At 70.4% G+C, this 50,935-nt stretch carries 52 protein-coding genes, 1 tRNA gene and 2 pseudogenes; 18 read left to right on the top strand and 37 right to left on the bottom strand.

Annotation, left to right across the window (positions count from 1 at the left end; translation table 11 throughout):
- The 21 genes from ACSBPG_RS29415 to ACSBPG_RS29315 all read right to left on the bottom strand — a co-directional run.
- Window positions 1-191 (bottom strand): hypothetical protein (locus tag ACSBPG_RS29415; RefSeq protein ID WP_435540812.1); only part of this gene is annotated, 191 nt, incomplete at its 3' end.
- On the bottom strand, window positions 191-523 hold the full coding sequence (locus ACSBPG_RS29410; protein ID WP_435540811.1) for a hypothetical protein: 333 nt from the start codon (window positions 521-523) through the stop codon (window positions 191-193). The genes ACSBPG_RS29410 and ACSBPG_RS29415, both read right to left, overlap by 1 nt.
- A gap of 4 nt (window positions 524-527) precedes the next feature.
- Window positions 528-980: a hypothetical protein gene (locus ACSBPG_RS29405; protein ID WP_435540810.1), complete on the bottom strand. Its 453-nt coding sequence runs from the start codon at window positions 978-980 to the stop codon at window positions 528-530.
- Between the two features lie 49 nt (window positions 981-1,029).
- On the bottom strand, window positions 1,030-2,778 hold the full coding sequence (locus tag ACSBPG_RS29400) for a glycosyl hydrolase family 28-related protein (RefSeq protein ID WP_435540809.1): 1,749 nt from the start codon (window positions 2,776-2,778) through the stop codon (window positions 1,030-1,032).
- A 1-nt stretch (window position 2,779) separates the two neighbouring features.
- Window positions 2,780-3,400: a phage adaptor protein gene (locus tag ACSBPG_RS29395; protein ID WP_435540808.1), complete on the bottom strand. Its 621-nt coding sequence runs from the start codon at window positions 3,398-3,400 to the stop codon at window positions 2,780-2,782.
- A gap of 1 nt (window position 3,401) precedes the next feature.
- On the bottom strand, window positions 3,402-3,914 hold the full coding sequence (locus ACSBPG_RS29390; RefSeq protein ID WP_435540807.1) for a hypothetical protein: 513 nt from the start codon (window positions 3,912-3,914) through the stop codon (window positions 3,402-3,404).
- Window positions 3,904-4,599, bottom strand: coding sequence for a hypothetical protein (locus tag ACSBPG_RS29385; protein ID WP_435540806.1), 696 nt, complete (start codon window positions 4,597-4,599; stop codon window positions 3,904-3,906). Before ACSBPG_RS29385 ends, ACSBPG_RS29390 begins: the two co-directional genes overlap by 11 nt.
- Window positions 4,600-4,601: 2 nt before the next feature.
- On the bottom strand, window positions 4,602-4,937 hold the full coding sequence (locus ACSBPG_RS29380; protein WP_435540805.1) for a hypothetical protein: 336 nt from the start codon (window positions 4,935-4,937) through the stop codon (window positions 4,602-4,604).
- Between the two features lie 15 nt (window positions 4,938-4,952).
- Entirely contained in the window at window positions 4,953-5,894 is a 942-nt protein-coding gene (locus tag ACSBPG_RS29375; protein ID WP_435540804.1) for a DUF5309 domain-containing protein, read from the bottom strand.
- Window positions 5,895-5,907: 13 nt separating this feature from the next.
- The gene (locus tag ACSBPG_RS29370) at window positions 5,908-6,885 is read right to left on the bottom strand and encodes a hypothetical protein (protein WP_435540803.1); all 978 of its coding nucleotides are present in this window, start codon (window positions 6,883-6,885) and stop codon (window positions 5,908-5,910) included.
- Between the two features lie 73 nt (window positions 6,886-6,958).
- Window positions 6,959-7,210 (bottom strand): hypothetical protein, encoded by a 252-nt coding sequence (locus ACSBPG_RS29365; RefSeq protein ID WP_435540802.1) that lies wholly within the window; start codon window positions 7,208-7,210, stop codon window positions 6,959-6,961.
- Window positions 7,207-8,343 carry a hypothetical protein gene (locus ACSBPG_RS29360; RefSeq protein ID WP_435540801.1) on the bottom strand — a complete coding sequence of 379 codons (1,137 nt, stop codon included), beginning with the start codon at window positions 8,341-8,343 and terminating at the stop codon, window positions 7,207-7,209. Before ACSBPG_RS29360 ends, ACSBPG_RS29365 begins: the two co-directional genes overlap by 4 nt.
- Complete coding sequence (locus ACSBPG_RS29355) at window positions 8,340-10,358, bottom strand: portal protein (protein ID WP_435540800.1); 2,019 nt, start codon at window positions 10,356-10,358, stop codon at window positions 8,340-8,342. Before ACSBPG_RS29355 ends, ACSBPG_RS29360 begins: the two co-directional genes overlap by 4 nt.
- A gap of 50 nt (window positions 10,359-10,408) precedes the next feature.
- Window positions 10,409-11,884: a terminase large subunit domain-containing protein gene (locus ACSBPG_RS29350; RefSeq protein ID WP_435540799.1), complete on the bottom strand. Its 1,476-nt coding sequence runs from the start codon at window positions 11,882-11,884 to the stop codon at window positions 10,409-10,411.
- A 2-nt stretch (window positions 11,885-11,886) separates the two neighbouring features.
- Window positions 11,887-12,156 carry a hypothetical protein gene (locus tag ACSBPG_RS29345; RefSeq protein WP_435540798.1) on the bottom strand — a complete coding sequence of 90 codons (270 nt, stop codon included), beginning with the start codon at window positions 12,154-12,156 and terminating at the stop codon, window positions 11,887-11,889.
- Between the two features lie 2 nt (window positions 12,157-12,158).
- Entirely contained in the window at window positions 12,159-12,365 is a 207-nt protein-coding gene (locus ACSBPG_RS29340; protein WP_435540797.1) for a hypothetical protein, read from the bottom strand.
- Between the two features lie 54 nt (window positions 12,366-12,419).
- Window positions 12,420-12,569, bottom strand: coding sequence for a hypothetical protein (locus tag ACSBPG_RS29335; protein WP_435540796.1), 150 nt, complete (start codon window positions 12,567-12,569; stop codon window positions 12,420-12,422).
- The gene (locus ACSBPG_RS29330) at window positions 12,566-12,751 is read right to left on the bottom strand and encodes a hypothetical protein (RefSeq protein ID WP_435540795.1); all 186 of its coding nucleotides are present in this window, start codon (window positions 12,749-12,751) and stop codon (window positions 12,566-12,568) included. Before ACSBPG_RS29330 ends, ACSBPG_RS29335 begins: the two co-directional genes overlap by 4 nt.
- Before the next feature lie 13 nt (window positions 12,752-12,764).
- Window positions 12,765-13,028 (bottom strand): hypothetical protein, encoded by a 264-nt coding sequence (locus ACSBPG_RS29325; protein ID WP_435540794.1) that lies wholly within the window; start codon window positions 13,026-13,028, stop codon window positions 12,765-12,767.
- 307 nt (window positions 13,029-13,335) lie between these two features.
- Entirely contained in the window at window positions 13,336-13,587 is a 252-nt protein-coding gene (locus ACSBPG_RS29320) for a hypothetical protein (RefSeq protein WP_435540793.1), read from the bottom strand.
- Between the two features lie 329 nt (window positions 13,588-13,916).
- Window positions 13,917-14,426, bottom strand: coding sequence for a terminase small subunit (locus tag ACSBPG_RS29315; protein WP_435540792.1), 510 nt, complete (start codon window positions 14,424-14,426; stop codon window positions 13,917-13,919).
- Between the two features lie 289 nt (window positions 14,427-14,715).
- On the opposite strand from ACSBPG_RS29315, the gene ACSBPG_RS29310 reads away from it, so the two are divergent.
- On the top strand, window positions 14,716-14,934 hold the full coding sequence (locus tag ACSBPG_RS29310) for a helix-turn-helix domain-containing protein (protein ID WP_435540791.1): 219 nt from the start codon (window positions 14,716-14,718) through the stop codon (window positions 14,932-14,934).
- Between the two features lie 30 nt (window positions 14,935-14,964).
- Here the strand turns inward: ACSBPG_RS29310 and ACSBPG_RS29305 are convergent, their stop codons facing one another.
- The 3 genes from ACSBPG_RS29305 to ACSBPG_RS29295 form a co-directional block, all read right to left on the bottom strand.
- Window positions 14,965-15,192 (bottom strand): hypothetical protein, encoded by a 228-nt coding sequence (locus ACSBPG_RS29305; RefSeq protein WP_435540790.1) that lies wholly within the window; start codon window positions 15,190-15,192, stop codon window positions 14,965-14,967.
- Window positions 15,193-15,288: 96 nt separating this feature from the next.
- Window positions 15,289-17,106: a toprim domain-containing protein gene (locus ACSBPG_RS29300; protein ID WP_435540789.1), complete on the bottom strand. Its 1,818-nt coding sequence runs from the start codon at window positions 17,104-17,106 to the stop codon at window positions 15,289-15,291.
- A 2-nt stretch (window positions 17,107-17,108) separates the two neighbouring features.
- Window positions 17,109-17,981 carry a hypothetical protein gene (locus ACSBPG_RS29295; RefSeq protein ID WP_435540788.1) on the bottom strand — a complete coding sequence of 291 codons (873 nt, stop codon included), beginning with the start codon at window positions 17,979-17,981 and terminating at the stop codon, window positions 17,109-17,111.
- A gap of 168 nt (window positions 17,982-18,149) precedes the next feature.
- Here ACSBPG_RS29295 and ACSBPG_RS29290 point away from each other — a divergent pair.
- A pseudogene (locus ACSBPG_RS29290) lies at window positions 18,150-18,328 on the top strand (IS5/IS1182 family transposase); the annotation flags it as partial.
- Between the two features lie 16 nt (window positions 18,329-18,344).
- Here the strand turns inward: ACSBPG_RS29290 and ACSBPG_RS29285 are convergent.
- The 6 genes from ACSBPG_RS29285 to ACSBPG_RS29260 form a co-directional block, all read right to left on the bottom strand.
- A complete protein-coding gene (locus ACSBPG_RS29285; RefSeq protein ID WP_435540787.1) occupies window positions 18,345-18,704 on the bottom strand; it encodes a hypothetical protein in 360 nt (119 codons plus the stop codon).
- A complete protein-coding gene (locus ACSBPG_RS29280; RefSeq protein WP_435540786.1) occupies window positions 18,701-18,898 on the bottom strand; it encodes a helix-turn-helix transcriptional regulator in 198 nt (65 codons plus the stop codon). Before ACSBPG_RS29280 ends, ACSBPG_RS29285 begins: the two co-directional genes overlap by 4 nt.
- Before the next feature lie 373 nt (window positions 18,899-19,271).
- A tRNA-Lys gene (locus ACSBPG_RS29275) sits at window positions 19,272-19,347 on the bottom strand.
- 86 nt (window positions 19,348-19,433) lie between these two features.
- A complete protein-coding gene (gene coaD, locus ACSBPG_RS29270) occupies window positions 19,434-19,979 on the bottom strand; it encodes a pantetheine-phosphate adenylyltransferase (protein WP_435540785.1) in 546 nt (181 codons plus the stop codon).
- Between the two features lie 22 nt (window positions 19,980-20,001).
- The gene (gene gyrA / locus ACSBPG_RS29265) at window positions 20,002-22,791 is read right to left on the bottom strand and encodes a DNA gyrase subunit A (RefSeq protein ID WP_435540784.1); all 2,790 of its coding nucleotides are present in this window, start codon (window positions 22,789-22,791) and stop codon (window positions 20,002-20,004) included.
- A gap of 136 nt (window positions 22,792-22,927) precedes the next feature.
- Window positions 22,928-24,295 (bottom strand): MATE family efflux transporter, encoded by a 1,368-nt coding sequence (locus ACSBPG_RS29260; RefSeq protein WP_435540783.1) that lies wholly within the window; start codon window positions 24,293-24,295, stop codon window positions 22,928-22,930.
- A 218-nt stretch (window positions 24,296-24,513) separates the two neighbouring features.
- Here ACSBPG_RS29260 and ACSBPG_RS29255 point away from each other — a divergent pair, with 218 nt between their 5' ends.
- The 3 genes from ACSBPG_RS29255 to ACSBPG_RS29245 all read left to right on the top strand — a co-directional run bounded on the left by ACSBPG_RS29255 (window position 24,514) and on the right by ACSBPG_RS29245 (window position 27,691).
- Window positions 24,514-24,666 (top strand): entericidin A/B family lipoprotein, encoded by a 153-nt coding sequence (locus ACSBPG_RS29255; protein WP_435540782.1) that lies wholly within the window; start codon window positions 24,514-24,516, stop codon window positions 24,664-24,666.
- Window positions 24,667-25,037: 371 nt separating this feature from the next.
- Window positions 25,038-27,116: a tetratricopeptide repeat protein gene (locus tag ACSBPG_RS29250; RefSeq protein WP_435540781.1), complete on the top strand. Its 2,079-nt coding sequence runs from the start codon at window positions 25,038-25,040 to the stop codon at window positions 27,114-27,116.
- Window positions 27,117-27,436: 320 nt separating this feature from the next.
- Window positions 27,437-27,691, top strand: a complete 255-nt coding sequence (locus ACSBPG_RS29245) for a Nif11 family protein (protein ID WP_435540780.1) — start codon at window positions 27,437-27,439, stop codon at window positions 27,689-27,691.
- 292 nt (window positions 27,692-27,983) lie between these two features.
- Here ACSBPG_RS29245 and ACSBPG_RS29240 read toward each other — a convergent pair whose 3' ends face one another.
- Window positions 27,984-28,460 (bottom strand): single-stranded DNA-binding protein, encoded by a 477-nt coding sequence (locus ACSBPG_RS29240; RefSeq protein ID WP_435540779.1) that lies wholly within the window; start codon window positions 28,458-28,460, stop codon window positions 27,984-27,986.
- Window positions 28,461-28,878: 418 nt separating this feature from the next.
- On the opposite strand from ACSBPG_RS29240, the gene uvrA reads away from it, so the two are divergent.
- Window positions 28,879-31,731: an excinuclease ABC subunit UvrA gene (gene uvrA / locus ACSBPG_RS29235; protein WP_435540778.1), complete on the top strand. Its 2,853-nt coding sequence runs from the start codon at window positions 28,879-28,881 to the stop codon at window positions 31,729-31,731.
- Between the two features lie 44 nt (window positions 31,732-31,775).
- On the opposite strand, the gene ACSBPG_RS29230 is transcribed toward uvrA, so the two are convergent.
- Window positions 31,776-32,708 carry a diacylglycerol/lipid kinase family protein gene (locus tag ACSBPG_RS29230; RefSeq protein ID WP_435540777.1) on the bottom strand — a complete coding sequence of 311 codons (933 nt, stop codon included), beginning with the start codon at window positions 32,706-32,708 and terminating at the stop codon, window positions 31,776-31,778.
- A gap of 203 nt (window positions 32,709-32,911) precedes the next feature.
- Here ACSBPG_RS29230 and ACSBPG_RS29225 point away from each other — a divergent pair, with 203 nt between their 5' ends.
- Together ACSBPG_RS29225 and ACSBPG_RS29220 are read left to right on the top strand one after the other, a co-directional pair.
- The gene (locus tag ACSBPG_RS29225) at window positions 32,912-33,697 is read left to right on the top strand and encodes a UDP-2,3-diacylglucosamine diphosphatase (protein WP_435540776.1); all 786 of its coding nucleotides are present in this window, start codon (window positions 32,912-32,914) and stop codon (window positions 33,695-33,697) included.
- Entirely contained in the window at window positions 33,694-34,707 is a 1,014-nt protein-coding gene (locus ACSBPG_RS29220; protein ID WP_435540775.1) for a glycosyltransferase family 4 protein, read from the top strand. The genes ACSBPG_RS29225 and ACSBPG_RS29220 overlap by 4 nt, the downstream gene beginning before the upstream one ends.
- A gap of 32 nt (window positions 34,708-34,739) precedes the next feature.
- On the opposite strand, the gene ACSBPG_RS29215 is transcribed toward ACSBPG_RS29220, so the two are convergent.
- The gene (locus ACSBPG_RS29215) at window positions 34,740-35,138 is read right to left on the bottom strand and encodes a GxxExxY protein (RefSeq protein ID WP_435540774.1); all 399 of its coding nucleotides are present in this window, start codon (window positions 35,136-35,138) and stop codon (window positions 34,740-34,742) included.
- A 182-nt stretch (window positions 35,139-35,320) separates the two neighbouring features.
- On the opposite strand from ACSBPG_RS29215, the gene ACSBPG_RS29210 reads away from it, so the two are divergent.
- The 6 genes from ACSBPG_RS29210 (at window position 35,321) to mlaD (ending at window position 40,299) form a co-directional block, all read left to right on the top strand.
- Entirely contained in the window at window positions 35,321-36,607 is a 1,287-nt protein-coding gene (locus tag ACSBPG_RS29210; RefSeq protein WP_435540773.1) for a 3-deoxy-D-manno-octulosonic acid transferase, read from the top strand.
- A complete protein-coding gene (gene lpxK / locus ACSBPG_RS29205) occupies window positions 36,604-37,584 on the top strand; it encodes a tetraacyldisaccharide 4'-kinase (RefSeq protein WP_435540772.1) in 981 nt (326 codons plus the stop codon). Before ACSBPG_RS29210 ends, lpxK begins: the two co-directional genes overlap by 4 nt.
- Window positions 37,584-38,492: a lipid A biosynthesis lauroyl acyltransferase gene (locus tag ACSBPG_RS29200; RefSeq protein WP_435540771.1), complete on the top strand. Its 909-nt coding sequence runs from the start codon at window positions 37,584-37,586 to the stop codon at window positions 38,490-38,492. Before lpxK ends, ACSBPG_RS29200 begins: the two co-directional genes overlap by 1 nt.
- A 94-nt stretch (window positions 38,493-38,586) precedes the next feature.
- Window positions 38,587-39,240, top strand: a complete 654-nt coding sequence (locus ACSBPG_RS29195; protein ID WP_435540770.1) for a LysE family transporter — start codon at window positions 38,587-38,589, stop codon at window positions 39,238-39,240.
- Window positions 39,241-39,358: 118 nt separating this feature from the next.
- Entirely contained in the window at window positions 39,359-39,751 is a 393-nt protein-coding gene (locus ACSBPG_RS29190) for an NADH:ubiquinone oxidoreductase subunit NDUFA12 (RefSeq protein WP_435540769.1), read from the top strand.
- A 62-nt stretch (window positions 39,752-39,813) separates the two neighbouring features.
- Window positions 39,814-40,299 carry an outer membrane lipid asymmetry maintenance protein MlaD gene (mlaD, locus tag ACSBPG_RS29185; protein ID WP_435540768.1) on the top strand — a complete coding sequence of 162 codons (486 nt, stop codon included), beginning with the start codon at window positions 39,814-39,816 and terminating at the stop codon, window positions 40,297-40,299.
- Between the two features lie 16 nt (window positions 40,300-40,315).
- On the opposite strand, the gene ACSBPG_RS29180 is transcribed toward mlaD, so the two are convergent.
- The gene (locus ACSBPG_RS29180; RefSeq protein ID WP_435540767.1) at window positions 40,316-40,492 is read right to left on the bottom strand and encodes a hypothetical protein; all 177 of its coding nucleotides are present in this window, start codon (window positions 40,490-40,492) and stop codon (window positions 40,316-40,318) included.
- Window positions 40,493-40,613: 121 nt separating this feature from the next.
- Entirely contained in the window at window positions 40,614-44,003 is a 3,390-nt protein-coding gene (locus ACSBPG_RS29175) for an SNF2-related protein (protein ID WP_435540766.1), read from the bottom strand.
- Window positions 44,004-44,154: 151 nt separating this feature from the next.
- Between ACSBPG_RS29175 and ACSBPG_RS29170 the strand changes: the two genes are divergently transcribed.
- Window positions 44,155-46,386, top strand: a complete 2,232-nt coding sequence (locus tag ACSBPG_RS29170; RefSeq protein WP_435540765.1) for a DNA topoisomerase — start codon at window positions 44,155-44,157, stop codon at window positions 46,384-46,386.
- On the opposite strand, the gene ACSBPG_RS29165 is transcribed toward ACSBPG_RS29170, so the two are convergent.
- Window positions 46,383-47,294, bottom strand: coding sequence for a sugar kinase (locus ACSBPG_RS29165; RefSeq protein ID WP_435540764.1), 912 nt, complete (start codon window positions 47,292-47,294; stop codon window positions 46,383-46,385). The genes ACSBPG_RS29170 and ACSBPG_RS29165 overlap by 4 nt on opposite strands.
- Before the next feature lie 11 nt (window positions 47,295-47,305).
- Complete coding sequence (locus ACSBPG_RS29160) at window positions 47,306-49,108, bottom strand: IlvD/Edd family dehydratase (protein WP_435540763.1); 1,803 nt, start codon at window positions 49,106-49,108, stop codon at window positions 47,306-47,308.
- 95 nt (window positions 49,109-49,203) lie between these two features.
- Between ACSBPG_RS29160 and ACSBPG_RS29155 the strand changes: the two genes are divergently transcribed.
- From ACSBPG_RS29155 to ACSBPG_RS29145, 3 genes and pseudogenes are all read left to right on the top strand, one after another.
- Entirely contained in the window at window positions 49,204-49,494 is a 291-nt protein-coding gene (locus tag ACSBPG_RS29155; protein ID WP_435540762.1) for a hypothetical protein, read from the top strand.
- 181 nt (window positions 49,495-49,675) lie between these two features.
- Window positions 49,676-50,329 carry a hypothetical protein gene (locus tag ACSBPG_RS29150; protein WP_435540761.1) on the top strand — a complete coding sequence of 218 codons (654 nt, stop codon included), beginning with the start codon at window positions 49,676-49,678 and terminating at the stop codon, window positions 50,327-50,329.
- Window positions 50,330-50,827: 498 nt separating this feature from the next.
- A pseudogene (locus tag ACSBPG_RS29145) lies at window positions 50,828-50,935 on the top strand (flagellar motor switch protein FliG); the annotation flags it as partial.

Genomic DNA, 50,935 nt, shown 5'->3' with positions numbered 1-50,935 from the left:
GCCGCCGCCGTCGCGTCCGCGGCGTAGTAGAACCAGACCTTCGGCCACTTCACGGCCATGAACGTGCCGGCGCCGGACCCGCTGACCGCCTGCGGAAGCACCACGCGTCCGGAGCGGGCCCGCACCTCCAAGCTGCGCAGGTTCCACGGCACATAGGGCAGTTGGCCGACATCGATCAGGGCATCCGGCATCACGTCTGCTCCAGGATGGACAGCGACACCTCCATGGTGCCGGTGGAGCCCCGCTTGAACTGGAGCGCATCGCCCGCCGCGAGCGTCTGAGGCGCGAAGATCTGCGCCGACTTCCCGGGCGGGATCGCCTCGCCCCCGTTGGTCAGGGGCCGGGCGGTGTTGCTGTCCGAGGCGTCCAGCCAGCGCGCGTAGGGTTCCAGGTCCTCCGACGCGTGGGTGTTCGTGATCGTGTGCGCGAAGCACAGGCCGATCGTCGCCGTCGGCACCACGTAGGCGGAGACGAACGACGTCGAGATGGCGACGCGGGGCGGGGAGACGAAGGTTTCGGGCATGGGGTCACCTGCTCATGGTCAGGGCGAGGACGAGGCCGATGGTGGCGCCGCTGGCGCCGTCGTCGACCAGCCGCACGTTCGTCCCGTCGCACCAGACGTCGCGCGCCTGGCCGTTGGGCACCGACGCGGCCAGGCCCGATCCGGTGGTGAGGATCAGCGCAAAGCCGCCGGTCGTGTCGTTGGAAACCAGGTACCGCTTGGTGCGGGCCGGGATGGTGACGATGCGCGCGGTCGGCGTCATCCCGGTGCACTTCAGGATCGCTTGCCGCGCCTCGTTCTGGATGAACTCGTCGTCGGACAGCGTGACGTCATCGGCCGAGACGTCGACGGTCGCCATGCCGGCGATCATCTCTTCGTGCCGGTCGAACACGGCGTTGGCCTTCTCGCCCCAGGCGTCGTCATTCTCGCCTGCCGCCATCCGCTCCGTTTTCGCCAGCGTGCTGGGGGTACTGGTCATGACGCGAAGATCCTCGCTCTATCGAATGTGCGGCCTGCTGCCGGGCCGCCTAGATCGTCTCGAAACGTGCACCGTCGAACGTGACCATCCCTGTGGCAGGGAACGCCGCGAGGATATGCAGCGTCCCGCTATCGTTCGTGAGGAAGCATGCCGCAGGCTCCCACGTGGGCGTGTAGCAATGGGCAGTAACGTAAACCACCTTCTCCACCGGTCGCGCGCCGACAGGGAATGTGGTGATCAGCGTTCCGGCCGTGTTCGTCCCACCCTGGATTGCTCCTTTCAAAGACACAGACCTGTCGGCATTTAGCCGATAGTACAGGCCTTGTGCGAAGTTGACGTCATTGTCGGCTGCCCAACTGTTTTGAAGCGTCAATTGCTTCCACAGCCCAATCTGAGGCCCGGCCGAGCTGTCACTGATGCGCGGGAACGACGTGAGCGCGCCATCCGTGTAAAGGAGATTGCGCGGACCGAAGCTATGGAAGTTGCCGGCGTCGGACTCAATGACGAGATGGTATTTCCCGTCCGCCTCCGAGACGTACATCGCATTGCGGTCAACGGCGTTGTTCGTCCCGCCACCACGGATGACCACGCACGACACCCTGTCATGCGTGTTCATGTTGTTGCCGATCACCTCGCATGCTGTGCACGCATCGAGGACCACCATGGCATCGTCGGAGCCGGTATAATCCTGGTTCTGCTCCGTCTGGTTCTCCGTCACCTTGACCTGGAAGCCGCTTTCGACCACCACCGCACCACCAGAAGTGGTGATGTTGTTGTGTTCGATGATCTGAGTGGCGGCGCCGGCGATTGGCCGCGTATAGACGCCGACGCCGGCCCCGGTAATGGTGTTGCGCAGGATCTTCAGGCTATCCCCGGACTGGTAGAGACGCACCCCGCCGCCCTGCGACAGGAGCACGTTGTCCGCGATCACCGACGTGAAAAATCCATCGGCGTCCCCGCTCTTGGTCTGGTGGACGCAGAACCCGCCGAACGGCCCGATCCAGTTCCGCTCGATGGCGGACTTTGCCAGAAACTGGCCAGCCCCCAGATCAATGTTGATGCCGTGGCGCGCAGGCGCGCCGGACTGCGGCATGATGCGGACGCCGTGGACGCTCCAGCCGTAGAAGGTGTTCACGTCGTCACCGACGTTGGGGCTCAGGCGGAAGACGTCGATCGTGTCCGGCGTGTCGGACTTGACGACGATTTCCGATTGCCCAAGGGAACACCCGTCCCCGACAATGTTGACCAGGTGTTCCAGAAGAAAGATTTCGGTTCCAGTGGTCGCCCCGACGAGGTACCGCCCCGCCGGAAAGTAGACGTGCCCGCCCACAGCGATGGCGGCGCGAATGGCCGCCGTGTCGTCCGTCGTCCCGTCGCCAGTCGCGCCGAAGTCCTTCACGTTGACACGTTCGGCGAACCGATCGGCGAGTGAACGCGCGGCCGCCGATCCCGTCGCCGTGACCGACGTTGCCGACGCATCGCCGTCCGTGGCAAGCGCCCCAAGCGTGCTTCGACCCGCCGCGGCGTCGGCGTCGTCAAGCAGAGACCGCCCGAAAGCTGTCAGGTCGGTGACGGCGGCAGCGTCGGCAGCCGTGAAGTATGGCAGCTTGTTGGCCGCAGGGGTCACGACGGACAGCGCGGTCAACACTTCGTTGCCCGGTTGCTTGCCGTCCTGAAGGTCGCCGATCAGGTCGGCCAGCGTGCCCACCGTCCCGCCCGTCGGCGTGACGCGGTAGCTGCTCAGGTCCTGGGTGACCGTCTGCGAGACCCCGTCGGGGATGCTCTCCCACGTCGTCATGTCACCACCTCACCCGGGATCGCATCCGCATCGTGCCGCCGCCCCGCTTCGCCCGGTTGTCGGCATCGATCAGGGCTTGCAGGGCCCGCACCTTGAGTGCTCCCCAGGTCGGCACCCGTTCGTCCTCATCCAGCAGCGGCGCCGCCGCTTCCAGCGAGCCGAACAGGTAGGCGTTCGGAGCGGCCGCCAGCAGCCAGTTCGTGGTGACGCTGTCCGACAGGGCCGGGATGGCGCTGTAGTAGGCCAGTTCGCCCGTGTACGAGGCGCCGCCGGGGGCCGGGTAGAAGGCGAGCTGCTGGCCGATCACGGCGAACGCCCGCGGCCTCCCCGTCGCCCAGGTCGCGCGCAGCTGGTCGAACTGCACCTCTCCCAGCAGCTCCAGCGAGCCGCCGCCGTCGCCATTGATCCTGAACGACACCGCCTCGAGGAAGTCATCAGGCGGAAGCTCGTATTCATTGCTGATCGAGGCCGTCGCCCGCTTCACCATCTCCCGCAGCCGAAGCACCTTCCCGGCCTCCACCTCGAACAGGCGGATGAAGTCGGGGATCTGCGTCGTCAGGTCGGACCGATTCAGCCAGTCGGCGACCGACGCCTTGAGCTCCCCATAGGTGCCGAGTGCCATCTCATGGGCCCTCCCACTCCGGCGCCCCGTACTGCCGGCCATCCGGCGCCAGGGCGCACCCGTCCGGGAACCGCAGCGATACGCCGCGCCCCTTGGCGATGCCGAGCAGCCATCGGAGGTTGGCGTGCTGGTAGGCGTAGCCGTCGACCGCGTCGACGCCCCACAGGCCCAGCACGTCCACCCCCTCGGCGACGGCGAGGCCGACCATGTAGGCGATGCTCGAATGGAACTCCCGGCCGCACACCCCGATCACGTCCAGCAGGGGATAGGCGACGCTGCAGGGGATCGCCGGGTGCGCCGCGCGCATGTAGACCGGGCAAGGCGATGCCGCCAGGAACGCCACCGGATCGGACCCATAGCCTTCCGCCGACGGCGTGGCGTGCATCTCGAAATACCGATCGGCGCGCGGCGGAACGTCCCAGGCGAGCGCCCACACCTCCCACGCCGGATCATGCCAGGGGGCGAGGCCGCGGGTGGCCGCCGACCGGCCGATGATGGCGACCTTACGCGGCATCGCTCCGTTCCCGCAGAACGGGCGGCGCGGTCTTCGCCGCGTCGCGCGAGGCGTTCGCCATCGTGTGCGTGTAGTGGATCTCCCCGACGTGCTCGATCCCGCGCGAAAGCACCTGATCGACCATGACGGGGATGCCGGCCTCGCGCAGCTTGCGGCAGAAGTAGACGTCCTCGCCGATGACGCGCGGCGTGCCGGGCGTGTGCTGGAAGCAGAAGAACGGCATGTCGACCGCGTCGTACACCCGCATGTCGGTCAGCATCAGCCCCATGCCGGCGTGGGACACCTCCACCAGCCCGTCGGCGTCGTCGGGCGTGTAGAGGGGGCCCGTGTAGTCCTCGCCGTCGACATAGGCCGTGGGGATCGTCGGCAGGCCGGCCCGCCGCGGGTAGTTGCAGGCGACCACGGGCAGGTTGTGGCGCAGCAGGCGTTGAATGCAGTCGAAGGGCGCCACGATGTCCGAGTCCCACCAGAGCAGGTGCGTCGCCTCCCGGTGCATGGCTTCCGCGACCAGCCGGTGCCGCACGTCGGGCAGGATGGAGCCGGACACCTCCACCACCTCGACGTCCTTCCGGCCGCCCTCGTAGGTGGCCTGGCAGAAGCACGCGACCGTGTTCGCCACGCTCCACAGCGTGCCGGCCGTGACGTTGCCGCCGGTGGGGATGGCGATGACGACGTTCAGGTCCATGGTCACAGCCTCTTGATCCGACCGTGGTACGAGACGCGGAAATCCCGGTTCGCCGGGTCGTTCGCCCACCGTTTCCACGCCGCGTTGTCGTGGAACCAGCCTTCCATGAAGGCCCGGTTCAGGACGTCGAGCGGCACCACCGCCTCGAGCCGCAGCCCGTCCGCCCGCAAGCCGCCTTCGTTGTCGGCCGCGTCCTTCGCGGCTTCCACCAGGCCGGCGCAGTCCTCCCGGGTCTCGACGGTGAAGCCGTCCGGGTGGTCCGGGTCATAGTGGAAAACCTCGGCGACACGGTGGACGCCGAGGTCGTAGTGATCCAGCAGGGCCGTGCGGTTGCTCATGGGCCCCCCGGCCGATCAGGAGGTGGTGAGGTCGGCGGCGACGCCGTGCGCGGCCTCGTTCGACATCTCCAGGCACCATTCGACGTTGAGCATGGCGCGCTCGGCGTCGCCGGTCTTCGCCAGCGGCGTGCGCTTGAACGGGCGCAGGTAGGAGATCTTCGCGTACTCCGGATCGAGCACGAACGCCGACCGCTCCCGCTGGAACCGGTTCGGCACCACGCGCAGGTCCCCGAAGTCGGAGGCGTAGAGGCTGGCGGCCGCCATGATCGTCTTGGCGCTGACGTTCTGGCGGGCGCTCGCGCGGCCGGTGAAGTCGCTCACCTTCTGCTTGTTCACCGGGCCGACCATGATCAGGCTCGGGTTGCCGCCGGAGGCGTAGCACTTCTGAATGACGTCCTTCAGGATCGTCTCGGTGAAGGCGCGCTGCGTGCCGTCGGTGGGCGCGGCGGTCGCGGCGGTGGCCTGCGCGCCGTTGGTGGCCCGGTTGTCGTTGGTCTGCAGCCAGGACTCCAGCGCGCGCGTCTTGCGCGGCGTGGACTGGTCGCCGGCGACCTGCCCCTGGGGCCCGGTCACGATGGCTTCCATGTCGCGCTTCAGCTCCTTGGAGCGCTTCGCCATCTGATAGGCCATCTCGTCCTTGCGGCCGGCCTTGTCGACGGCCTCCTGGGTGCCGCTGACCACGACGTCCTTCTCGGAGATCTGGCAGTAGTTCTGCGCCCGGGTCGTCGGGGCCGAGGTGGAGCCGGTGACCGTGTTCGCCTCGACGACGGCGTTGCCGGTGTTCACCGCGGCCAGGCTGTCCGTCTGCCACTCGTGCAGCACCGCCTTGGCCTTGCCCTTGCCCACCGCCGACATGAACGGCGTGTCGGCCGGGCTGATGTTGTAGATGACGTCCGTCAGGTCCTCGCGGTTGCCCACCGCGTCATAGGTCTTGAACGAGCCGGTGACAGCGGCCATGGATGTGCCCTCCTCAGATCATGCGGCGAAACACCGCGGCGGCGTCTTCCACCCGCCCGGTTCGTGCGAGACGCTCCTTGGCCTTGGTGATCGCGCCGCCGTTGCCGGCCCCCGCCTTGGAGGCGCCCGGCTTCAGCGGCACCGGCCCCGTGTCGGTCCGGTTGCGCCGCAGGTCGCTGCGCTTGCCCACCATCTCGTCGTAGAGCATCGCCTTGCGCAGGACGACCAGGGCCCGGTGATCGGCGACGCCCTCGAGCTCGCGTTCGGTGAAGCCGCTCTTGCGGCCATAGGCGCGGATCTTGGCGACGTCGGCCGTGCGCGTGGCGTCGTCCTTCCACTCCGGAAGCGCCTGGAGCAGCGCCCCGAGCTCGCGCTCACGCATGGCGTCCAGCGCCTTGCCCGCCTCGGCCCGCTGCGCCTCCGTCAGGCGCGTCTGTTCGGCCTCGACGGCGCGCAGTTGCTCCTGCCGCATCTGGTGTTCGGCCCAGGCCGCGGCGAAGCCCTGCGGGTTCTCGGCCCTCAGCCGGTCCCAATCGGGTTCCTGCACGGTGAGCGCCTGCTTGAGCTGGGGGAGCAGTTGCGCATACAGCGCGCGCTCTTCCCGCACCGCGCGGAACTCCGCCTCGACCGCCGGAAGCTGCTGCTGGAACTGGCGCGCGGCGACGTAGCCGCGCACCGCCTCGTCGTGGCTGATCTCGGAGCCGTCGGGCAGCTTCAGCTTGATCGCCGCGGCCGGGGCCGGCGGCTCGCCGCCCTCCCCGCCTTCGTCACCTTCGCCCTCGTCACGGCCCTCGGCGCCTTCGTCGCCCAGGTCCCCGCCCTCGTCGTCGCCGTCGTCCAGGCCGTCCGCGTCGTCGCGGCCGTCACCAGAGTCCGAACCGGCGGACGCATCGTCGCCGTCATCGCTCCCGCCGGAGAAGATGACGGAAAACGCGTCGGCCGCCTGATCGAGGCTCAGCCCGGACTCGCCCGCCGGGGTCTCGTCGTCCATAGGAAGGCTCCATCTCTGGGACCGGGCGCCTCACGGCGCTCAAAGCCATATATGCATCAATGCTTGAAAGCGGTCAAGTATTCCTATCTCCGCGCGCCTTTGCGAACTCACCCCTCGACGACAGGACTCGAAGCTTATCGCGCACGGCGTCAACCGCCTTCAGGCGGACGTAGGCCGCTTCACGCCTGTCCTTCTCGTCGTGCTTGCTGCCCCTGATCTCCGCCAGGCACTCCGCCTCGATGTCGGCCAGGGCCCGCACGAACACCGCGTCCTCGAGGATCTCCTTCGCGCGGCGCCCGGTGCTGATCGCCTCTTCCGCCGTCATCGCCGCCCCCTCTGCCGCTGGAGAGCCGCCAGGATTGGGTTGGCCGGGGTCTCCGGTTGCGCCTCCGTCGGCTTGGCGGCATAGCTCAGCAGCCCATAGTTGGGGCCGAACCACTGGTGTTCGCCGCCGAAGCCGTACTGCCGCAGGTCGCCCGCCGGCATCTGCGGCGTGACCACCGGTGCCGCGGCGCCCGGCGCCGTTCCTGCTGTCGGCGCGAACGGTGCCCCCGCCACAACACCCCCCACGCCGTCGTTGCCGTCGCCCCCGACGTCGGGCCGGCCGGGGTCCATGGCGCCCACGGTGCCCGATGACGCCGGCGCGCCGCCGGCCGTGGTCGTCGCCCCTTGCGTGCCCGTCGTCGCGCCCGTCACCGAGCGCCCGAGCTGGTCCAGCGTGCTGTAGCCCGGCGTGTAGCCGCTCAGCTTGGCGCCCAGCCCGATGGCGGCCGCGACCGGCGCCAGGCCCGCCATGCTCAGCGCGCCGAGCGCCGCGTTCTCCGGGCTGAAGCCGATGGCGCCTTCGCGCATGCCGGTGGTGGTGTTGAGCGCCGTGCCCGGGGCGAAGCCGGCGAACGACAGCAGCCCGCCAAGCGACGGCTGGAAATCGATCGTCGCCGGCGCCCTCGTGTAGTTGTTCACGAACCCCATGTCCACCAGCCCGCCGCCTTCGGTGCCCGCCGGCGCGCCCAGCGTGTCGTATCCGCCGGTGTAGCCGCCCAGCGTGTCGGTGGTGACGCTGCCGCCGATGCCGTCGGCGTAGCCGCCATATCCGCCGTAGCCGTCCCCACCACCGCCGACGCCGGACGTCCCGCCCCCGGCGTCGGACGCGGCACCGGGATCGCCGCCGCCGTTGGCGCTGCCGTCGCCGGAGCCGCCCGGCCCGGAGCCGGTGCCATCGCTGTCCGAGTCCTCGAATTCCTCGGCGCCCGTCTTCGGGTTCCGCGGGCCGGCCTTGTCGCCGACCGTGTAGCGCCGGACATCGAGGCCCTGCTTTTCCAGGAGCCTCAACAGCCCCGGCGTCACGTGCCGGCGGGGAATGACCATCTCGCCGGGCGTGACGTGCGCCACCATGCTGTCGGTCCCCCGGCCGGCCTTGGCCGCCTTCTCGACCGCGCTCAGAAGCCCGCCCCTCATCCCGCCTGTCCTCCCATCTGCACCGGCGCGCCAAGGTTGCTGCCCCCGCCGAGGCGCATCATCATCTCTTCGCGCTTGAGCTGGAATTCCGCGACCATCTGTTCCCGCCGCAACTGCATCTCCGCCTCGAGCTGCCGCTCCTTGAGCCTCAGTTCGGCCTGTTGCTTCTGCGCCTGGAGCTGGAGCTTCGCCATCTCCGCCTGTGCGTCGGCCTGCGCCTTGACCGTCGCCGCGTCGGGCGGCGGCGGCGGTGGCTGCATGTTCGGGTCCACCCGCTGGAAGAACCGATCCGCGTCCTTGAACCCGTAGATGGCGCAGATCTCCGCCAGGGTGTCCCGGAGTTGGCCGAGCGTCACGAGCGGGTTGTTGAGGCCGAACCTGCCGAGGATTTCCCGCTGCGCCTGGAGGATCATCCCGAGGCCCTGCATCCTCTGCTCTTCGGTGCCTCGCCCCAGCCCGACGTTGACGGTCACGTCCATGTCGGCCGCCCACCCCCGCGGGTCCATCGGCACCCACTGCCCGCGCAAGCGGATGGTCTTCGCCCGGTCCTGCCGCTGGACGATCAGCCGGAGAATGCCGCGGAACAGCCTCACCAACCCGTCCTCGGCGAAGTTGCGGGCCAGCATCTCGATTTTGGCCTGGCTGCCGGAGATCGTGGCCGCCACGCCGGCCCGCGTCGTCGACTGCAGCGCATCGGCATCCAGCCCGAGCGTGGCCTTCGACACGCCGGTGCGCCCCTCCTTCACCTCGTCGAGATAGCCCAGCACCGGGAGCGACTGCCCGGCCACGAAGGGCACCGCCACGGGCGCGATCACGCCGGCCGGCGGCCCCTTCGTCCGGATGATGCGCCCGAGATCGGTCGACAGCACCTCGTTGACGTCGACGAGCTGGTTGTCATCCACCGCAAGGCCCGGATCGTTGGCGAGAACCAGGTTGTCGAGGGTCTGGCGCACCACGATGGACTTGATGCGCTGCAGGTCCATGGTGACGTCCGCCACGGACTCCCCGAAGAACTTGTGCGGGGTCAGGAACGGGGTCCAAGAGGCGAACGGGTGGTCATCCACCGGTTCGTCGTGCAGCACCTTGTTGGCGCTGCCGCCCACGCAGACGCGCCGCAGCTCGGCGATGCCGTCGCCGTCGCGGTCGACGAACATGAAGATTTCGGAATACATCACCCGGCGCTGCGCCGGATCGAGGACCGACGCGTCGTTGCCGACGGTCACGTCATCCTGCCGCGCCAGCCTCTCTTCCGACGTGTCCAAGCTGTCGTCGCTGCCGAGCTCCGACACCTCATCCCAATCGTAGCCCATCGCGACCAGGTCGGAGATGGTCACCTCTCGGCGCTGGCCGATCAGGCTGAACTCGGTATCGGACCGGGCGTCCTCGTCGATCAGGAATTCTTCCGGCGGCACCGGCCGGATCGTCACCCCTTCGTCCCATCGGACCGTCCGGATTTCCAGCGACAGCGTCCCGTCCGGCGCCGCGTCCTGCGACACCACCTCGACGTCGGGTTCCGACAGCAGCACCAGGGCCTCTTCCTCGCCCAGGCCGCTGTAGCGGTTCGTGGTGACGCACCGCTTGCGCTCCCACGCATACTTGACCACCCCGACCTTGGACAGGAGCCCGTCCTTCGCCCAGGTGATCAGGTTCCGCCAGCCGGGATTGCGATCGAAGAAAATCCAGTTGACGTAGTCGGTGGCCTGTTCCGCCATCGCCTCGTCTTCGGGCCCGTGCGGCACGAACTCGACCAGCTTGGAGGTGGAGTAGAAGACCCTCGCCAGCGATGGAAGGATGGCCTCGACCGTGTCGCGCACTTCGCGCATCACGGCATCGCTGCGCCCGTCCTGCTCATCGCCGAACGGCTTTCCCAGGAAGTACTCGAGCGCCTTGGCCCGCTCCGGCGCGATGTCCTCTTCCTGGTAGGACACGGCGTCCGTGATCGCCGCGGCGACGATCGCCTGGAAGTCGTCATCGTCCATCGGTTCGGGGCGATCAACCACGGCGCCACCTTCCATTCATTCCGGATCGTGGGTAAATTATCCCATTATTGGCATTATGGAAAGACCTAAGTCCGCGGGTTCATGCGGACACCCGGAAGCCGCCGGACCAAGGGGCGGGAAAAGCCCCTGTAGACGGTGGCATAGCGCAGCATCATGCAGGCGTAGCGCGTCGCCGCCATCAGGTCGTCCCGCTTCTTGACGATCACCCCGTCCTTCCGGTGGTAGAGCCTGAATTCTTCGAACCAGTCCGCCAGATGGTCGAACACCTTGAACCGGCCCGTCTGCATGCGGGTCAGGATGTCCAGGATGCCGGCCTCGACGCCGCTCGACCCGTCGTCGAACGTCGCCCGGTTCGGCAGCATCTTGAGCCCCTGCGCGGCGTACTGCTTCGCGAGCTGTTCGCCGCTGCCCTTGTCGTGCTGCAGCCCGTCGTGCGGCCACGCCCAGGGCAGCCAGGCGCCCCACGGCTTCAGCGCCGCCGCATGGACCATCGGCGTCGCTTCCGGCCGCCGATAGCTCCTGTGGACGTAGACCACGTCCGCATCCCGATCGTGCGCCAGGCCGACCGCGGCCGTCGGGTGCCCCCACCCGAAGTCGAGCCCACCAATCTGCGCCCAATGACCGGGCACGGCGAACGCCGGCACCGCGATGTCGGTTTCCGCCACCTCGGCGAACACCCGGCCGGACCCCAGGATCGGTATCCCCCGCGTGCGCGCGTCGCGCTCGTGCAACGGATAGCTGGCGATGATCGCCGCCTTCTCGTCGGCGGTCAGGTGCTCGACGTCCTCGATCGTCATGTTCGTGACGTGCCGCGCCGGGCTTTCCGGTTCGGGATAGAACATCCCGACCACGTCCGACATGCCGTTGAGCGGCGTGAACGTCATCCACGCAATCCCGCCCGTGGTGTTGGTGCGGGTCAGGCCCTCCGTGTAGATGTCCATGGGCGGCTCTTCGTCGAACCAGACGAATTGCAATGTCTCACTCTGCCACTTTTCACGTCCCATCTCGTAGGACTTGAACGTCAGCGTGGAGTTCTTGCCGCTGACATGCCTGATCGCCACCGTGTCGACCGCGTTGGGGGCCGACCGCGACGACGTCGGTTCGCCGACGATCAGCCTCTTGGGGATCATGCCAGTGCCCAGCGCCGACGGGTCGCCCGGCCGGCCGAGCAGCAGGCGTTGCACGCCGTCCCGCGTGGTGAATGACGTCGGCGAGCCTGCCCACGCGGCGCCGGCGTCCCGGAACCGCCGGCCCTGCCACCACTCCGGATACAGGCCGGTCAGGTGACAGGCAGCCTCATAGGCGCCCGAGTACGTCTTGCCGAGCTGGTTCCCCGCCATCAACAGGCGTTCGCGCTTCGTCGCCCCGGCCGCGTGGAAGGCTGCCTGTTTCAAGTAAGGCCGGTACTCCTCCATCCGCCGGAACGACACCTCCCGGTTGGCGGCGTCCGCCAGGGCGGCGGCGTTCTCCGGCGTCGCCAACTCGACCAGGTCGGGCGGAAGCGCCGGGGGCTTGCGCCGGAAGTTGTCGCCGCGGGGCATGGTCAGGTCCTCCGACGGCGGGCCGCGTCGCGCTTGCCGCCGTCGCGCTGGTGCGGGAACCACCCGCGTGGCCGCTCGCCCTCCACCTTGCCGGTGGCGTTCAGCCGGGCGATCCGTTCGGCGACGCGCGGGGTGTGCTTCGCCCGCGCCAAGTACTCCGCGATCGGCCAGACGCTGAGGCCGGACGCCTCGTCGACGCCGAGGGGCCGGAACGGATAACCGGCAAGCGCAGCGTCGATCCGGGCGCGTTCGGCGACGGTGAACTGGCGCATGGTCAGGCCTCCGACCCGCCGCGCCGGCGCCTCGCCCGCGCCTTGTCCCACAGCGCCTGCACCTCGGCCTCGCTGGCACCCTTGCCAGGGTTCAGCGCCTCCGACAGCCACGCCAGCGCACGGGCGCCGTTGAACGTGCCGTCGGGGTTCTCGGCAGCCTCGCCCAGCGTGTCGGCCTTGCGGGGATCGGTGTTCGGATCGTGTGGCATGGTGGGGTCTCCATCTCAAGGAATGCACGCCTCTCGGCGGGCGGGAGCGGGTGGTCAGATGGTCACGACAACCCAGGCGCCGACGAACACCGCTGCCGACAGCAGCAGCCCGAGCGGCCAGCCGGCGCCGGCGGTGAACAATGTGAACAGCACCCCCGGAATGGCCGCGATGGCTGCCAGATCCAGCTTCTCGCGCGTAGTCATCGGTCACGCTCCCCCAGTGTGGTAACCAACGCTAAGGCGTAGGGACAATCGGGAGCGTGCACCGCGAAATCCTCGTACTCGTCGCACCCGCATTCTGCGCACTTGCCGGTGACGTGACCGCCCATGATCACGATTACATCTTCCGCCGACAACGTTGCCGGCCTGTGCTCGTTCGTCTCCATGCCCATCCTCCTGTCACTCCGCCACCTTGCTGCCGCCCATGCCGGCCAGCGCCACATGGAACAAGCCCATCATCCGCAGTGTGTCCGCCGCTCCCCAGCCGAACACCCGGACGCCGTCGGCGCTCTCCAGCAGCACCGCGACGGACACCGGCTTGCCGTGCTCGCCCGCCTCCAGGTCGGCCGCGAACCGCTTCGCCATCGCCACCACGTCGGCGGCGTTCTCGACCTCGAGCGGCACCACCTTCGGCGCCGCGGGGTCACGGGAGGGGCCGATCATCCCAGCACGTCCCGGCGCAGCCGCTCCAGCAGCCCCACCGCCACGTCGTCCCGCCGCTCCTGCACATGCACCCGCCAGCACGCCGACGTGGACCGCATGGCCTGCAAGTCCAAATCGACCGCCGCCACCCGCCGGTGCCGCCGCCGCTCCATCCGCTTGGACGCATCCACAAGAGGCTCATACAACGAACGCGCCGCCGCCGTCTGCTGACCTTGGGCTTGGTAAAGGGCAAGGTCGTCAACGAACTGACCAGCCGACCGCTCCCGCGGCCCAGGATCAACGCCCAGCACCACGCCAGCAGCCGCATTCATCGCGCACCCCCGCGAACCATCCGCCAGCCCTCGGCGAAGTGGAAGACGCCCGGTCCGCGGTAGAACTCTGCCCCGCACACGGCGCACGTCGGGATCGGGCCACCGAACAGCGGTTCCGGCTGCCGCCAGCCCGTCAGATGGCCGGGGCGTTGCCCGTCCAGGAGCGCCGCGTCCTCGGCGAATTCGCAGATCGGGTGGCCGTTCGTGCAGGTCACCACCTCGCCGGCGCGGGCGTAGGGGGCGCTCACGGCGTCACCAGCCAGCGCAGGGCGATCGCCACCGGATCGGGAGGCAGCGCAAGGCACGTGAGGACGAAGGCGACCAGCGCCAAGTCGACGAACAAGCTGAGGTGTTTTCGCATCCGCGTCGCTCCTGTTGCACTGCACCCGCAAGGGGGCTCATACCGTCGCCGCCCGGGAGCGGGCCCTAGCCCCTGCTCCACCGCCCCGGGGTCGGGGGCACCCCGGGGGGTCTGCGGGCCGCCCGCCCCGTGCATTCCGTCCGCCCGCCTAGGACACCCCCCGAAGTCAGCTAAGAGCCATTACGGAAAATGGTTGCGCTATCCCATTGATAACGCTCACGTTTCCGCTGATTTCTCGTCCTGCGATCCCGTTCCCAATTTGGGCACGCCGTCCTCGGTTTCGACGTCGATCACCGGCCCGTCGCCGTGCTTCTGCGCCTCGGCCCAGGACGCAAGCGCCTTGAGCTCGGCGACCGTCAGGGACTCCAGCGGTGACCTGACGTCCATCTTCCGATCCACGAACATGCCGAGTTCCTTGCCGATCAGCTCCAGCCCGCGGTTGACGGCGCTGTGATCCTTGGCGCTCTTCGCCGACCCCACGTTCGCCGCCAGCTCGGCCAGAACCCATTGCCGGTCAACGGATAGCTGGACCTGCACCTCCCTGTTGATGCCCTCTCGCAGTTCGGTGATGCGCGCCTGCACCTCGGGCCGCTTGAGCGCCTCGCACGCCCTGGCAGCCGCGCCGGCCTTGGCGTAGCCCGCTTCGATCGCGGCGTTCGTGCCGGTTGCGCCACGGGCGTAAGCTCGGGCGAACCTTTCCCACAGGGCGTTGGCGAGAACGGGCATGGTTCCTGTCACATAGGACTGTGGCCTTACGGCAGGACGATGCACCGTTACGCCGCCGCGGTCAATGCGGCGCGCACGGTCCAGAAGGTCTTCTGTTGGGGAAGTTTCGCGCCTCGCACCGAGGTGTCGCCGCGAAAGGGCTTGGGTGCGAAGTCCGCGCGCGAGGGTGCCAGTGCCTAGATGCCACTGTCAATAGGGTTGCAATCCGCGTAGGGTTTCCAACGGGTCCGCCGACCCCCGAACCGGAAACCGGCGCGACTCGGGTGCGCGAACTTCCGGTTGGAGCGCCATGACGGGCGACGAGTTCAGGCGCTGGCGCGACCGCCACCGGATGACCCAAGCGCAGGCCGCCGCCCTGCACGCCGTCACCGAGCGCACCGTGCGCACCTGGGAAACGGCCGCGCCCGACCACCGTGCCGCCGTCCTCTGCGCCGCCTGGGACCTGATGCGGCCCGAGCAGCGCAAGAGGCTGTTCGCCTGGAGCGGACGGCAGGGCGCGACCAAGTGATCGTGCCCTGCTCGGGTTGACCGAAACCGGTCAGGCGTCCTGCTTTGCTTCTTCAGCTACAGCCAGGATCTTCCGCGCCAATCGCTCGGCGCAATCTGCGGGAACGATGATGACCGTGTCCTCTTCTTCCGTTGAGTCTCGTTCCTGCCGGATTACAATGTCGTTGCGGGGGTTCAGGTATACCGCCACGCCTTGAACCGTCCGGATCACAATGTCGTCGACGGTGTCGGTCGATCTCCAATCGAAAGGCTCACTCATGCTCGGTTCTTTCCAATCGGTTGGGCAGTTTGGGCACATCATCGTACTCCAACCATCTCTCCGATCAATTCCTCCTGCGCCTGCCGCTCGGGGCGATCAGGGCGTTTCGTCATAGCGTCCGGTGTTCTTATCCCACGCCAGCCGGGCCATTCCCTTCCGCCCATGGTGCTTGAACCGGACCTTCCAGACATGGATTTCAACATCCGTGGTATTCATGTCCGGCCGATGCACAGTAATTCCGAAATCTGGTATGTTGAAGAAATGGGCAGACCCGGCGATTTCATAGCCTCCCGGAACGCCGTACTTCCTCGTTCCTTGATCCCTCTGTAATTTTTGCGGATGCGCAACCAGAATTACGTTGCAGGCGTGCGCCGCTCCCCACGCTGCCATTCGGCTGAGGCTCTCGGCGACGTACTCCGTCTCCGATCGGTTCCCTGGCCGCTCATGCTCAAGCCGGTTCCACGGATCGATGACCAGCCAGCGGCTTCCCCGCCGCAGGACGGCTTGGCTCGCGCGGTCCAAGATCCAATCCAGCTTGAGCGGCTTGCCCGGTACGTCCGCACGGATGAACGTCGTGTGCTCCGCCAGCCAGTCTTCCGCCTGTTGAACCAGCATGTCGGACATGCAGGGCATGTGCGGCCCGTAGTCGAGGAACGGGGAGCCCGCCCACTTCTCGGCCAGCTTCGCCGCGTGCAGCTCCACCGGGTTGTTCTCCGGAGAACAGATGATCGAGTGCCAGCCCAGCTTGCGCCCGGTGTTTACCAGGACCGCGTCGACCCACTCCGATTTCCCCGAGTTCGGGACGCCGGTGACGACGAACAGCCGCCCGTCCGTCGGGATCTGAATGAACTCGTCCAGGTTCCGGAAGCCCGTGCTGTAGGTTTTGGCTTTCGGCGACCGCCGGAGCCGCAGCAGGGCGCCGGGCTCGAGGTCGTACAGCCCCTCCAGCGGATATGGCCGCGCACCATCCAGGGCCTTGCGCAGCGCGTCCGCCCCGAACCGCACCAGCACTTCGTTGGCGTCCTTGGTCCCCTCCGGCCACCCCACTCGCCAGCAGCGTTCCTTTCCCAACCGCCGCGCCAGCTCTTCGGCCAGAGCATGCCCAGGCCCGTCACCGTCTGTCGCGATGATGTGCTTCCTGACGCGCGCGATCTGCTCCTGATGGGTTTCCAGCGGCGCGAACCGCTTGTCGGACTTGGCCGCCTCCCCGTCCTCCTTCACCTGCTTCGGGGCGCCGTCGGGCAGGCTCACAACGCTCCGATAGCCGGCGGCGAGCGCGGCCAGGACGTCCATCTCGCCCTCAACCCAGATCCAGACGTCTTCGGCGGTTTGGTCGACGTTGTAGAGGCTCCGGAGCGTCTTCGGGTCCTGGGCGAACCGCTTGTCCACGTCCCGGTACTTGTGGTTCACCACCACGCCGTCGACCGTGTAGGGGAAGGCGATGGACGGGACGAGCGGCACCCGCGACCAATCGGGCGGATCGCCGGCCAGGTGCGCGTCCTGCGGAAACCGGACCGCCGTGTGGTAGATCCCCATCTCGTCGACGATCTCCGGCGGGATGCCGCGCGAGGCGAACCATTCTATCATCGCCGCCGGGCGCTGGCGCTGGTCGGGCGGAGGAGCTGCCCGTGCCGGCCGCGGCGTCGGCTTCGGCCGGCTGCCGTACATCGGGCGACCGTCGCGCCCTTGCCGCGGCGCTGGGACGTTCCCTGACCAGTCGCAATGATTGCAGAACCACACCGCCCCGCCGTCGGCGTCCAGCTTGACCGACAGGACGGGTTTGTTCCGGTTCGCCGGCTTCCGATTCGGCGAGCACTGCGGGCAGACCGTGTAGGCGTCCGCCTCGGTGCGGAAGGACTGGCCGCGCATGGGACGGATGCCGAGTTCAGCCAGCTTGGCGACGACGTCGCTCATGGTCACCCCGTGGTATCGAACATAGGTTGCTTGGCCTGGAGGCGGGCTCCAGCATCGGGCGGGAACTTCTGCTCTGTCCTCGGGTCGATGGCGTCGTTCAGCCAGGTGGCACGCCAATCGATCTTGAGCCCCTTCGATCCGGGCCGGCCGCGCCAGAAGTTCTGAAATGATTCCCAGCGCAGCCCCAGGACCCGCCGCGAGAGGAGCGGCAGTTCGTGGCGCTCCCGAGAATGGTTCGCAGCCGCCGCCCACTCATCCGGCAGGTCGCCGTCGGGCACACGGGTTCCGCGGCTGGTCGCCCTCCGACGACCGGTTGCCGGCTGACCGATGTCTTCCAGCCCCAAATCCGGTTCGGCCAAGGGCTCGCCGTCAGGCGAGCGCCCCCCCTCGGGGGGGCTTAGGGGGGAATCTATATTCCCTTCTTTTCCTTGATTCCCTTCTTTGTTCTTGGTCCCGCTTCGGTCCTCCTTCGGTCCCTCTTCGGTCCTGCTTTCGGTCCCGCTTCGGTCCTGCTGCGGTTTGTAGCCGTCCACAACCCCTTGATATTCAGCGTAATTCTCTATGCGCACTACGGTCCCGGCGCGATGCGGGCAACGGTCCCGAAAAAGGGCTATGGTACCATCGTCGACGAGGCGTTGGATGAGCGCCCGGAGCGTGTTCCGGTGCAGGCCGAAATCCTCCGCCAGCACGCGCTCGGCGATGATCAGCTCGCCGACCCTGAGGTCGACCGGACCGAACTTCGTGCCGACGCGCCCGTCGCGCCACTGCGCTGCGCTGACCATCCAGGCGAAGACGCCGGCCTCCGCGTAGTTTCGGAACGCAGGATGATCCCACATCCGTCTGTATAGGCGAGTATAGCCGCCGTCGGAATTCATGACGTTAGGCCTTTCCAGCCTCTTCGGCCATGCGGTCGAAACGTCCGGCAATTTCGCGAACACCGTCGCGATCGAACTGATGATCTGCGGCGATCTCGCGCAGATCCTGAGCAGCCCCCTTCAGCCGCGTCGACAAGTCGACGCGGCTGACGATGCGTCGACGCGGCTCCGCCGGCGGCCCCTCGCCTCCTGGTGGCGCTGTGGCTGTACGCCACCCTGGACGGGGTGGGCAGCGCCCGCACGTTGGCCACGGCGCGGTGCTGGAGATGCTGCTGGTCGACAGCCTCGCGGCGCTGCTGAAGGCCGGGATGGCCAGCCTGGAACGGATCGCCCAGGACGGCATGCGGGCGCACCCCGCGGGAATCACCAGCGTGCCGTCGGTCCGCGGTCGCGAATCCGCGGGAGATCGAATCCCCCCTGGACCGTCGCGACGGCGAGGACCGCGGCGACGCCAGCCGCGAAATCCACCCACGATCGCCGCCGCAGATCGTCGATGGCCGCCAGCATGTACTCGGCGGTGACGCCGCGTGGCGCCTCGACCTCGATGCCGTCGTGGTCCGGCACGACATCAGCTGAGGCGTACATCACGATCACGGCGTGGCCGTCCTCCCCCGGCATGATCACCAGTACTGGCGCGGCAGCGCCAGCGCAGTCGGCGCCGGTCGCGCCGCAGCGCCAGAATCCGGCGCGCGTCTGAGGCTCGCGGTCCACGTCGACCATCATGCAGCCTCCACGTCACGAGCCCGAGCACGCTGCTCGATCCACGCGTCGACCTCCTCCTCGATCCATCCGACGGCACGCTCGCCGAGGCGGATCCGGCGGGGGAACTTGCCGGCGTGCTCCAGGCGAGCTATATGCATCCGGCAGTATCCGACCCGCTCGTACACTGCCGGCCAGCGCAATACCCTAATACCCATGATACGACCTCATGTGACGACATGTATATCTGCGTGCCGCCATCATAAGCCGACTCCCCTGCGTCACCACAACTACGCATCGGGGGGGTATGTTCAGAATCTCCTCTCCACGTCTTGGGGGAAATCTCCCCCTACTTACCCGACCCCTACTTTTCTCTTCAGAGCCTTAGCGATCGCCAGCGGCCCGGCGGAGTTGATGGCGGCCGCGCCGCCGAAAAAATCCGAACATCACTGACGCTTACACAGAGGTTCTCCCGCTGTCGGGTGTTCGGCCACTCGCATTCGATCTTGGCTCTGTGCCCCAAATTGTGCCCCTGAACGCGAAAGGGCCCGCCGAAGCGGACCCTTTTCACTGCCAAACCGTTGATTTTGTTGGTGAGCGCGCTGGGATTCGAACCCAGGACCTACTGATTAAAAGTCAGTTGCTCTACCGGCTGAGCTACGCGCTCCCAAAAGCTTGGGCGGGCCGCACCATAGGTCGGCGCGGCCGTCCGGTCAACCTCCGCCGCGCCGGTTCGCGGGCGGTGCGCCGGCCCTACTCCTTCAGCGTCTGCATGCGCTTGCTGGCGTCGCCGTTGCCGGCCTCGATGGCGAAGCGCTCGCGCAGGTGGACGGCGACGCGCGGGCTGACGAAGTGGTTGATGTCGCCGCCGAGCCGGCCGATCTCCTTGACGAAGCGCGAGGAGATGAACTGGTGCTTTTCCGAGGCCATGAGGAACATGGTCTCGATCTTCGGGTTCAGGCGGGCGTTCATGCCCGCCATCTGGAACTCGTACTCGAAGTCGGAGACCGCCCGCAGGCCGCGGATGATGACGCAGGCGTTCATCTCCACGGCGAAATGCATGAGCAGCGTGTCGAAGGCGCGCACCTCGATGCTGGCGCCGCCGTTCAGCCCGGCCACGTCGTCGCGCACCATCGCCACCCGCTCGTCGGTGGAGTAGAGCGGCCCCTTGCCGGCGTTGCGGGCGACGCCGACGATGAGATGGTCGACCAGGCGCGAGGCACGCTGGATGATGTCCAGGTGACCGTTGGTGATCGGGTCGAAGGTGCCGGGGTAGACCCCGATGCGGCGCGTGCCCATGGATGGTTCCTTCCGCCTCGTCTCAGTCCTTGGGGGCTTCCGGAGCGTTGTCCTCGGCGGTCCCGGTGGCTTCGCCGGAACCGTTGTCGTTGCCGCCGCCGTTCCCGGTCCCGCCGTTGCCGTCGCCCTCGTCGTCGTCGATCAGGGCGATGGAGACGACGCGCTCTTCCGGGTCCACCCGGAACAGGGTGACGCCCAGGGTCTTGCGACCGGCCAGGCGGACGTCGTGGATGGGCATGCGGATCACCTGGCCGCCGTTGGTGACCATCATGATCTGGTGCGCCTCGGTCACCGGGAAGGAGGCGACGATGGCGCCGTTGCGCTCGCCCATCTCCATGTTCCAGATGCCCTGGCCGCCGCGTCCGGCGGTGCGGTACTCGTAGGACGAGGTGCGCTTGCCGAAGCCGCGGTCGGAGACGGTCAGCACGAACTGCTCCAGCCGCTCCAGCTCCTCGTAGCGCTCGGGCGCCAGGGTCACGCTGGCCGACGCCTCGCCCTCGCCCTCCGGCGCGGAGTCGCCGACGATGTCGAGCCCCTTCTCGCGGCGCATCCGCAGGTAGGCGGCGCGCTCCTCGGGCGACGCCCCGACGTGGCGCAGCATCGACATGGAAATGACCTCGTCGCCGTCGCCCAGCCGGATGCCGCGCACGCCCGTCGAGGTGCGGCCGGAGAACACGCGCACGTCCGGCACCGGGAAGCGGATGCACTTGCCGAGCCGCGTCGCCAGCAGCACGTCGTCGTCGGCCTCCGAGCAGGTGCGCACGGCGATCAGCCGCTCGCCCTCCTCCTCCAGCTTCATGGCGATGAGGCCGTTGGAGCGGATGTTGGCGAAGTCCGACAGGCGGTTGCGCCGCACGTTGCCCTTGGAGGTGGCGAACATCACGTGCAGGTCGCCCCAGGTCGATTCGTCCTCGGGCAGCGCCAGCACGGTGGAGATGGTCTCCCCCTCCTCCAGCGGCAGCAGGTTGACGAAGGCCTTGCCGCGGCTCTGCGGGTTGCCCAGCGGCAGGCGGTAGACCTTGAGCCGGTAGACCATGCCGCGCGACGAGAACACCAGCAGCGGCGTGTGGGTCGAGGCGACGAACAGGTCGGAGACGGCGTCCTCCGCCTTCATGCTCATGCCGGCGCGGCCCTTGCCGCCGCGGCGCTGCGCCCGGTAGGTGGAGAGCGGCGTGCGCTTGACGTAACCGGACTGGCTGACGGTGACGACCATGTCCTCGCGCTGGATCAGGTCCTCGATGTCGGCCTCGAACTCGACGTCGAGGATCTCGGTGCGGCGCGGCGTGCCGAACCGCTCCTTCATCTCCACCAGTTCGTCGCGCAGGATGCCCAGCAGCTTCGGCCGGTTCGACAGGGTCTCCAGGTAGTCGGCGATCTGGTCGGTGACCTCCTTCAGCTCGCCGCCGATCTTGTCGCGCTCCAGGCCGGTCAGGCGGTGCAGGCGCAGGTCGAGGATGGCGCGCGCCTGCTCCTCCGACAGCCGGTAGGTGCCGGCCGCGCTGACGCCGCGGCCGGGCTCGTCGATCAGCGCGATCAGCGGCGCCACGTCGAGCGCCGGCCATTCGCGCGCCACCATCTCCTCGCGCGCCTGGGCCGGGTCGGGGGAGCGGCGGATCAGGGCGATCATCTCGTCCAGGTTGGCGACCGCCACCGCCAGGCCGACCAAGGTGTGGGCGCGCTCGCGCGCCTTGCCCAGCAGGAACTCGGTGCGCCGGGTGATCACCCGCTCGCGGAACTCGACGAAGGCGGCGATGATCGACTTCAGCGTCATCGTCTCCGGCCGGCCGCCGTTCAGCGCCAGCATGTTGACGCCGAACGAGGTCTGCAGCTGGGTGTGACGGTAGAGCTGGTTCAGCACGACGTCGGGCACGGCGTCGCGCTTCAGCTCGATCACCACCCGCACACCGTCGCGATCCGATTCGTCGCGCAGGTCGGCGATGCCCTCGACCACCTTGTCGTTCACGACCTCGCCGATGCGCTCCATCAGCTTGGCCTTGTTGACCTGGTAGGGCACCTCGGAGACGATGATCGCCAGACGGTCCTTGCGGACCTCCTCGATCTCGGTCCGTGCCCGCATGATCACCGAGCCGCGCCCGGTGTGATAGGCCGAGCGGATGCCGGAGCGGCCGAGGATCAGCGCGCCGGTCGGGAAGTCGGGTCCCGGCACCAGCTCGATCAGCTCGTCGTCGGTGACGTCGGTGTTGTCGATGTAGGCGCAGCAGGCCTCGATCACCTCGCCCAGATTGTGGGTCGGGATGTTCGTCGCCATGCCGACGGCGATGCCGCCGGCGCCGTTGACCAGCAGGTTGGGGAAGCGCGCCGGGACGACCAGCGGCTCGCGGCTCGAATCGTCGTAGTTCGGCCCGAAATCGACGGTGTCCTTGTCGATGTCGTCGAGCAGCGCCTCCGCCGCCTTGGCCAGCCGCGCCTCGGTGTAGCGCATGGCCGCCGGCGGGTCGCCGTCCATCGAGCCGAAATTGCCCTGCCCGTCGATCAGCGGCAGCCGCATCGAGAAGTCCTGCGCCATGCGGACCATGGCGTCGTAGATCGCGCTGTCGCCGTGCGGGTGATACTTACCCATCACGTCGCCGACGATGCGCGCCGACTTCTTGTAGGGCTTGGTCGAGTCGTAGCCGCCTTCCTTCATGGCGTAGAGGATGCGGCGGTGCACGGGCTTCAGCCCGTCGCGCACGTCCGGCAACGCCCGGCTGACGATCACGCTCATGGCGTAATCGAGATACGAGCGCCGCATCTCGTCTTCGATGGTGACCGGCGCGATGTCGGAGGCGGGAGGGGGCGGTGTCGTGCTCAAGAAGCCAAACTCGTCTTACGGGGACACAAAGGCCGCGGCACCGGGGACTGCCCCCGGACCGGGCCATCTGCCCAATAATATAGGGATTTTTACCAGCTTTCGCATATGCACACAACGCTGTCCGCCGGGAAGCGCCTCAGCGTCGGCTCAACAGCGCGAAGCGGCAGGAAAGGACGCTCACCGATACCACACTCGCGATGAGAATGCCCTCGAAAAGTCCGCGCTCGCCGCGGCCGAGACCGAAGGCGAGGAAGGCGGAGACCGGGATCATCACCACCGCGTACGACAGGAAGTGAAGGACGGTCGGCATCCAGGCGTCGTTGCGGCCGCGCAGGGCGTTGCCCATCACCGTCTGGCCGCCGTCGACCACCACCACCCAGGCGGCGAAGGCGACCAGCGGCACCACGCGGGCGAGCACCTCGGGGTCGCGGGTGTAGACCGACGCCGGCAGGTCCGGCGCCACGTGGTAGAGAACGCCGACCGCGGAGAGGAACAGGCTGCTGACGCACAGGCCGACCCATCCCGCCAGGATCATGCCGCGGCGGTCGCCCTGGCCGTAGGCGACGCCGACGCGCACCGCCGTCGCCGCGGCGAATCCGACCGCCGCCATGAACGGCAGGGCGACGAGGTTGAGGGCGATGGTGAAGGCGCCGAGCGCCAGCGGCGAGATCACGCCGGCGAAGAACCCGAGCGAGGTGAAGGCCAGGCTCTCCACCGCCATGCTGAGGCCGGCGGCGTAGCCCAGGGTGCGCTGGCGCCGCCCGCCGCGCCACCAGCCGGCAAAGCCGCCGCGCACGCCCCAGCGGTCGCGGTCGGGCATCCACCAGACGTAGGCGACGAGTCCCAATCCCATGACCCAGCGCACGGCGGCGGTCGACGCGGCCGCACCCTCGGCCCCCAGCGCCGGCAGGCCGAAGGCCCCCCAGACCAGCGCGTAGGCGAGGCCGGCGTTCAGCAGGTTGGCGGCGAGCATCGTCAGCATCACCGGCACCGGCCGCCTCAGCCCTTCGAGGAAGAACCCGGTCGTCGCGTAGAGCAGCATGCCCGGCGTCCCGAGGCCGAGGATGGCCGTCACCGCCGCGCCGCCGGCGGCGACCTCCGGGTCCTGCCCCGCCGCGCGGTAGACCGGCTCCACCAGGAACGACACCGCCGCCATGGCCAGCCCCAGCAGCAGGGCGTAGGGGACGGAGTTGCGCCACACCGCGCCGCAGTCGCGAGGACGCCAGCCGCCGACGGCGTGCGCCGTCATGGCGATGGTCCCGAGGAGGAGGCCGACCCCGCCCTGGATCATGAGGTTCGCCGGCAGCAGGGCGAGCCCGAAATGCGCGAGGTCCGCCGCGCCGTAGCGCCCGACGATGGCGGTGTCGACCGCCATCATCACGACCAGCCCGGTGCGCGAGACGATCACCGGAGCGGCGAGGCGCGCCGTCTCCGCCGCGTGCGTCCACACGGTCGGCGATCGGACGGGCTGGTCGAGGGGGACGGCCTGGCTATCGGCGGACATCGCGTCGGGCTCGCTGAAAAGTTGCCCATCTTCGCGGTCCGGCGCGCCGCGTCAAGGGCGCTCGCCGACGCCGCCGCGCATCCCTCTTCCCCTTCCGGCACATGCCCCTTGCGCCCCAATGGGTACCCCGGCGTCGACGCCCGTGGCAGCGGGAACAGGGCCGACGGCGGTTGCGTTGTTCTGGCACTCGTTCCCCTTGATCTGAGGAGTTCGCGGCCATGTCTCGCAGCGTTTGGGAAATGATCCGTCCGGCCGTGCTGATCGGCGCCCTTCTGTCGGTCACCGCGCTGGCCACCGCCTGCAACACCATGGAAGGCTTCGGCGAGGACATGCAGTCCGGCGGCGAGGCCATCGAAGACGAAGCGAACTGAGCGGTTCCCGTTGAGCGATCCGATGGCTCCCCGCCCCGGCGAGGTTCCGCCCCCGCCGGGGCCCACCACTCCGGAACCGGGCACCCCGCCGCCCTCGACTCCGGAGCCGCGCGTGCCCCCCAACCCCGGCGTGCCGCCCGAGGTTCCCCCTCCGGCGACCGATCCCATGCCGGGCGAGCCGCAACCGACCCGGGCCTGACCGGGCCCGACCGCTCGGCCCTCCCCCGCCGGAACCTCTTCCGCCCGGCGGGGGAGGGCCGGCCGCATGCCCCGGCCCGCCGCCCACCGAATGGCGCGCCGCGCCGCCGCCCGGTTGCGCCGCTCCGCCCGACGCCGTAGCGTCTCCGGCACGACGGGAACCGGGACGGGACATGACCACAGTCGGCGAGGCGCTCCTCCACGCCTTCGACCTCCACCAGGCCGGCCGCTTCGCCGAGGCCGACGCGCTCTACGCCAGCGTCCTCGAGGCGGCGCCGGGCTTTCCCGACGCCCTCCACCTGCGCGGCCTGCTGGCGGCCCAGACGGGCCGCCTGGAGGTGGCGCGCGCGCGGATGGAGCGGGCGATCGCCGGCAACCCCGGCATCCCGGACTTCCACGCCAACCTGGCCGGCGTGCTGCGTGCCCTCGGGCACGCCGAGGCCGCCGCCGCGCCGCTCGCCCGGGCGGCGGCGCTGCAGCCGGAATCCGCGGGCCGCCGCGGCGCCCTGGCCCGCCACCTGGAATCCCTCGGGCGCCCGGACGAGGCGCTGGAGCACGCCGCCGCCGCCGCCGCCCTCGATCCCGCCGCGGTCGCCGAGCTGAACAACTTCGCCCTGCGGCGGCGCGGCGACGGCGACCTCGGCCGCGCCGCGGCGGCCCTGCGCCGCGCGGCGGCGCTGGCGCCCCTGGCGCCGGAGGTGCGGATCAACCTGGCGGCGGCGCTGGACGCCGCCGGCCGGAAGGCGGAGGCGGCCGCCGCGTTCGGCGCCGCCCTCTGCCTCGTGCCCGACGACCCCGTGACCGCGCTGGAGCTCGGGCGCACCCGCCACGCCGCGGGCGACGGGGCGGGCGCCGAGCGCGCCCTCGCCGCGGCCCGTCGCCTCGCCCCGTCGGCGGCGGCGTGGAACCTGACGGGCTGCGTGCTCAAGGACCGGGCGGCGCTGGAGGCGGCGGCGGCGGCGTTCCGCCACGCCCTCGCCCTCGATCCCGCCCTCGTCGACGCCCTGAACAATCTCGGCAACGTCCGCAAGGGACAGGGCCGGCTGGCGGCGGCGGCGGCGCTGCAGCGGCGGGCCGCCGCCGCCGCTCCCCTGGCCCCGGAGGCGCTCAGCAACCTCGCCGACACGCTGCTGCGCAGCGGCGACCCCGCCGGCGCCGAAGCGGCCGCGGCGGCCGCCCTGGCCCGCGCCCCGGACCACGCCGAGGCGGCGCTCACCCGGGCGATGGCGCTGCTCGCCCAGGGTCGGCTGGCGGAGGGCTGGGAGGCGTGGGACGCCCGCTGGCGGGCCGACGCCCGGCTGGCCGGCCGGCGCCGCCGCTTCCCCCAGCCGCTCTGGCACGGCGAACCGCTGGGCGGCCGACGCCTGCTGGTGTGGGGCGAGCAGGGGGTGGGCGACGAGGTGCTGTTCGCCGCCCTCGTCCCGCTGCTGACGGCGGGCGGCTGGCGCTGCGCCCTGGAATGCGACGCGCGGCTGGTTCCCCTGTTCGCCCGGTCCTTCCCGACCGTGGAGGTGGTGGCGCGCGGCGAGGAGCCGGACGCCCGCCTGCGCGCGCCCGACATCGCCGCGCAGGTCCCGGCGGGCGACCTGCCGCGCCGGCTGCTGCCGGACGCCGCCGCCTTCGCCCGGCTGCGCCCCTCCCTGACCGCCGATCCCGGACGCGTCGCCGCGCTGCGCGCCGGCCGCGATCCGCGCCGGCGGCACGTCGGCATCGCCTGGCACACCACCAACGCCAAGTTCGCCCGCGACCGCAACGTGCCGCTGGAGCGCCTCGCCGGCGCCCTGGCCGGGACGGGGGTGCGGCTGGTCAGCCTGCAGTACGGCGACTGGGACGAGCCCCTCGCCGCCCTCGCCCGGGCCGGGATCGCAACCGTCGCGGCGCCGGGGGTCGACCCCTGGCACGACCTGGACGGGCTGGCGGCGGTGATCGCCGGGCTCGACCTCGTGGTCTCGGTCGACAACGTCACCGTCCACCTCGCCGGCGCGCTGGGCACGCCGACCTGGGCGTTGCTGCCCCACGCGGCCGACTGGCGCTGGTTCCGCGACCGCGCGGACAGCCCGTGGTACCCGAGCCTCAGGCTGTTCCGCCAGCCGGCGCCGGGCGACTGGGAGACGCCGCTGCGGCGGGTGGGCGCGGCGCTGGCGGCCGGCGTTGGGCGGGGCATGCATGATGTCCAGGCGCAAGGATCTGCCAAGGGACGTCAGATCACCGAACTCCGAATTCCTGGTCAGAAGACCCGAGAAGGCGGTTGAGCTGTTCAACAAATGTTACATTGACGGCCGGATTTGATTGACACGCGGCGCCACACAAGAATGCATCACATTCGCTTTGTCGTTGCTCGGTTCATTTTGACAAACCACAACCAATAATATCAGAACAGGGCGACTCCGATGTTTTGATGCATGCAGGATCGCTTCTCATCAGGCGCCGTGCCCGCCGTCGCCCGTTCCGACGGGAAGCGCCGGGCGCGCACCGGTAACTCACGGTTGTCGCACCCCCGCCGGCATCGGCTATGATGGGAGCGGGGCCACCGCGACCGTCGATGGCCGAAGCCGGATCGGGAGGAATGGTGATGAGCGTTCGGGACATGCGGCGCCTGAAGACGGACCTGGACGCCGACGCCGGTTTGCAGGCGCGCGTCGCCGAGGCCCTGTCGGACTCGCCGGCGGCCGCCGCAGCCCTTCTCCAGGGGCTGGGCTACGACGTGTCGACGGAGGACCTCCGGGCGTCCGGTTCCGGGGAGCCGGCCAGTCTGTCCGAAACCGAACTGGACGGTGTCGTCGGCGGTGTCCTGCCCATAAAGAACACCACCTCGCCGTTCGGCTGAGCCCCCGTCGGGATTCGGGAGCCCGGGGGCGGAGCCGTCGCACGCACGGCGCAGGGTTCACGCTGCGGCGGCCTGGAGGCGCGCCCGCTCAAGGCCCCACGGCGCGCCGGGCGGCGATGACGGGAGCGCCGCCCCCGTCAGTCCCGGCCCGCCGACGCCGCCTCGGTGCCGATCGGGAGGGGGCGGTGCGGCCCCCTCCGTCACGGTCGCGCGGCCCCGCATCCGTGCAACGCCGGGCGCGCCGTCCCGGCGGCGGCCCACCGGCAGGCGGCGGGACGGCACCCGGCAGGACTCAGAACGGGATCTCGTCGTCCAGGTCGTTGTGCGCCGGCGGCCGTCCGCCGCCGCCCTGGCCGCCGCCCTGCCCGCCGCCACCGCCGTAGCCGCCGCGGCCGCCGTAGCCACCGCCGCCGCCGCCCTGCGGCTCGTAGCCGCCGCCACCGCCCTGGCCGCCCTCGTCGCGGCCGCCGCCGGTGAAGTCGATCTCGGCGACGCGCACCGACAGGCCGGCGCCGCGGGTGCCGTCGCGCTTCTCGAATTCGCGCAGAGTCACCTCGCCCGACACCACCACGGCCTTGCCCTTGGTCAGGTGCTGCGCCAGCGCCTCGGCGCGGCGGCCCCAGATCGAGCAGTCGACCCACTGGGTGGTCCGGCGCTCGCCGAACCCGACGTCGTTGGCGACGCGGAAGCCCAGCACCTTCTCGCCGCTCTGGGTGGTGCGCAGCTCCGCGTCCGCGCCGAGCCGCCCGGTAAAGGTCCACACGTTCATGTCCAATGCTCTCCTGTCGCGAGTGTCCCGGCATCGCTCCGGCCCGTTCGGCCGCCCGGCGGCGGGGCGGCCGGATGCCGAGGGGTCCAGTCCGCAGGGGCCGGCTTCCACGATCCCGCCGGGCCGGCCCGGCGCCCGTTCCCGAGCGGGGCAACGAAGCACGGGCCGGGCCGCGGGGTCAACCGCCGCCGAAGCGTCACTCCCACCGGCCCGGGCACACCCGCCCGTCCCGCCCAGAAAGAACACTTCGGGAACAAATATAGCAGATCCCGGCCGGCCACGGAAACGGAATCCTGCACCCGCTGCAGGGCAACCCCGCGCCGGTGGCAATCCGCGCCCACCCCGTCCATATCTGTGCCGGCCCACGCCGGGCACCTCGGGCCTTCCCTTCGCCACCACTTTCGGCTAAGAACGCCTCATGAACAAGCACATCAGCGTCCGCGGCGCGCGGGAACACAACCTCAAGAACGTCGACGTCGACCTGCCCCGCGACCAGCTGATCGTCATCACGGGGCTCAGCGGCTCGGGCAAGTCGTCGCTCGCCTTCGACACCATCTACGCCGAGGGGCAGCGCCGCTACGTCGAGAGCCTGTCGGCCTACGCCCGCCAGTTCCTCGAACTGATGCAGAAGCCGGACGTCGAGTCCATCGAGGGCCTGTCGCCGGCGATCTCCATCGAGCAGAAGACGACGTCGAAGAACCCGCGCTCCACCGTCGGCACGGTGACGGAGATCTACGACTACATGCGCCTCCTGTGGGCGCGGGTCGGCATCCCCTACTCCCCGGCCACCGGCCTGCCGATCGAGAGCCAGACCGTCAGCCAGATGGTCGACCGGGTGATGGAGATGCCGGAAGGCACCCGCCTGCTGCTGCTCGCCCCCTTCGTGCGCGGCCGCAAGGGCGAGTACCGCAAGGAGATCCAGGACCTGCGCAAGCGCGGATTCCAGCGCGTGCGGGTCGACGGCACCATGCACGAGATCGACGAGGTGCCGGCCCTCAACAAGAAGCTCAAGCACGACATCGAGGTGGTGGTCGACCGCCTGGTGGTGCGCGAGGGGCTGGGCAACCGCCTCGCCGATTCGCTGGAGACGGCGCTCGCGCTGGCCGACGGCATCGTCTTCGTGGAGAACGCCGATTCGGGCGAGCAGACGGTGTTCTCCCAGAAGTTCGCCTGCCCCGTCTCCGGCTTCACCATCCCGGAGATCGAGCCGCGGCTGTTCTCCTTCAACAACCCGTTCGGCGCCTGCCCGGCGTGCGACGGGCTGGGCTCCAAGATCTACTTCGACCCGCTGCTGGTGGTGCCGGACGAGCGGCGGTCGCTGGCCAAGGGCGCCGTCGCGCCGTGGGCCAACTCCTCGTCCAAGTACTACGACCAGACGCTGGAGAGCCTGTGCCGGCACTTCGGCGTGTCGATGGACACCCCGTGGGCCGACCTGCCCGAGGAGGTGCGCGGCGCCATCCTGTTCGGCAGCGGCGGCGCGCCGGTCACCATGACCTACGACGACGGCCTGCGCCACTACCAGACCCACAAGGCGTTCGAGGGCATCGTCAACAACCTGGAGCGCCGCTACCGCGAGACCGACAGCTCCTGGGTGCGCGACGAGCTGAGCAAGTACCAGTCCTCGCAGCCCTGCGAGACCTGCAAGGGGGCGCGCCTGAAGCCGGAGGCCCTGGCGGTCCGGATCCGCGACCTCCACATCTCGGCCGCCGCCGAGATGTCGATCGCCGAGGCCGGCCGCTGGTTCTCCACCCTCAACGAGCACCTGCGCCCCAAGGACCGCGAGATCGCCCACCGCATCCTCAAGGAGATCAACGAGCGCCTGGGCTTCCTCAACGCGGTCGGGCTCGACTACCTGACCCTGGCGCGCGGCTCCGGCTCGCTGTCGGGCGGCGAGAGCCAGCGCATCCGGCTGGCCTCGCAGATCGGCTCCGGCCTCACCGGCGTGCTCTACGTGCTGGACGAGCCGTCCATCGGCCTGCACCAGCGCGACAACGACCGCCTGCTGGCGACCCTGCGGCGGCTGCGCGACCTCGGCAACACGGTGCTGGTGGTGGAGCACGACGAGGACGCCATCCGCTCCGCCGACTACCTCGTCGACATGGGGCCGGGGGCGGGCGCCCACGGCGGCACGGTGGTCGCCCAGGGCACGCCGGCCGAGGTGCAGCAGAACCCCGCCAGCCTGACCGCCCAGTATCTCAACGGCAGCCGCGGCATCCCCGTGCCGGCGACCCGCCGCCCCGGCCACAAGGGCCAGTTCCTGGAGGTGGCGGGCGCACGCGCCAACAACCTGCGGAACGTCACGGCACGGGTGCCGCTGGGCACCTTCACCTGCGTCACCGGCGTGTCCGGCGGCGGCAAGTCGACGCTGGTGGTGGAGACGCTCTATAAGGCGGTGGCGCGCTCGCTGATGGGCGCGCGCGAACACCCGGCCGAGCACGACGCGCTGCACGGCCTGGAGCACCTGGACAAGGTCATCGACATCGACCAGTCGCCGATCGGCCGCACGCCGCGCTCCAACCCCGCCACCTACACCGGCGCCTTCACGCCGATCCGCGACTGGTTCGCCGGCCTGCCCGAGGCCAAGGCCCGCGGCTACGGCCCCGGCCGCTTCTCCTTCAACGTCAAGGGCGGGCGCTGCGAGGCGTGCCAGGGCGACGGCGTCATCAAGATCGAGATGCACTTCCTGCCCGACGTCTACGTCACCTGCGACGTCTGCCACGGCAAGCGCTACAACCGCGAGACCCTGGAGATCCTCTACCGCGACAAGAGCATCGCCGACGTCCTCGACATGACCGTCGAGGAGGGCAAGGACTTCTTCAAGGCGGTGCCCGCCATCCGCGACAAGCTGGAGACGCTGGAACGGGTCGGTCTCGGCTACATCCACGTCGGCCAGCCCGCCACCACCCTGTCGGGCGGCGAGGCGCAGCGGGTCAAGCTGTCGAAGGAGCTGAGCCGGCGGGCCACCGGCCGCACCCTCTACATCCTCGACGAGCCGACGACCGGCCTGCACTTCGCCGACGTGGAGAAGCTGCTGGAGGTCCTCCACGCCCTGGTCGACCAGGGCAACACGGTGCTGGTGATCGAGCACAATCTGGAGGTCATCAAGACCGCCGACTGGATCCTCGACCTCGGCCCGGAGGGCGGCACCGGCGGCGGCGAGATCGTCGCCGAGGGCACGCCGGAGGACGTGGCGCGGGTCGAGCGCAGCTACACCGGCCACTACCTCGCGCCGTACCTGCAGGCGCGCCCGAAAAGGAAGAAGCGGGCATAGCACGGGTCCCGCCGCGACGGTGCGCAGGCCGGGTGGCGCCCGGCCTACGCCACCAGCACCGGCAGGGTCCAGGGTGAGACGGCGATCTCCGCCGGCAGGCGGGCGATGACGTCGCCGTCGCCCTGCACCGCGTCGCCGGCCGGCCCCTCGATGACGACCCGTTCGGCGGGAACCACGACGAAGTCGCGGAAGTGCTTCAGCCGTCCCGCGGTGACGCCCCAGACGTAGCGGATGGCGTTCCAGCGCCCCAGGCCGGGGAACAGGCAGACGTGCAGGCGCGGGTCGGTCAGGCAGGCGTCGGGGGCGCAGACGAAGGTGCCGCCGTAGAAGTGGCCGTTGGCGACGATCACCGACGCCACCTCGTGCACCGTTCCGTCCACGGTGACGCGGTAGCGGCGCTCCCGGTCGGCCGCCAGTTGGCTGAGCGTCTCCAGCACGTAGGCCCCCTTGCCGATCAGCCGCTTGACGCCGGAATCCACCCGCTCGACCACCTGGGCGTCGAGGCCGGCGCCGGCCATCATGGCGAAGCAGCGGCCGTTGGCGACGCCGAGATGGATCGGCCGCTCGGTCCCCATGGCCAGCACGCCGGCCGCCGCCGCGGGGTCCAGCGGCAGGGCGAGTTCGTGGGCCAGCACGTTGGCGGTGCCGAGCGGCACCACGCCGAGCGGGATCGCCGCGGCCTCGGGCCCGCGCGCCGCCAGCCCGTTGATCGCCTCGTTGATCGTCCCGTCGCCGCCGGCCACCGCCACGGCGTCCCACGACCCCGGGGCGAGGCTGCGGGTCAGCGATTCGGCGTCGCCCCGGCCGGTGGTGGCGTGGACGGTCACCGCCGCCCCGTAGCGCTGCGCCAGCGCCTCCACCGCGGCGCGCAGCCGCCGCGTGCGCCGGGCCCCGGCCACCGGATTGTGGATCACCAGGACGCGGCGGCGCGGCAAGGCGGTCGGCCGCTGCACGAGTTCAGCAGAGAGAGCCTTCAACGGTCGTTCCTTCCACGGCTGCGTTCGCCAATGTTACGAAACTATTACAATAAAAAGAAAGCATCGTGACGAATATATGCGCCTTGCGCAAAATGATGGCGTGGTTAGTTCGTCCTTCTGAGAAGGATTGTCAAGGGGCACATTTAGATGTATAGCGACCTTCATCTGACAATCCCTTGTCGCACCAGGGACGGAGTGCGGATATGGACGGACCCTTTGGCGTGAAGCGCTACCGGAGCATCTGGATCTCCGATGTCCATTTGGGGACCCGGGGCTGCAAGGCCGATTTGCTGCTCGACTTCCTCAAGCACAACGAGTCGGACTACCTGTACCTGGTCGGCGACATCGTCGACGGCTGGCGGCTGCGCAAGAGCTGGTACTGGCCGCAGGCCCACAACGACGTCGTCCAGAAGATCCTGCGTCGCGCCCGCAAGGGCGCCCAGGTCGTCTACATCCCCGGCAACCACGACGAGGCGGCCCGCGAGTACGTCGGGCTGCAGTTCGGCGGCGTCCAGGTGATGGAGGAGGCGGTCCACGTCGGCGCCGACGGGCGGCGCTACCTCGTCATCCACGGCGACCAGTTCGACGCCGTGGTGAAGTACGCCAAGTGGCTCGCCCTGATCGGCGACCACGCCTACGTGATCCTGCTCAACGTCAACACCGCCTTCAATTGGGCCCGCCGCAAATTGGGCTTTACCTACTGGTCCGTATCCGCCTATCTCAAGCACAAGGCCAAGAGCGCGGTGGAGTACATCGGCAAATACGAAGAGGCTTTGGCCGAGGAGGCGCGGCGGCGCGAGGTTGACGGCATCATCTGCGGCCACATTCACAACGCAGAGATGCGGGACATGGAAGGCGTACTCTATTGCAACGACGGCGATTGGGTCGAATCCTGCACCGCTTTGGTCGAGCACGACACCGGCGAGCTGGAAATCATCAACTGGGCGGAAGTCTTGCGTCGCCGGGACACGGTCAAGGCGGCCGCGTGAACATCCTGATCGTCACCGACGCCTGGCACCCGCAGGTCAACGGCGTCGTGCGCACCATCGCCACCGTGCGCGCCGAGCTGGAGCGGATGGGACACGTGGTCGAGGTGATCGGCCCCGACCGCTTCCGCACCATTCCGATGCCGACCTATCCGGAGATCCGCCTGGCGCTCGGTGCCGGCCGTCGCCTGCCGGCGATGATCGACGCCATCCGCCCCGACTGCATCCACGTCGCCACCGAGGGGCCGCTGGGCCACGCCGCCCGGCGCTACTGCCTGAAGCGGGCCATCCCCTTCACCACCGCCTACCACACCCGTTTCCCCGAATACGTGCGCGACCGCGTGCCGATCCCGCTGGCCGTCAGCTACGCCGTGGTGCGCCGCTTCCACAAGCCGGCGGCGGCGGTGATGGTCGCCACGCCGTCGATCGAGCAGGACCTGAAGGCGCGCGGCTTCACCAACATCCGCCGCTGGACCCGCGGCGTCGACACCGAGCTGTTCCAGCCCCGCGACCACGACGTTCCGGCGCTGCTCGCCGCTCTGCCGCGGCCGCTCCTGATGTATGTCGGCCGGGTGGCGGTCGAGAAGAACCTGGAGGAGTTCCTGAAGATCCCGGGTCTGCCGGGCACCAAGGTGGTGGTCGGCGACGGCCCGGCGCGGGCCGAGCTGGAGGCGAGATATCCCGGCGTCGTGTGGTGCGGCGCCAAGCACGGCGAGGAGCTGGCGCGTCATTACGCCGCCGCCGACGTCTTCGTCTTCCCCTCGCGCACCGACACCTTCGGGCTGGTCCTGCTGGAGGCGCTGGCGTCCGGCGTGCCGGTGGCCGCCTACCCCGTGCCGGGGCCGCTCGACGTCATCAACGGCACGCCGGTGGGCTGTCTGAACGCCGACCTGAAGCACGCCATCGAAAGCGCCCTGACGGTCCCCCGCGACCGCTGCCGCGAATACGCCCTCGGCTTCTCCTGGCGCAAGTCCGCCGAACAATTCCTCGCAAACCTGCGACCGTTCACATAGGTGCGGATCGAGAACGCGAAGTATGCAAGAATTCAAGGTCTGTGTCTCGCACAGATTACTCTGCGTATTCCCTGCTTTACCAGCGGCACGTTGAAATTTATCAGGAGACCAAGCCGCAGCCCCGTCAATTTGAGATACGTGTATAGTTGAACCTCGTGGAGCTGCAGAAGCAGCTCGACAGCCTTCAGCTCGACGATAACCGAATTTTCGACCAGAAGATCGAGGCGAAAACCGGCCTCGATGAAGCGGTCCCGGTAGCGCAGCGGGACGGTCTTCTGCCGTTCGCACGCCAGTCCACGCGCCCACAGCTCGGCGGCGAGGCATTCCTCGTACGCCGATTCCAGGAGCCCAGGGCCAAGCGCACGATGCACTTGGACCGATGCGTCCACAATTTCGGTTGCAACACTCTCCGTTCTGTCGTCCGGTGCCACCGCACACCCCCTTCCTGCACGTCGCCTGCGCGCATATTGCCTTTCATACTTCCATTCTTCGCGTTTTTCATGAACATCTCCCCTAGGCATCCCGGCGCTTCGATTCCCGCCCCTCGGCGTGCTAAGGTCCGGCCGCCGCGGGGGAGACTGGCGGCGCGCGTGACCAGAAGCTTCCGATCCACATGCTCCACCTCCTGTACCGCGGCCTGACGACCATCGCCGGGCCGGCGGTCCGCCTGTACCTCGACCGCCGCCGCGACGCCGGCAAGGAGGACCCGGCCCGCCAGGGCGAGCGGCTGGGGCATCCGGCCCACCCGCGCCCGGACGGTCCGCTGGTGTGGGTGCACGCGGCCAGCGTCGGCGAGGCCAATTCGGTCCTCGTCCTGGTGGAGCGGCTGCTCGCCGACTGTCCCGGCGCCCACGTGCTGATGACGACGGGAACCGTCTCCTCCGCCGACCTGATGGCCCGGCGCCTGCCGCCGCGGGCCTTCCACCAGTACGTGCCGGTCGACCTGCCGGCCGCGGTCGACCGCTTCCTCGACCATTGGCGCCCCGACCTCGCCCTGTGGATCGAGTCCGAGATCTGGCCCAACCTGCTGCACGGCATCCGCCGCCGGGCCATCCCCGCCGCCCTCGTCAACGCCCGCCTGTCGGCGCGGTCGTACGCCCGCTGGCGGTGGCTGCCGCGCGTCTCCACCGACCTCCTCTCCACCTTCCGCATCGCCCTGGCGCAGACCGAGACCGACGCCGAACGGCTGCGGGCGCTCGGCGCGCCGGCGGTGTCCTGCGTCGGCAACCTGAAGTTCTCCGCCGCCCCGCCGCCCGCCGACCCGGCGGCGCTGGCGGCGCTGGCCGCGGCGGTCGCCGGGCGGCCGGTCTGGCTGATGGCCAGCACCCACGCCGGCGAGGAGGAGATCGCCGCCGGCGTCCACGCCGCCTGGGCCGATCGCCTGCCCGGCCTGCTGACCGTGGTGGCGCCCCGCCACCCGCACCGCGGCCCGGCCGTCGCCGAGGCCCTGGCCGCCCGCGGCCTCGACGTGGCGCGCCGCGCCGCCGGCGCCCTGCCCGGCCCGGCCGACGCCGTCTACGTCGCCGACACGCTCGGCGAACTCGGCGTGCTCTACCGGGTGGCGCCGGTGGTGTGCATGGGCGGCTCCTTCGTCCCGCACGGCGGCCAGAACCCGGTGGAGCCGGCGCAGCTCGGCTGCGCCGTGCTCTACGGCCCGCACATGTGGAACTTCGCCGAGATCACCGACCGGCTGGAGGCCGCCGGCGGCGCCCTGGCGCTGGCCGACGCCGCGGCGCTGGGCGACGCAGTCGGCCGCCTGCTCGCCGACGCGGCGGCCCGCGCCGCGGTGGTCGACGGCGCGACGCGGGTGACCGCCGAGAACGCCCGCATCGTCGACCGCGCCATGGCGGTGCTGGCGCCGCTGCTGGCGCCCCTGCACGGCCGGACCGTCACGCCATGAGGACGCCCGCCTTCTGGTACCGGCCGGCCGGCGCCCTGGCCGGCCTGCTCACCCCGGCGGGCGCCCTCTACGGTCTCGCCGGCCGGCTGCGCCAGGGCCGTGTCGCCCCGCAGCGGGCCGCCGTGCCGGTGCTGTGCGTCGGCAACCTGGTCGCCGGCGGCGCCGGCAAGACGCCGGTCGCCATCGCGCTGCTCGCCGCGCTGGCCGACCGCGGCATCGTCGCCCACGCCCTGACGCGCGGCCACGGCGGCCGGGAACGCGGGCCGCTGGCCGTCGACCTCGCCCGCCACGACGCCGCGGCGGTGGGCGACGAGGCGCTGCTGCTCGCCGCCCACGCGCCGACCTGGGTGTCGCGCGACCGCGTCGCCGGGGCGGCCGCGGCCGCGGCCGCCGGCGCCGGCGCCGTCGTCATGGACGACGGCTTCCAGAATCCGCACCTGCACAAGGACCTGGCGCTGGTGGTGGTCGACGGCGCCGTCGGCTTCGGCAACGGCCGCCTGATCCCCGCCGGTCCCTTGCGCGAGCCGGTGGCGCGGGGCCTCGCCCGCGCCGACGCCGTGGTGGTGACCGGGGAGGACCGCGCCGGCGTCGCCGCCCTGGCCGCTCCCCTGCCCGTCCTGCACGTCCGCCTGCAGCCGGCCGCCTCGGCGGCCGGCCTTGCCGGCCGGCGGGTGCTCGCCTTCGCCGGCATCGGCCGGCCGGAGAAGTTCGTCGCCACCCTGCGCGAGATCGGCGCCGTCGTCGTCGACGCCGTCGCCTTCCCCGACCATCACCCCTACGCGCCGGACGAGGTGATGCGGCTGATCGACCGCGCCGCCGCCCGCGGCGCGGTGCCGGTCACCACCGCCAAGGACGCCGCCCGCCTGCCCGAGGAGGCGCGCGCCATGATCCGCGTGGTCCCGGTGCGGGCGGTGTGGCAGGACGCCGCGGCGCTGGCGGCGCTGCTCGACCGGGTGGCGCCGATGGGAGCCGCCTGATGGCCCGCCCCCGCAGCCCGGTCGCGCGCTGGCTGACCCGCACCCTGTTCCACCCCCTGGAGGCGGCGCTGGCCCTCGGCTTCTGCGCCCTGTTCCGGGCCCTGCCGGTCGACGCCGCCTCGGCGCTGGGCGGCTGGATCGGCCGCACGGTCGGGCCGTGGCTGCCGGGCACCCGGCGCGCCCGCCGCAATCTCGTCCGCGCCTTCCCCGAGAAGACGCCCGCCGAGGTCGCGCGGATCATCCGCGGCATGTGGGACAACCTCGGCCGCACCATGGCGGAGTACCCGCACCTCGACACGATCGTCACCACCGGCCCCGGGGGCCGGACCGAGGTGCGGGGCGCGGAGCACGTCGACGCCCTGCGCGACGACGGCCGCGCCGGCCTGATGGTGTCCGGCCACCTCGCCAACTGGGAGGTCCTGCCGATGGCGGCGCGCGAGCGCGGGCTCGCGCTGGCGGTGGTCTACCGGGCGCCCAACAATCCCATGGTGGACCGGCTGCTGGTGCGGCTGCGCGGGGCCGCCGCCGCGACCCTCCTGCCCAAGGGCGCGGAGGGGGCGCGGGCGCTGGTCCGCCTGCTGGCCAAGGGCGGCCACGCCGGCCTGCTGATCGACCAGAAGATGAACGACGGCATCGCCGTCCCGTTCTTCGGCCGCGACGCCATGACCGCCCCCGCGGCGGCCCAGCTCGCCCTGCGCTTCGGCATCCCGCTCCACCCCGTGCGCACCGAGCGGCTGGGCGGCGCACGGTTCCGCGTCACCGTGCTGCCGACCCTGGACGTGCCCGCCACCGGCGACCGGTCCGCCGACGTCCGCGAGGTGATGGTGCGGCTGAACGCGCAGCTGGAAGCCTGGATCCGCGAGCGCCCGGAGCAGTGGCTGTGGCTGCACCGGCGCTGGCCGGACTGACGGCGGCACCCCTGCGCGCATCGCATGGGACAACGGGCCGCCGGAACGCTAGGCTTCGCCGTCCCTCCGTTCCGCGACCGCACGCCAGGACGCCATGCCGCTCGATCCCCACCTGCTGCAACTGTACCTCGTCGCCGCCCTGCTGCTGATCGTGGCGCCGGGGCCGGATTCGCTGCTCGTGCTGTCGCGCAGCCTGAGCGACGGACGGCGGGCCGGCTTCGTGGCGACCGCCGGCATCACCGCCGGCAACCTGATCCAGGCGCTGCTCGCCGCCGTCGGCGTGTCGGCGCTGATCGCCGCGTCGCCGCTCCTCTTCGACGTGCTGCGCTACGCCGGCGCCGCCTATCTCGCGTGGATCGGCGGCCGCGCCCTGTGGGCCGCCGTGGCGGCGCGGCGGGGGGGACACACGGCCGTGCCGGCGGCGGCGCCCGCCTCGATGCGCGCGGTCTTCGCCACCGCCCTGCTGACGAACCTGCTGAATCCCAAGGTGATCCTGTTCTATCTCGCCTTCGTGCCGCAGTTCGTGGCACCGGAACGGGGAGCGGTGGCGCTGCAGACCTTCCTGCTCGGGCTGATCCTCGGCGCCGGCGGCTGCCTCTTCCTGCTGGCCATCGCCGCGGCGAGCGCCGGCGCGGCGCGCGCCGTGCTGACCAGCCGGCGCATGCAGGTCGTCCTCGACGGCCTGTGCGGCGTCCTCTTCCTCGGCTTCGCCGTGCGCCTGCTGCTGACCGAACGGCGTTTCGCCTGAGCGGCGGCGATCCGCCGGGGCCGGTGCCGAGACAGTGGACGGGGCCGACCCCGGGTGTCATAGTGCGCCCGCATTTCCTGGGGCCCCTCGCGGGCCGGAACCCCGAGTACGGCCGACGATGAGCGAAAAGATCTCCCTCATTTCCCGGATGGCCAACATCCACATCAACTTCGTAACGTGGCGCCGGGGAGCGCTGGTCGGCACCGACCGCTTCGGCAACAAGTACTACCGCGACAAGAAGGCCAACGGGTCGCGGCGGGAGCGGCGCTGGGTCATCTACGCCGGCGAGCCGGAAGCCTCCAAGGTGCCGCCGGAGTGGCACGCCTGGCTCCACCACACGGTGAAGGAGCCGCTGGCCGAGAAGAACAGCCCCTACCACAAGCCGTGGCAGCAGGAGCACGAGCCGAACCCGTCGGGTTCGCTGCACGCCTACCGTCCGCCCGGCCACGTGCTGGAAGGCGGCGAACGCATGCGCGCCACCGGCGACTACGAGCCCTGGACCCCGGCCTGAGGCCGGGTCCGTACGAGCCAACATCCCCGGCTCCCGTGCCGGGGCCGCGGCAGGAAACTCCCATGCGCCGGAACGTGATCGAAACCGTGCTGGGCGGCGTCGTGCTGGTCGTCGCCGCCTTCTTCCTCGTCTTCGCCTACACGAGCGCCGACCTGCGCCGCGTCGACGGCTACCCGCTGACCGCCAACTTCTCCAGCATCACCGGCCTGCAGAACGGCGCCGACGTGCGCATCAGCGGCGTCAAGGTCGGCACGGTGACCGGTCTGACCCTCGACCCCGCCAGCTACCAGGCGGTGGTGCACCTGTCGGTCGACCCGGACATCCAGCTGCCGGCCGACACCGCCGCCATCGTCGCCAGCGAGAGCCTGCTGGGCGGCAAGTTCCTGTCGCTGGAGCCCGGAGGCGAGGAGGAGAAGATCGCCGCCGGCGGCCGCATCCAGTACACCCAGAGCACCCCCGGCCTGGAGCAGCTCCTGGGCCAGGTGATCTTCAGCCTGCAGAGCGGCGGCAACAGGAACGACGGCGGCGGCGAAGCGCCGAAGATGTGACGGGCCGCCCGCCGCCTCACACCGCGAGCAGCAGCACCAGCAGCCCGACCAGCAGGACCGCCCCCAGGATGATGCTGGTGCGGCCGAGCCGGCCGGTGCTGTCGACATCGGTGTAGGGACCGCCGCCGCCCGTCGCCTCGGGGCGGTGGTCCGACGCGGGGTCCCGGCCGGACGCTTCCGGACGCTGTGCCATCGCGCTCTCCTTCCCGTTCATGACCGTCGCCAGGGCCAACAGGCGCGCGCCGCGCGCCGTTGCGGCCATGCCGGGCGCCGCACGCCCGCCGCGTTCCAGCGCCCCTTCCCCGGACGGCGTCCTATTCCTCGCCTTCGTCCGCCTTGAACAGGAAGTCGATGTCGTCGCCGGCCAGCGCGCCGGCCAGGCCGGCGCCCTCCACCATGGCGGCGGACAGGTTGCCCTTGCGCCGCTGCAGCTCGAGGATGCGCTCCTCCACCGTGCCGGCGGCGATCAGCTTGTAGACGAAGACCGGCTTGTCCTGGCCGATGCGGTAGGCACGGTCGGTGGCCTGGTCCTCGGCGGCCGGGTTCCACCAGGGATCGTAGTGGATCACCGTGTCGGCGGCGGTCAGGTTCAGGCCGCGCCCGCCGGCCTTCAGGCTGATCAGGAACACCGGCACCTCGCCGGCCTGGAAGCGCGCCACCGGCGTGGCGCGGTCCGCCGTCTGGCCGGTCAGCTCCACGTAGGCGACGCGCGCCTTGTCCAGCTCCGCCTTGATCAGGTCGAGCATGGCGGTGAACTGGGAGAACACCAGGATGCGCCGCCCCTCCGGCACCATCTCCGCCAGCATGGCGGTCAGGCTCTCCAGCTTGGCGCTCTCGTGGACGCTGCGGGCCGCGGGAATCTTCACCAGACGCGGGTCGCAGCACACCTGGCGCAGCTTCAGGAGGGCGTCGATCACCGTGATGGCGCTGCGCGACAGGCCGCTGGCGGCGATGGCGGCGCGCACCTTCTCGTGCACCGACAGGCGGATCGTCTCGTAGAGGTCGCGCTGGGCGCGGTCGAGATCGATGCGCAGCACGATCTCGGTCTTGGGCGGCAGCTCCTTCGCCACCTCCGCCTTGGTCCGGCGCAGCAGGAAGGGGCGGATGCGGCGCAGCAGCAGCTTGGCGCGGGTGGCGTCGCCGCGCTTCTCGATGGGGGTGCGGAAGCGCTTCTGGAAGCCCTTGCGGTCGCCCAGCAGGCCCGGCATCAGGAAGGCGAACTGGCTCCACAGCTCGCCCAGGTTGTTCTCCACCGGCGTGCCCGACAGGCACAGCCGGTGGCGGGCGCGCAAGGTGCACACCGCCCGCGTCGCCTTGGAGTCCGGGTTCTTGATCGCCTGCGCCTCGTCGAGCACGACGAGGTGCCAGGTGCGCCCCTGCATCACCTCGGTGTCGCGGGCGACCACGCCGTAGGTGGTGACGACGATGTGGGCGCGGTCGATCTCGTGGCGCCGCCCGTGGCGGTCCAGCCCGTGCAGGACCAGCACCCGCAGGTGCGGCGTGAAGCGGCGCGCCTCGTCGACCCAGTTGGGCACGAGGCTGGTGGGGACGACGATCAGGCAAGGGTCGGTCAGCCGCCCCTCCGCGTGCTCCAGGGCGACGTGGGCCAGGGTCTGGGCCGTCTTGCCCAGGCCCATGTCGTCGGCGAGGATGCCGGCGACGCCGCCGGCGCGCAGGCTCTGCAGCCAGGCCAGGCCGTCGCGCTGGTAGTCGCGCAGGGTGGCGCGGAAGGAGGCGGGCACCTCGACCGCCGGCAGCGCCCCGGCGTCCTGGATGCGGCGGAGATAGGCGTCGATCCGCGGCGATTCGTCGGGGCGGCGGGCGATCAGGTCGTCGATGTCGACCAGCGCGTCGGCTTCCGCCAGCGGCATGCGCAGGGCTCCGTCGGCGCGGGTGCCGGCGGCCAGCATCGCCTCCAGGACGCTGAGGAGCCGCTGCACCCGGTCGGCCGGCAGGGCCAGCACGGTGCCGTCGTCCAGCACGATGTGGGCGCGCCCGTCGACGACGCGGGCGGCATCCATGCCGCCGCGGTCCACCAGCAGCGCCAGGATCGGCAGCAGCGGCCGCCGCTCCCCGTCGATCTCGACGCCGACGTCGAGGTCGAACCAGCCGTCGCCGGCGTCGCGCACCGCCACGGCCACGGCGTCGCCGGCGTCGACGACGCGGGCGCCGAAGCCTTCGTCCGCCTCGACGCTCCACCCCTCGGCGCGCAGCGCCGGGACGTGGACGGCGACGAAGTCGCGCCAGCGCTCCGCCGCGTCGCGCCCGGTCATCCAGTGGACGCGGGTGCCGCGGGCGTTCAGCGCGCCGCGCGGCGGGTCGATCCGCCCCTGGGTGAAGCCGAGCGCCGCCAGCCGGTCGAGCGCCGCCCGCTCGACGGCGGCGTCGCGGCGGACGAACAGCACCTCGCCGCCGCTCTCGACGCGGGCGAACTGGCGCTGGTCGTCGGCCTCCACCGGGGCCGGGGCGCCGGGCTCGCCGTAGTCGAAGGTGAGGCGCAGGGCGTCGACCAGCCCGTCGGTCGGCGCCACCACCCGGCCCAGCCGCACCGCCACCGCGGGCGCCCGTTCGACGATGGTCGGCTCGTTCGCCGACGGGCGCGGGGGCGGCGGCGGGTCGGCACGCCGGGGCGCCGGAGCCGGCCTCGCCCGGGCGGCCGGGCTCGCCGTCTTCTTGCCGGGCGGCTCAGCCACCCTCTTGCCGGGCGGCTCCGCCGTCCTGGTCCTGGGCGTCTCCACCACCTGGAGCTCGACCGGGCAGAGCTGACCGGCCTTGGGATCGACGCACCAGGTGGCGAAGCCGCGGATCAGCGCGCCGCCTTCGGGCAGGCCGGTGGCGCGCAGCTTGCGCGAGCCGGCGTCGCGGAAGGCGCGCAGGGTGCGCACCGGCCCCTCGACGAGGGGAACGCCGGTGCGCCAGCGCAGGCGGCCGGTCTCCAGCAGGCGGCGCAGGATGCGGTCGATCGCCTCGCCGCGGCCCTTGGCGACCGGGGTCCGCACCACCCCGCCGCCGCCCAGCAGCCGCGCCACAGCGCGGTCGGCGTCGCCCGCCGCATCCCGCCCGGCGCGGGCGATCACCTCGCGCGGCGCCGCCGGCAGCGGCGGCGCGTCCTCGTCGCCCTCGGCGTACAGGCCGGCGGAGACGAACATCGCCACGTCGTCGCGCCCGGCCTCGACGGTCCACCGCGCACGCCAGACCGGCGCCGGCTTCGGTTCCGGCTTCGGTTCCGGGGTCGGCGCCGGTGACGGTCCGGCCTCCGGCGGCGAGACCGGCGCCGGCAGCGGCTTGTCCCGCCGTCCGGGTTCCGGCTTCGCCCCGGCCGGCGGCGCGCCCATCAGGTCGAGCAGCGAGGCCTGCCGCCACTCCGGCCGGGTGTCGAGGGCCAGGAGCAGCGCCGCCGCCATGTGGGCGCAGGACGACCGCCCGCAGGCGCAGTGCCGCTCGAAGCCGACACGCCGCCCCCGCGCCGTCGGCGTGACGGTGACGGCGAGCGCGCGCCCGAGGTCTTCCACCGTCGCGACGATCCGCCCCGGCGCATCGCCGAGTCGCACCGCGCCGGCGAGGATGAGGGTGCGGCCGCGCTGGACGGTCCGCGGCTCGAAGACGCGGGCCAGGTCGTCCTGCGCAAAGGTCACGGCCGGCGCCGCCGACGGCTCCGGCTCCTCGAACGGCAGGGACGGTGTGCGATGGAACAAGGACGGCATGCAGGGCCCTGCCCCGTCGATGGGGCGGCTGGGTGCGGGGCAACGGGGGGCCGCTGTAACCCACTCGGACCGCCCGCGTCAAACGTTCTTGCTCCGTTCACGCTGCCGTCCTAAGGTGGGGCGAACGGTCGGACGACGCCGCGGGCTTCACATGGCAACCCTGATCATCACGGAGAAGAGCAGCCAGGCCAAGGACCTGCGCGCCGCGCTGGGCAGCCGCCACGGCGCCATCCTGCCGGCCGAGGGCCATCTGCTGCGCCTCGCCGAGCCGGAGGAGGTGGACCCCGCCTGGAAGCGCTGGGCGCCGGTGCTGCTGAAGCCGGACGGCCTCTTTCCCACCCGGCCCGACGGCCACGGCAACAAGCCGGCCAAGCTGAAGGCCATCGCCGCGGCGCTGAAGGGCTGCGAGGAGGTCATCCTCGCCACCGACTGCGACCGCGAGGGGCAGCTCATCGGCCAGGAGATCCTGGAGCATCTCGGCTATCGCGGCCGGGTGCGGCGGGCCCTGTTCACCGCCCAGGATCCCAAGACCATCCGCGACTCCTTCGCCCGCCTGAAGCCGAACGAGGCGATGCGCTCCCTCTACGAAGCGGCGGTGGCGCGCCAGCAGGCCGACCAGATCTTCAACCTGACCCTCACGCGCACCGCCACCAAGACCTTGCTGGCGCCGGGCACCCGCGGGGTGATCGGCATCGGCCGGGTCAAGACGCCGACGCTCGCCATCGTCTGCATGCGCGAGCTGGAGATCCGCGACTTCAAGCCGGAGGACTATTTCGAGGTGGTGGCGACGGCCACGGTCGCCGCCGGCTCCTTCCGCATGCGCCACGCGCCGCCGCCCAAGGACCGCATCAAGGAGCGGGCGCGGGCCGAGGCGGTGGCCGCCGCCGCCGACGGCCACGCCGGGCCGCTGGCGGTGAGCATCGAGGAGCGCCGGCAGGCGCCGCCCAGGCTGTTCGACCTGCCGTCGCTGCAGAAGACCTGCGGCCAGCGCTGGGGCTGGAGCGCCGAGCGCACCCTGTCGGTGGCGCAGGAGCTCTACGACGGCGACGGCAAGAAGCTGATCACCTATCCCCGCGCCGAGGCGCGCTACCTCGCCGAGAACCAGGTCGCCGACGCGCCGGCCATCGTCGCCGCCCTGACCCGGCTGCGCGGCTTCGCCCATCTGGAGATCCGCCAGCCGGTGATCCGCCGCGGCAAGTCCGGCCATTTCTGCGACCGGGCGCTGGAGGGCGTCTCGCACCACGCCATCGTTCCCAACGTCAACGTGCTGGACGACCTGGAGCCGCGGCTGGCCCGCCTGTCGGAGGACGAGAAGAAGCTGTTCGCGCTGATCTGCCGCTCCTACCTCGCGGCGGTGATGCCCGACTACGAGTACCGCCAGACCACCGCGACCATGGCGGTGCCGGTGCCGGGCGGCGCGCCGGCGCCCTTCCGGGCGACCGGCCGCATCCCGCTGCGGCTCGGCTGGAAGGCGGTCTACACCGCCGCCGAGCAGCAGGACGGCCCGCCGGCTCCCGACGACGAGCAGGAGCTGCCGGCGCTGCGCGACGGCGAGACGGCGACCCTGACCGAGCCCAAGGTGGAGGCCAAGCGCACCCAGCCGCCGCCCCGCTACAACGAGGGCACCCTGGTCGACGCCATGCAGAACGCCTGGCGCTTCGTCGAGGACCCGGCGCTGCGCGACCGCCTGAAGGAGGCCAAGGGCATCGGCACCCCGGCCACCCGCGCCGAGGTCATCAAGGGGCTGAGGCGGCAGAACCTGCTGGGCGCCGACGGCAAGTGGCTGGTGCCGACGCCGGCCGGCCTCGCCCTCTACGAGACGCTGCGGGCGGCGGCGCCGGTGCTGGTCGATCCCGGGACCACGGCGGTCTGGGAGATGCGGCTGGACGAGGTGGTGACCGGCCGTGCCGACTTCCGCGCCGTCATCGACGCCATCGCCGAGGAGGCCGGCCGGCTGATCGGCACGCTGCAGGGCGGCGGCGCCCCCATCGACCTCGGCGCCCCGGCCGCCGGGGTGAGGGGACGGCGGCGGGGCGTCGGCAAGGGATCGCGGCGCCAGCCGGCCGCCGCCGCACCGCCGCGCCGGCGCGCCCCGACCGAGAAGATGCTGGCCTTCGCCCGCACCCTGGCCGAGCGCAAGCAGGTGCCGCTGCCCGACGAGGCGGCGCAGGACTTCGAGTCCTGCCGCCGCTTCCTCGACGCGCACGCCGGCGGCACGGCGGCCGCGACAACCATGACCCCTCGCCCGTCCCCGGCGGGGAAGGGAGGAGCCCGGCCGGCGGCCGGGAAGGCGGCGGCCGGGAAGGCGGCGGCCAAGCCCCGCCGGACGGCGAGCCGTCGTGCGGCGGACACCGGCGGCGTCGGTCCTTCCGCCAGGACCTAGAGCGGCAGGATGGCGCCGCGCACCTGGACCACGCGGCCGGCGGTGGCGTGCCCCTGCGCCGCCGCCTCCCGCGGGTCCAGCCCGGAGAGCCGGCCGGCGAGATAGGCGCCGTTGAAGGAATCGCCGGCCGCCGTGGTGTCGACCACCCGCGCCACCGGCAGCGGCGCCAGCCAGGAGCGTTCGCCGGCGGCGGAGATCAGCGCCGCCTCGGGCCCGCGCTTGACCACCACCTCCGCAACCCCCAGCGCGTGCAGGCGCGCGGCGGTCGCCGCGGCGTCGGAGTCGCCGAACAGCGCGGCCTCGTCGTCGAAGGTGGGCAGGGCGATCGTCGCCCGCCGCAGGGCCTCGGTCAGCGCCCGCTGCGCCTCCCCGGGCGACGGCCACAGGCGGGCGCGGTAGTTGCCGTCGACGGCGACCGCCCCGCCGCGGGCGCGCACCCGGTCGAGCAGCCCCATCAGCCGCGTGCGCGCCGCGGCGTCGAGGATCGCCAGGGTGATGCCGGAGAGATAGACGAGGTCGTAGTCCGCGAGCGCCGCCAGCCGGGCCAGCGCCTCGTCGCCGTCCAGCATGGACCGGGCGGCGGCGGCGCTGCGCCAGTAGTGGAAGGTGCGCTCCCCCTTCCCGTCGAGGACGATGACGTAGAGGCCGGGGGTGCGGCCGGGCAGCCGCGCCACCAGGCCGGTGTCCAGCCCCTGCTCGGCGAACCAGGCGGCCATGCGGTCGCTGAAGGGGTCGTCGCCCAGCGCCGTGACGTAGCTGACCCGCCCGGTCCCCTCGGGCAGCGCCCGGTGCAGGTAGACGGCGGCGTTCAGCGTGTCGCCGCCGAACGCCTGGCTGTAGAGCCCGCCGCCGGGCTCGGTCTCCTGCATTTCCACCATGCACTCGCCGATGGACGCGATGCGTTTCATGGCGGTCCCTCTCAGTGGGAATGCCGGGGCGGCCCGCGCCGCTCCAGCACCTGCAGGTAGGCGGTGGCCGGCTCCAGGCAGGCGCCGGTGGACAGTTGTCCGGTCATGCTTCGGTAGATCTCCTGCCAGGGTGTGGCGTTCTTGGGGGCCGGCAGAGTGAGGGCGTCGCGGCGGCGTTGCAACTCCCCATCCTCCAGCAGCACGTCGACCCGGTTGCGGGTGAGGTCCAGGCGCACCACGTCGCCGGTCCTGAGGAGCGCCAGACCGCCGCCCACCGCCGATTCCGGCGAGGCGTTGAGGATCGACGGGCTGGCCGAGGTGCCGCTCTGGCGGCCGTCGCCCATGGTCGGCAGCTCGGCGATGCCGGCGCGGATCAGGGCGTCGGGCGGCTGCATGTTGACCACCTCCCCCGAGCCGGGGTAGCCGATGACGCCGCAGCCGCGGATCACCAGGATGCAGTCCTCGTCGACGTTCAGGGCGGGATCGTTGATGCGCGCCCGGTAGTCCTCCGGGCCGTCGAAGACGACGGCGCGCAGCTCGGCCACGTTCTCGCGGCCGGCCCGGGCCAGATAGCGCGTGCGGAACGCCTCGGAGATGACCGACACCTTCATCACCGCCGAGTCGAACAGGTTGCCGGTCAGCACGACGAACCCGGCCTTCTCCTTCAGCGGCCGGTCGAAGGGGCGGACGACGCGGCGGTCGGGTTCCGGGCGCCCCTCCAGGGTCTCCGCCACGGTGCGGCCGGACACCGTGCGGCAGCCGCCGTGCAGCTTGCCGGCGCCCAGCAGTTCCGCCATCACCGCGGGCACGCCGCCGGCGCGGTGGAAGGCCTCCCCCAGATACTCCCCGGCGGGCTGGCAGTTGACCAGCAGGGGCAGGTCGGCGCCCACCCGCTGCCAGTCGTCGAGCGACAGCTCCACGCCGATGTGGCGGGCGATGGCGATGAGGTGCGGCGGGCAGTTGCTGGACGCGCCGATGGCCGAGGCGACGGCGATGGCGTTCTCGAAGGCCTCCTTGGTCAGCACGGCCGACGGGCGCAGGTCCTCGTGCACCATGGCGACGATGCGCCTGCCGGTGGCGAAGGCCATCTGCGCGCGCTCCCGGTAGGGCGCGGGGATGGCGGCGCAGCCCGGCAGCGACATGCCCAGCGCCTCGGCCAGGCTGTTCATCGAGAGGGCCGTCCCCATGGTGTTGCAGTGGCCGGCCGACGGTGCCGAGTCCGCGGCGATCTCCATGAACTCGGCATAGTCGATCTCGCCGGCGGCGTGGCGGCGGCGGCCGTCCCAGATCGCCTTGCCCGAGCCGACGAGGCGGCCCTTGTGGTGGCCGTCCAGCATCGGTCCGCCCGACAGCACGATCGCCGGGATGTCGACGGTGGCCGCCGCCATCAGGCAGGCCGGCGTGGTCTTGTCGCAGCCCGTGGTCAGCACCACCCCGTCCAGGGGATAGCCGTACAGCGTCTCCACCAGGCCGAGATAGGCCAGGTTGCGGTCGAGCGCCGCCGTCGGCCGCCGTCCCGTCTCCTGGATCGGGTGGACGGGGAACTCCAGCGGGATGCCGCCGGCGTCGCGGACGCCGTCCTTGACGCGCTGCGCCAGGTCGAGATGGTGCCGGTTGCACGGGGCCAGGTCGCTGCCGGTCTGGGCGATGCCGATGATCGGGCGCCCGCTCTGCAGCTCGCCCCGGGTCAGCCCGTAGTTGAGGTAGCGCTCCAGGTAGAGCGCGGTCATGTCGGGATCGTGGGTGTCGTCGAACCACTGCCGGCTGCGCAGCCGACGGCCCTCGCCACCGGGTGCCTTGTTCTGATCGTCCATGCCGCTTTCCTCCCAATGCCGCCGATCCAACAGATAGATGGTGCGGATCGCTGCCGTGTCGCGGCGGTCGACGGCACAGAGAGCGGAGGTTCCCCGTGGCACGCGAGGCCGGCGGCATGGGCGCCCGCAACGCACGCCAGGCCGACCTCGTCGCCCGGGTCGCCGCCAACATCGACCGGTTCCGCCACAACCGCGTGTTCGCCACCGGCACCACCGGCGGCTTCACGCACGGCGCCGGACCATCGTTCATGAAGGTAACCGGCGGCACCTCACTCCCTGCAATAAACGGCCAATTAATTACAATTTTGAAACGCAGGAGTGTGCCGCAAAATATTGAGATGCAACAGAATGCATATTGCAGTATGTATCGCAACAATGCGCGTTGAATTCACAATCTATATTCCAAACACACAAACGATTCCACGGCCTAAATAGCAAACCTCTCAAAAATCGATCGCTCATTCGCAAAATGCATGTTGTCGCTTGACGCGACAACATTAGTGTTATATACTTATAAATATAGAATGATAGGCTTCATGCAACGACTCTTCCGCCTGAGAGGGCATAATGAAGAAATGCGCTGGCAGAACCGATCCTGAATTTCCCATGTATTTTGATAGCAAGATTGAAGCGCTTGCCGCATACTTCCGCGAATGGCAGGGTCATAAGATTAAATCTGACGACCTTCTTTACCGGGCGCTGGGAAATGTCTATCGGTTCTCAAAGCAGCTGAGCAATCAGCGAGAGCAATTCATTGCATACGCGAAATCAAAATCTGTGCCGGCGAACAGAAGAAGCACGATATTTCTCGTGTGCACCAAGATCATTTTTCGCACCGACCGCCAGGCCGCCAGCAAGTATGCGGGGGTAATGGCTTTCGCGGAAGCGAATGGCGTGCCCGGCGACACCGAACTGTTCACTCAGTTCGTCAAGTCAAGAGGCGGTATCGAGGCCTGCTTGGCAAGCTGGCGCGCCCAGAACAAGGGCACAAAAATTCAGCACTCCCGCCCCAACCCCAACGGCTCAACGCTGGTCAAAAAGATCAATCGTCTTCCTCTCGTCGAGACCATAGAGGATGTGAAGGATGTCGACGGACATGTCGACGCGTTCATGCTGATCGCCATCCGTAACGAAAAGGGCTCTTTCTCCTTGGTGTCAACCCCCATTCACGACGACAAAATGCTGAAACGAGCGGCGGAGAGGATCTGCAGCGGACGGTGATCCGCGGCCGGCGCGCCGCGCCGGACCACCGATTTCCGACCTGCTGGCGGCCACGAAGCCTTCCTGCGGCGCTCTCCACAAGCCCGACGCTGCCGGCCGGTCACTCGGCCGCCGGAATTCCCGTCCGGCGGATGCCCGCCGGAACGCGCGATCGTTCCGTGCGGATTCCCCCATCTCGCGCGCCGTCCCCTGCAGAACGCCTCGTCAATCGCAAAGAAAAAAGCGACGGCCGTCGGTCGCTTCAATAAAAAATTATCGTATTCAACTTCAAATATCCGCATCTTTATCAGATGTATTGAACATTGCTATTGACTGATGAGCCGTATCATATGTATGTATTTGATCGTAGTAATTTTTAAACTCGCAACGCGTTCAACGGCTTTTCTTTCTGAGAAAGAACTTGGGCTTCCTGAGAATTGATGCCGCGGCAGCGACACGGCCCTCGGAAGTCCGGTTTGCAGCGCATGCCGACGTCTTGCGGACGGGTGAGGAGATTCCATGGCCGTCAAGATAAGGGAAGATTACCGCGCCCTCACCGGTCCGGAGAAGGCGGCGATCATGATGCTGGCCCTCGGGGAGGAGCACGCGTCGAAGCTCTTCACGATG

Source organism: Azospirillum sp. ST 5-10 (genome assembly GCF_051225715.1).
Lineage (GTDB): Bacteria > Pseudomonadota > Alphaproteobacteria > Azospirillales > Azospirillaceae > Azospirillum.
This window is presented reverse-complemented; position numbering and strand designations above follow the sequence as displayed.

Excerpts from the sequence above, each read along its gene's own strand:
- ACSBPG_RS29245 (WP_435540780.1), top strand. The coding sequence starts at position 27,437 with ATGAGCGTTCGGGACATGCGGCGCCTGAAGACGGACCTGGACGCCGAC.
- ACSBPG_RS29335 (WP_435540796.1), bottom strand. The coding sequence starts at position 12,569 with ATGACTACGCGCGAGAAGCTGGATCTGGCAGCCATCGCGGCCATTCCG.
- ACSBPG_RS29330 (WP_435540795.1), bottom strand. The coding sequence starts at position 12,751 with ATGGAGACGAACGAGCACAGGCCGGCAACGTTGTCGGCGGAAGATGTA.
- ACSBPG_RS29385 (WP_435540806.1), bottom strand. The coding sequence starts at position 4,599 with ATGGACCTGAACGTCGTCATCGCCATCCCCACCGGCGGCAACGTCACG.
- ACSBPG_RS29210 (WP_435540773.1), top strand. The coding sequence starts at position 35,321 with ATGCTCCACCTCCTGTACCGCGGCCTGACGACCATCGCCGGGCCGGCG.
- ACSBPG_RS29310 (WP_435540791.1), top strand. The coding sequence starts at position 14,716 with ATGACGGGCGACGAGTTCAGGCGCTGGCGCGACCGCCACCGGATGACC.
- ACSBPG_RS29360 (WP_435540801.1), bottom strand. The coding sequence starts at position 8,343 with ATGAGGGGCGGGCTTCTGAGCGCGGTCGAGAAGGCGGCCAAGGCCGGC.
- ACSBPG_RS29260 (WP_435540783.1), bottom strand. The coding sequence starts at position 24,295 with ATGTCCGCCGATAGCCAGGCCGTCCCCCTCGACCAGCCCGTCCGATCG.
- ACSBPG_RS29280 (WP_435540786.1), bottom strand. The coding sequence starts at position 18,898 with ATGGGTATTAGGGTATTGCGCTGGCCGGCAGTGTACGAGCGGGTCGGA.
- ACSBPG_RS29325 (WP_435540794.1), bottom strand. The coding sequence starts at position 13,028 with ATGATCGGCCCCTCCCGTGACCCCGCGGCGCCGAAGGTGGTGCCGCTC.
- ACSBPG_RS29255 (WP_435540782.1), top strand. The coding sequence starts at position 24,514 with ATGTCTCGCAGCGTTTGGGAAATGATCCGTCCGGCCGTGCTGATCGGC.
- ACSBPG_RS29175 (WP_435540766.1), bottom strand. The coding sequence starts at position 44,003 with ATGCCGTCCTTGTTCCATCGCACACCGTCCCTGCCGTTCGAGGAGCCG.
- ACSBPG_RS29190 (WP_435540769.1), top strand. The coding sequence starts at position 39,359 with ATGAGCGAAAAGATCTCCCTCATTTCCCGGATGGCCAACATCCACATC.
- ACSBPG_RS29400 (WP_435540809.1), bottom strand. The coding sequence starts at position 2,778 with ATGACGACGTGGGAGAGCATCCCCGACGGGGTCTCGCAGACGGTCACC.
- ACSBPG_RS29395 (WP_435540808.1), bottom strand. The coding sequence starts at position 3,400 with ATGGCACTCGGCACCTATGGGGAGCTCAAGGCGTCGGTCGCCGACTGG.
- ACSBPG_RS29200 (WP_435540771.1), top strand. The coding sequence starts at position 37,584 with ATGGCCCGCCCCCGCAGCCCGGTCGCGCGCTGGCTGACCCGCACCCTG.
- ACSBPG_RS29365 (WP_435540802.1), bottom strand. The coding sequence starts at position 7,210 with ATGACGGCGGAAGAGGCGATCAGCACCGGGCGCCGCGCGAAGGAGATC.
- ACSBPG_RS29250 (WP_435540781.1), top strand. The coding sequence starts at position 25,038 with ATGACCACAGTCGGCGAGGCGCTCCTCCACGCCTTCGACCTCCACCAG.
- ACSBPG_RS29300 (WP_435540789.1), bottom strand. The coding sequence starts at position 17,106 with ATGAGCGACGTCGTCGCCAAGCTGGCTGAACTCGGCATCCGTCCCATG.
- ACSBPG_RS29345 (WP_435540798.1), bottom strand. The coding sequence starts at position 12,156 with ATGCGCCAGTTCACCGTCGCCGAACGCGCCCGGATCGACGCTGCGCTT.
- ACSBPG_RS29375 (WP_435540804.1), bottom strand. The coding sequence starts at position 5,894 with ATGGCCGCTGTCACCGGCTCGTTCAAGACCTATGACGCGGTGGGCAAC.
- ACSBPG_RS29170 (WP_435540765.1), top strand. The coding sequence starts at position 44,155 with ATGGCAACCCTGATCATCACGGAGAAGAGCAGCCAGGCCAAGGACCTG.
- ACSBPG_RS29295 (WP_435540788.1), bottom strand. The coding sequence starts at position 17,981 with ATGAATTCCGACGGCGGCTATACTCGCCTATACAGACGGATGTGGGAT.
- uvrA (WP_435540778.1), top strand. The coding sequence starts at position 28,879 with ATGAACAAGCACATCAGCGTCCGCGGCGCGCGGGAACACAACCTCAAG.
- ACSBPG_RS29380 (WP_435540805.1), bottom strand. The coding sequence starts at position 4,937 with ATGAGCAACCGCACGGCCCTGCTGGATCACTACGACCTCGGCGTCCAC.
- ACSBPG_RS29180 (WP_435540767.1), bottom strand. The coding sequence starts at position 40,492 with ATGGCACAGCGTCCGGAAGCGTCCGGCCGGGACCCCGCGTCGGACCAC.
- ACSBPG_RS29160 (WP_435540763.1), bottom strand. The coding sequence starts at position 49,108 with ATGGACGATCAGAACAAGGCACCCGGTGGCGAGGGCCGTCGGCTGCGC.
- ACSBPG_RS29305 (WP_435540790.1), bottom strand. The coding sequence starts at position 15,192 with ATGAGTGAGCCTTTCGATTGGAGATCGACCGACACCGTCGACGACATT.
- ACSBPG_RS29390 (WP_435540807.1), bottom strand. The coding sequence starts at position 3,914 with ATGCCGCGTAAGGTCGCCATCATCGGCCGGTCGGCGGCCACCCGCGGC.
- coaD (WP_435540785.1), bottom strand. The coding sequence starts at position 19,979 with ATGGGCACGCGCCGCATCGGGGTCTACCCCGGCACCTTCGACCCGATC.
- ACSBPG_RS29285 (WP_435540787.1), bottom strand. The coding sequence starts at position 18,704 with ATGATGGTCGACGTGGACCGCGAGCCTCAGACGCGCGCCGGATTCTGG.
- ACSBPG_RS29340 (WP_435540797.1), bottom strand. The coding sequence starts at position 12,365 with ATGCCACACGATCCGAACACCGATCCCCGCAAGGCCGACACGCTGGGC.
- ACSBPG_RS29165 (WP_435540764.1), bottom strand. The coding sequence starts at position 47,294 with ATGAAACGCATCGCGTCCATCGGCGAGTGCATGGTGGAAATGCAGGAG.
- ACSBPG_RS29410 (WP_435540811.1), bottom strand. The coding sequence starts at position 523 with ATGCCCGAAACCTTCGTCTCCCCGCCCCGCGTCGCCATCTCGACGTCG.
- ACSBPG_RS29315 (WP_435540792.1), bottom strand. The coding sequence starts at position 14,426 with ATGCCCGTTCTCGCCAACGCCCTGTGGGAAAGGTTCGCCCGAGCTTAC.
- lpxK (WP_435540772.1), top strand. The coding sequence starts at position 36,604 with ATGAGGACGCCCGCCTTCTGGTACCGGCCGGCCGGCGCCCTGGCCGGC.
- ACSBPG_RS29405 (WP_435540810.1), bottom strand. The coding sequence starts at position 980 with ATGACCAGTACCCCCAGCACGCTGGCGAAAACGGAGCGGATGGCGGCA.
- ACSBPG_RS29350 (WP_435540799.1), bottom strand. The coding sequence starts at position 11,884 with ATGCCCCGCGGCGACAACTTCCGGCGCAAGCCCCCGGCGCTTCCGCCC.
- ACSBPG_RS29225 (WP_435540776.1), top strand. The coding sequence starts at position 32,912 with ATGGACGGACCCTTTGGCGTGAAGCGCTACCGGAGCATCTGGATCTCC.
- ACSBPG_RS29240 (WP_435540779.1), bottom strand. The coding sequence starts at position 28,460 with ATGAACGTGTGGACCTTTACCGGGCGGCTCGGCGCGGACGCGGAGCTG.
- ACSBPG_RS29370 (WP_435540803.1), bottom strand. The coding sequence starts at position 6,885 with ATGGACGACGAGACCCCGGCGGGCGAGTCCGGGCTGAGCCTCGATCAG.
- ACSBPG_RS29150 (WP_435540761.1), top strand. The coding sequence starts at position 49,676 with ATGAAGAAATGCGCTGGCAGAACCGATCCTGAATTTCCCATGTATTTT.
- ACSBPG_RS29195 (WP_435540770.1), top strand. The coding sequence starts at position 38,587 with ATGCCGCTCGATCCCCACCTGCTGCAACTGTACCTCGTCGCCGCCCTG.
- ACSBPG_RS29355 (WP_435540800.1), bottom strand. The coding sequence starts at position 10,358 with ATGGAAGGTGGCGCCGTGGTTGATCGCCCCGAACCGATGGACGATGAC.
- mlaD (WP_435540768.1), top strand. The coding sequence starts at position 39,814 with ATGCGCCGGAACGTGATCGAAACCGTGCTGGGCGGCGTCGTGCTGGTC.